This window comes from Streptomyces sp. NPDC047085 (assembly GCF_040643735.1).
In the GTDB taxonomy this organism is placed as follows: domain Bacteria; phylum Actinomycetota; class Actinomycetes; order Streptomycetales; family Streptomycetaceae; genus Streptomyces.
Genome location: NZ_JBEYUW010000013.1, coordinates 168,245 through 225,915, shown reverse-complemented (window position 1 = coordinate 225,915; position 57,671 = coordinate 168,245). Strand labels below are relative to the sequence as shown.

The following is a 57,671-nucleotide window of genomic DNA, read 5'->3' as shown; positions in this document are numbered from 1 at the left end:
TCCTATGACGCGGAGAACCCAGGACGCAGCGACTACGCCTCGGACGGCATGAACTGTCTGCTGCCTGCCGCCGACGACGCCTGCAACGAAAAGGGCGTCCGCGTCAGTTTCTTCAACACGACCTCGCACGAATACCGTCATGTGCTGCTTGTCTGGCCGTACGTCAACTCCAAGAACCACATCTCCTTCGATGCGCTGCACGCGAGCGAAGGCACGTGCGTATCGGGTGCGCCCGTGACGAAGTCCTGCGCGGCACAGAACGGCATCCACGCGGGCGGCATGGCCTGGTACGGCAACTACCTGTACGTCGCCGACACCGCCAACGGCCTGCGGGTGTTCGACATGCGCCAGATCCTGGACCTCAATCCGGACAACGACGACGCGGTCAACGACCCGACGCCCGACGGACTGGAGAGTGACGTCACGGACAAGAAGCTGATCGGGCGCCAGAGCAACGTCTGGTACAGCTTCGGCTACCGGTACGTCATGCCCCAGGTCGCCTCGCTGAAGATGACGACGGCGAAGAACGCCGGGGACACGGACAAGAACCAGTGCTACTCGACCGGACGCCCCAAGGTGTCGTACGTCTCCTTGGACCGCACCGGCACGGACCACATGGTCATCGGTGAGTACTGCAACCTCAACGGCGGCGGCGACAGTCCCGGGCGGGTCGCCACCTACCCGATGACCGCACTGACGGCAGCCGTCGAAGGCTCGGCGGGCACCCTGGCCAACGCGGACGCGGCCTACGGCCTGCCCGCCACCGGGACGTTCAACGGCGAACCCTTGTGGCACAAGATCCAGGGCGTCATGCGGTACGAGGGCAAGTGGTACTTCCACCGCAGCAACGGCTACAGCACCGGCCGCCTCTTGCAGGCGACCGTGCAGACGGTCGACGGCACCGACCGTCTCGTCGCCGGTTCGACCGTCCTGAAGTCGGCCATCGGCCCCGAGGATCTCTACCTGACGCACGGCCGGACCACCGACCTCCCGCCTCAGCTCTGGTCCCTGAGTGAGCACGCGCCGAGCGACTGCTCGTCGTGCAAGCGGGAGATCTACAGCTACCAGATGAGTGATGTGATCGGCGGATTCGGTTCCTAGGTGTATTGATCACCAGCGTTGCCAACGCCTTCCGGGAACGTCGGTGACACGCGTGTCGGGCGCTTGAAAAGGTGAGGGCCTTCTGGGTTCGGTGAAGACTGCGACATCCATCGCCGACCGCCGGGAGGCCCTCGAGCCCCACCCTCATGCCACGCTGACCCCGACAGGGCTCCTACGACTGGCCGGTGCGTCGTGGACGGCGGCTGACGGTTACGCAGGGCCGCGCCCTGCCCGCCACCGAGGCGCGCGATGCGCGCCTGCGCCGCGAACGCCGCACATCAATGCAAAGCCGGCGCCTGTCCTGCACCCGGTGTGCGCCTCGCCATCGGCCCGGCATGTCGCGTTTTGATAAAGATCGGCGACAAGCGGTACTCGGAGGTGCACAAGCCGCGCGAGGGGCTCCTGCGGCTGATTGCGAGGGAGGCGGCAGCTGTGGCATCAGCCGACGGTGAAACCGTCACCGAACACGAATGGCAGGCGCAAAGACGCCACCGAAACCTGTTCCGGGCGGTCTACCGCCGGACTCACCCGCGGCTGCGCCGCAGCGACATCACCGTGACCGACGAGCGCCTGGTGAGGCGCGCGGTGAAAGCGGCGGCCCTCGGAAACGCCATGGAGTGGTTCGACTTCGGGATCTACAGCTATCTCGCGGTCACCATCGGTAACGTCTTCTTCCCCGCGGGCACCCCGACCGCCCGCCTGCTCGCCTCGTTCGCCGCCTTCGCCATCGCGTTCCTCGTGCGCCCGCTCGGCGGGATGTTCTTCGGGCCGCTCGGTGACCGCATCGGCCGCAGGACGGTGCTGGCCACAACGATGATCACGATGGCCCTCGGCACGTTCTGCATCGGACTCATCCCCAGTCACGCGACCATCGGCAACTGGGCACCCGCCCTCCTGGTCTTCTTCCGCCTGATCCAAGGGTTCTCCACCGGGGGTGAGTACGGGGGCGCGGCGACCTTCATGGCCGAGTACGCCCCGGACCGGCGGCGTGGTTTCTTCTGCAGCTTCCTCGAGCTGGGAACCCTTGCCGGCTACGTCGCCGCGGCCACCCTGGTGACCGTCATGACCGCCCTGCTCGGCGAGGGGACGATGAACGACTGGGGCTGGCGCGTCCCGTTCCTCGCCGCCGGACCTCTCGGCCTCATCGGCGTGTATCTGCGGATGAGGCTGGACGAGACCCCCGCCTATCTGAAGCTGGAGGCCCAGCACACCGCGCCCATCTCGTTCGAGCACGGCAACCCGGACGCACGCCCCGGCAAGGAGTTCCGGCGGATCTTCGCCGAGCAGTGGCCGGCGCTGCTGCTCTGCTTCGGCCTGGTCGCGGCGTACAACATCAACGACTACATGCTGCTGTCGTACATGCCCACCTACCTGACCACCAAGCTCGGGTACGAGGAGACGCACGGCCTGGTGGTCCTGCTGGTGACGATGGTGGTCCTGATGGCCGTCATCACCTTCGTCGGCCGGCTCAACGACCGGGTCGGCCGTAGGCCGCTGCTCATGGCCGGAATGGCGGGCTACTTCTTCCTCTCGCTCCCGGCCTTCCTGCTGCTGCGGCAGGGGAGCCTCGCGGCCGTGATCGTGGGCATGGCCATGCTCGGCTTCTCGCTGGTCTGCCTGCTGGGAACCATGTCCGCGGCGCTGCCCGCACTCTTCCCCACCGAGGCGCGGTACGGCGGGCTGGCCATCGGCTACAACCTCGCGACCTCCCTCTTCGGCGGCACCACCCCCCTCGTCGTCACTGGCCTGATCAGCGCGACCGGCACGGACCTGATGCCCGCCTACTACGCGATGGCGGCCGCACTGGTCGGCATGGTGTGCGTGTACCTGATGAAGGAGACGGCGCAGCGCCCCCTCGATGGCTCGCCGCCCGCGGTGGCGACCGAGGAGGAGGCACAGGAACTCATCAACGCCCGCTTCCCGGCATCCCCTTACTGACGAACAGCCCACGCTTCACGCCGTCCCTGACGCACGGCTGTCGGCAGCGGCTGCTGTGCCGAGCGACTGGGAACGTTCGCCGGACCAGGTCGATCAGTCGCCGACGCGGCGCGGCGCGGTGGCTGCGCATACGCGCGACGCGCGACGTGTCGGTTCGGCCAGCCCTGTGGTCAGGTGAGGTAGTCGGCGACGAGTGCGGCGAAGTCGTCGGGGGTGGCGAGCCGGATGCCGAGGTCTTCGGCCTTGGCGCGCTTGGATCCGGCGTTGTCGCCGGCGACGACCAGGCTGGTCTTCTTGGACACGCTGGAGGAGGAGCGGCCGCCGGCCCGTTCGATGAGTTCGTTCATCTGGTTGCGGCTGAGCTGTTCCAGAGGCCCGGTCATCGTGCCGGTGACCACGACCGTCATCCCGGCGAGCGGACCGGCGTCCGGGGCGCTGCCGGTCCCGGTGTCCGCGGCGGCCGCCGACGGGGGAGTGGCGCCCGGCTCGGTCATGTTCACACCGGCCGCGGCGAGCTTGTCGATCAACGGGGCGAGTTCGGTGAGTTCGGCGACGATGGACGGGGCCTTCTCGGCACCGATGCCGTCGACCGCCTGCAGAGCGTCGGCGTCGGCGGCTCGGATGTTGTCCATGGTCGCGAAGTGCCGGGCGATGCGCCGGGACATGGAGCGGCCCGTGCCGCGGACGCCGAGGGCGCACAGCACCCGCGACAGCGGCCGCGTCTTGGCCGTGGCCAGGGCGGCGAGCAGATTGTCGGTGCTGGTGTCGCCCATCCGCTCCAGCGAGAGGAGTTGGTCGCGGGTGAGGGTGAACAGGTCGGCGAGATCGGCGACCAGGCCGGCCTCGACGAGTTGCACGACGCGGGTGGCGCCCAGCCCTTCGATGTCGAGCTGGTCGCGGCCCGCGGCGTACGAGAGGGAGGCGACCAGGTGGCAGTTGCGGCCCTGCTCGCAGCGCCAGCGTTCCTCGCTGGTGTCGATGCCGGACCCGCACCGCGGGCACACCTCCGGGAAGGCGATGGGCTGTTCGGCGCCGGTGCGCAGATGGGAGACGGGGGCCTCGATGCGGGGGATGACGTCGCCCGCGCGATGGACCATGACGTGGTCGCCCAGGCGCAGGTCGCGGCGGGTGATGTCGGCCGGGTTGTGCAGCGTGGCGTAGGTGATGGTGGAGCCGTCGATCTCGACCGGCTCCAGGACCCCGCGCGGGGCGATGATGCCGGTGCGGCCCACGTTCCACTCCACCTCGAGCAGGCGGGTGATCTTCTCGACGGCGGGCAGTTTGTAGGCGATCGCCCAGCGCGGGGCCCGCGATCCGGATCCGGCGGCCTGCTGGTCGGCGGCCAGGTCCGCCTTGATGACAATGCCGTCGATCCCGAACGGCAACTCGGCACGCAGCGAGGCGATCTCCTGCACGCGGGCCAGGACCTGCTCGATCGTGTCGGCGGTGACGCCGGGCACCGCGGTGGTGGCGGTGGTGTTCACACCCAGCTCGGCGACCAGGGCCATGAGCTCACTGTGGGCGAGAACGGAAACGCGTGTGGCCAGGTCGGCGTCGGTGGCGGACGTCGGCAGCAGACCGTAGCCGAAGAAGGTCATCGGCACGGTGTAGGCGCGGTCCTTGGCACGCAGGGTGCCCGCCGCGGCGTTGCGCGGATTGGCGAACGGCTGCCCGCCGTGTGCGGTACGCACCTCGTTGGCGTGCTCGAACTGGGCGGTGGTCATCAGCACTTCGCCGCGTACTTCCACGGTGACCGGCTCGGACAGCGCGGACGGCAGGCCTTCGATGGTGCCGATCGCGTGGGAGACGTCCTCCCCGGCGATCCCGTCGCCACGGGTGATCAGGCGGGTCAGCCGGCCCTGGGTGTAGCGGGCGGCGACAGCCAGTCCGTCGAGCTTCGGCTCGACACTGAAACGTTCCGCCTCATGGCCGATCCGGCGGGCCAGCGAGGCCGCCCAGGCGGCGAACTGCTCCGGCGAGAACACGTTGTCCAGGCTCAGCATCGCCACCGTGTGGGGCACATCGCCCTCGACCGCGCCACCGGCGACCTTTCCGGTGGGGGACTGGGGCAGCACCTGATCCGGATGCTCGGCCTCCCATGCGGCGATCCCCTGGACCAGCAGGTCGTAGGCCTCGTCGTCCAAGGGCGAAGTGCCGTCCGCGTAGTAGGCGGCCGCCGCACTCACGGCATCCTCGACCGCCTGCGTGTAGGCGGCTGCGTCCACGATCACTGCTGCAGAAGTTGTCATGTCCGGCATCTTGCCGCCCACCACTGACAGTGGGCCCAGCCCTGCTGGTCACCCGTACGACGTCCGCCGTCCCGTGCTGCTGTCCTGACAGCGTCTGACGGCACCGGCCATGTCACCCGTTCGGCCGCGCCGCCGAACGGCCCGGTCAGGCACCCGCGGCTGCCTCCTCACCAGCCTTGGCCCGACGAACGCGAGTTGCGCCGGACGCGCGGGCGTGGGGACGCTGGAGCTCACGTGCATCCGGGAGGTGAAGTGGCTCCGGCACACGACACCACGCCGTCGGACGACCTCGACCGGCGGCGATTCCTCACCCTGTGCGCAGGCGTCGGCCTCGGCACGACCGCCGCATGCACGGCGGCCCCGCCACATCCGCACGCCACGGCGGGCCCTGACGCGCGGCTGAGGCCGGAGGCGGAAAGGGATGCCCCGGGCACCGGCGACTGGCGTCTGGCCTCCACAGGTCCGCCGGACGCCGTGGCCGGCTACACGGACCGGGTGAGCGTGCGGCCGGGCGAGGAGTTCGGGCTGCATGTGTCGACCACCGCCACGTCGTTCCGGGTGTCCGCCATCCGGGTCGGCTGGTACGGGGGCCGGGAAGCTCGCCGGATATGGAGGTCCGAGCGCATTCCCGGCCGCGCCCAGCCGGCCCCGCGGCTCCTGCCTGCCACCCGCACCGTGCGCGCCGACTGGCCGGTGACGCTGCCGGTGGACACCTCGGATTGGCCGGAGGGCGCCTATCTGCTGCGGCTGGAGGCGGACACCGGGCACCAGAGGTACGTTCCGCTGATCGTCCGCTCCACCACGGGCGCTGGCCGTACCGTCCTGCTGCACGCCGCGGCCACCTGGCAGGCGTACAACCGCTGGGGCGGCAGCAGCCTCTACAACGGCGCGTCCGGCGCGTACGCCACCCGCTCCCTCGCGGTGAGCTTCGACCGCCCCTACGACAGCTCAGGCGCCGAGAAGTTCCTGGTGTACGAGCGAGCGCTGGTGGTGCTCGCCGAGCGCCTCGGCATACCGCTCGCCTACACCACCGGCGTCGACGTCCACCGTGATCCCGAGGTGCTGCGCGGCGCGCACGCCGTCGTTTGTCTGGGCCACGACGAGTACTGGACGCCCGAGCAGCGAGCCCATGTGACCGCCGCCCGGGACGCCGGGACGAACATCGCCTTCCTCGGCGCGAACACCTGCTTCCGCCGGGTCCGGCTGGAGGCCGGAGAGAGTGCGGACGGCCGTACGGTGGTCTGCTACAAGAGCTCCTACCGCGCCGATCCGTGCTACGACTCCCACCCCGCGCTGGTCACCACCGACTACCGGCTCCCGCCGGCTCCGGATCCCGAATCCTCCCTGACTGGCGTGCTCTACGAGGGCTTTCCGGTCGACGCCCCCTATGTCGTCCGGGTCGCCGATCACTGGCTGTACGACGGCACCGGCGCACGCTCCGGGGACGCCTTCGCTCATCTCGTCGGCGTGGAGTACGACCGGATCACACCCGGCGCCCCCACGCCGGGACCGCTGGAGATCATCGCGCACTCCCCACTGGTCTGCGGCGGGCGGCCCAGCCACAGCGACTCGGCGTACTACACGGCCTCCGGCGGCGCGGGCGTGTTCGCGACCGGCACCATGCGCTGGGTAGAGGGCCTGGTGGCCGGGACGGGCACGCTGGGGCGCGATCACGGCATGGACGCCCGCACCCGCACCTTCGTCACCCGCACCACGGAGAACCTCCTGCGGACCTTCGCCCAGGGCGCCGCCGCCCGGCACGCCCCACCCCCGCGCTCCAACGTGAGCGCGGTGTACGGCACTTGACGTCGGCTCATGTCCGGTTCCACCTCGTCGCGGTCTGCTGTCCTCCCGACCGGGTGTGCTTCCCGCAGGCGACATGATCGGCAGCGCTGCAACGCGCGCGACACTATGACAGTGGACGCGAATGACGAGGCCTGCGATCAACAGGTGCCGCTGCCTCCAAGACCAGTTCTGCCGGACATCCTCGCGGCCTCTACTCGAAATCACTCACGATAGAGAGGCCAGAGCCAATCTCCGGGCCCTGGCCGCGATTTCGTGAGTTCCGCAGGTCATCCACAACCAGGACCCTCGTCTACCCCTCACCAGGGCGGAGCCAAGTCACCCCGGCCCTCACGTGGACTCGGTGCCGAACTAGTCTTCGGACCATGGCCTTGCGACCTGACGAGTTCTACGACCACGCCCTTGCCGCTGCGGATGGTGAGCGCCGGCTCCCGCTCGCGCGCATGACAGGCTGGGACATCAGCCCGTTCGAGTCGGACGGATTGCGCGTCGCGCCGCTGCGTCCTCCGGTTCTGCCCGAGCCTCCGCGACACGGCGAGGACCCGTCGAACTGCGACTCGTGCCGTGACCGAGACAATGGGATCTGGTTCAACGACAGTTGGCGGCTCACCCGGATCACGGGAGTCGGCGTGCCGCTGGTGCTCATGCTGCATCCGCGTCAGCACTACGACATGGCTGACCTGCCCGATGAACTGGCAGCCGAACTGGGGGTCCTGTCCACTCACATCGTCCGCCACGTGCAGGCCCTGCCGCACATTTCGCGCGCACACGTCTACCGCATCGGAGATGGAGGCGCACACCTGCACATCTGGTTCTTCGCCCGACCCGAGGGACAGACCCAGCTGTACGGATCATGGATGCCCGTCTGGGACGATCTGCTGCCGGAATACCCAGCAGACGTTGCCGAGGCAGATGCGGCGATCGTGGCAGACGCATTGGTCGCCTCCATCGGGGGCCGTCGCTCGGCCGCCGACGAAGCGCCGCACGACTGATCTGCCGGCGGACGCCGGCGCTCAACCTCGACCCTCACGATGCCGTGCCGGCGCTCCTGGCGGGCAACGCCGCGGTGTCCTGTGCGGTGGGCAGCCAGGCGCGGTAGCGGCGCAGTGCCCGGCGTTGTTGACGCTGCTCGGAGAGCAGGGCGTAGACCGGGTGGGTGCCGGGCCGGGGGCTGCTTCCGCGGGCCAGGCGGCGCAGCTGGTGGCGGACCTGCGCCATGCCGGCGGCCGAGGCGAGGGCCTTGTCGGACCAGGTCACCGGGCGCAACGGTCGGTCGGCCTCGCGACCGCGGCGCCAGCGGTCGGGCAGGTCCGGGGTGACGGCGAGGGCGGTGCCCATGCCGATGAGCGCCACGCCGCTGGCGAGGACCTCTTCCGCGGTGTCGCGCCGGGTGATGCCGCCGGTGAGCATCAGCGGCAGCGGGCTGGTCTTGACCAGGTCCTTGGCCAGGTCCAGGAAGTAGGCCTCGCGGGCCTGGGTGCGCGCGTCGGCGGGGCGGCCGGTCATCGCGGGGCTCTCGTAGCTGCCGCCGGACAGTTCGACCAGGTCGACACCGAGCGGTTCGAGCATCTCGATCACCTGGCGTGCGTCGTCGGCGTCGAATCCGCCGCGCTGGAAGTCGGCGGAGTTGAGCTTCACCGCGACCGCGAAGGAGGGGGAGACGGCGGCCCGGACGGCGCGGACGACGTCCAGCAGCATCCGGGCCCGGTTCTCCAGCGATCCGCCCCACTGGTCGGTGCGCTGGTTGACCAGGGGCGACAGGAACTGCGACAGCAGGTAGCCGTGGGCGGCGTGGACCTCCACACCATCGAACCCGGCCTGCTCTGCGCGCTGGGCGGTGACGGCGTACCGGGTCACGGTGGCCGCGATCTGCTCCGGCGTCATGGCGACGGGGCGGCCGAAACGGCTGCTGCGCTTGCCCAGGTCGACGCCGACCGCGGACGGGCCCCAGACGACGCCGGGCATGTCGGCCTGGACCTGGCGGCCGGGGTGGTTGATCTGCATCCACAGCGCCCCGCCGCCGGACTTGCCGGCCTTGGCCCACTCGATGAACGGCTCGAGCGGCGCGGCCTGGTCGAGTACGACGCCGCCAGGACCGGTCAGCGCCTCGGCGTGGACCATGACGTTGCCGGTGATCAGCAGTCCGCTACCGCCGGCGGCCCAGCGCCGGTACAGCCCGAACAGCTCCTCGTCCGGAAGCTGGCCGTCGCCGGCCATGTTCTCCTCCATGGCCGCCTTGGCGATCCGGTTGCCCAGCACCTGCCCGGAGCGCAGGGACAACGGCGAGAACAGCTCGCTGGTCATCCGCGTTCACCTCTTTCATCTCCATCGCATACAATGTGTGCACCGTTCACATTAGGGCGACGATGTAAGCGCTGCAAACATGAGGGGTGTGACCTATGTCGCAAGCGAGCAGCTCGTATCACCACGGCGATCTGCGCGCGGCCTGCGTGCGTGCGGCACGGGAACTGCTCGAGGAGGACGGCAGCGCCGCGCTCTCGCTGCGGGCCGTGGCCCGGCGGGCGGGCGTGTCGCCGACGGCTCCCTACCGCCACTACGCCGACCGTGACGCGCTCGTCTCCGCGGTCGCCGCGCAGGGCTACCGTGAACTCGCCGAGCACCTGGCCGCGGCGCACCCCTCGCCCGCGACACCCGACGAGCTCGCCGCCGTCGCCGTCGCCTACGTCCGCTTCGCGCTCGACCACCCGGCGCTGTTCCGGGTGATGTTCGCCGAGCCCTGCGATCCGACCAGCGAGGAACGGGTCAGCGCGACCGCCGCCATCTCGGAGTACGTCCGCGGCATCGTCCGCACGGTCTTCCCCGGCGCCGATGCGGAAGCGCTGTCGACCACGGTGTGGGCCCTCGTCCACGGCCTGGCATTCCTGCACCTCGACGGCAAGCTGGACACCTCCACCCCCGAGGTGGTCGCCGAGCAGGTCCGCTCCGCCGTCCAGGCGCTGTTCACCGCTGCCCCGGCCATGTCGCAGTCGGCGGCGGCCGCACCCTCCGGGCGGGCGACGGCATAGGGGCAAGCCCGCCTTCTGTTGCGTGAGTGGCGGTCGCTTGGGCGCCGGATATGGCCTTTGCGGGCGCCGGGGAGAGGTCCGCAGGCGCCCTGACGATGTGTCAGAGTGCGTAACACGGGTCGTCGTTGCGGTGGCGCAGGCCTGCAGGAGGCGAGAGGGGTGCCCTGTGTGGCGCCCGTATCCGATCTTGAGGAGCCCCAACACGTGAAGGCACTGGAAGGCCCCGCTCCAGCGCGCCCAGGTCAACCGTGGCCGACAACGCCAGGAGCGGTCTTCCGGAACGCCGGGGCGGTCATGCCGGGCACTTCAGGCACGCGCGGACTTCACGTCCACTGCGTGTCTGGTGGATCTCGGTCGACTGTGCGAGGTACTGGACGATGCCGGTGCCACGGCCGTGTTCGTCCGGGGCGATGTCGTGGGGGCGGTGTTCCACGGCCATTCCGGAGTCACTGACCACAATGTGCAGGGTGCCATGGTCGAGGGCGAGCAGCAGCGTCATGCGTTCGCGGCCGTACAGGGCGGCGTTGGCGGCGAGTTCGTCGACGATGAGAACGGCGGAGTCCCGCTCCCCGGCGGGAACACCCCAGCATTCCAGCAGTTCTGCCGCGAAGTGCCGGGCGGCGGAGACATGGGCCTCCTGCGCGGGCAGGGTGAGCAGCGCCTGGTGGCGGCAGGGCTGGGGGAGCGGTGGGCTCGTCGGGGGAGAATCGGTCACGAACATGGTCTTCTGGCTCTTCTGTGGGTGTGTGGAGGCCGGAACGTCGGGGACCGCCAAGGACGCCGAGGGACGGTCGCTATGCCGGAATCTGTAGGTGGCGCTCATTCATTTGCACGGGCGACGGATGCCGGACGGTTCGAGTTATTCGCACCTTTTGTCGGAATTCTTGGGGTGATCGTCACTCCCCGAGGACCGGGTGAGTTCGCTCGGTCTGGCGGGGCTCGATGTCGTACTGGACGGGCCGGGCAGATAGGTGGGGGCGATGGCGTGGATGACGCTGCCGCCCGTGCAATCGGGCGTCCGGGCCCGGCCTTTGCGGTCACCGGGTGAGGCGGGGCAAGGGGTCGGCCGTGCAGCGGTCCCGGGCGGACCCGGCCGCCAAGCCCGGCCGCCAAGCCCGGGCGGTGCCGTGGCGGGTCGCCGAAATCGATGCCCCAGGGCGGGGCGGGGTGCTCGGTCGCGTTTTCGGTCGGCGGCACGCGGGTGTCAGGCGCGCAGCGTGTCCCCGTCCGCCAGGAGCGCACCAGGCCGCCCCGGGGGCGCGGCGGGCGCACCGGAGGAGTCGAACGGGTGCGCCAAGAGCCCGCCCGACCAGTCGTCGGGCGGGCTCCGCTCGCCTCACGCCCGGATCGTGACCAGCTTCTGACCGTTGCCGGCGACGATCTCGAAGTGCTCGATGGCTCCCGGTGACATGGGGACCGCCCCTGGGATCGTGGTGCCGGGAGGATACTGGCCCGCCCGCCAGGTGGCGGCGTCCGCCCTGGTCCCGCCGGGTCCGACCGCCTGCAGTCGGCAGATGATCCCGGCGGGCGCTCCCTTGGCGGAGACCTGCAGGACACTGCCCCAGGCGGAGGGCGAGACCTTCACCGAGGCGGTGACGCCGGTGGTGGGATCCGCTCCGGAGAAGGTGCGCAAGGGAGCCGGCGTGGTCGGTGCGGGCCGTGTCGCCTGACTGCCCACGGATCCGATGGTCGCCAGCCAGGTGCCGCCGGCCGCTGCCGCGATGAACGTCAGGGAGGCTGCGGCGCCGGCCAGTTGCAGCCGCCAGGTTCTGCGGCGCCGGGCCGCGGCCTGCTGGAGCAGTCTGTCGAGCAGACCCGCCTCGGGCGCCTTTGGCACCACCGGCCTGTCGGGCCGTGCGGGCGGGGGGCCCTGTGTGCTCTCGGCTGCCCGCGCCACCAGCTGATCGGCGAGGTCCTCGCCGGCCACAGGCGTCGTCTGGTCCGCGGCTTCGGCGGCGGTGACCGTGGCGAGCAGCGCGGGCAGTCCTGCCAGCTGGGCATGTTCTGCCCGGCAGTCGGCGCATTCCGCGAGGTGGGCGCGTACCCGTTCCATGTCGTCCGGGGGCAGCGCACCCAGGACGTATCCTCCCAGCGCCACTCGGAGGGCATCGTGGTCCGCGCTCATGGCCCACACCTCCCACATGCCCTGGTCATGGCTCGATGCCCCGTTCCTGGAGCGCCAGCCGCAGGGCGTGCAGGGCGTAGTACGTCCGCGACTTCACGGTGCCCAGGGGGATGCCCAGGACCTGTGCGGCCTGCGCCATGGTCCGGCCCCGGTAGTACGTCTCCAGCAGGACGGCGCGGTGGTCCGGGGACAGCGACCTGAGGGCGTCGGCCACCGCCCAGCTCTGCAGCGCCTGCTCGATCTGGTCCTCGCCCGGTGTCTGCTCGGCGACCCGCTGAAGGGACTCGCCGCCGACCTCCGTCGGCCGGGCCTGCCGGGCCCGGTGGGCGTCGATGACCAGGTGCCGGGCGACCGTACACAGCCATGCCCGGGGCGAGCCGCGCGCGGGGTCGAACGCGTCGGGGTGCTGCCACGCTCGCAGCAACGTCTCCTGTACGACATCCTCGGCCCATTGCCGGTCTCCTGAGGTCAGTCGCAGCACGTAGTGGAACAGGGGTCCTGCGTGCTCGGCATACAGAGTGCGAAGCAGTTCCTCGTCGGTGGTCGAGAGTTTCCCTCTACCCGAGACACGGGGCGCGGAGCGATCCGGATCGGCCATGGGACCGCGTTTTCGGGAACTCCAGGGCATATGCAGATCATCACCCATAATTAGCGTTTTTGTCGCATTACGCGCTGCGTGGTGCCGGTGACGCCGTGTGTACGGGCGCTGCGGATCCGGGGGCCCTGCCAGGCCCACCGCTCCGCCATCCGGCCATGGGTGCGCCGCCTGCGAGGGGCCGGCCGAGCCGCAGCGACCAAGAAGAAATATCGCAAAAGGTGTGAATCATCCGAACCATCCGACACCCGCCGCCCGTGGAGCCAGATGAGAGCCGGCATACGCGGCATCACTCATCCGTCCCCCACGCGGCAAGGAATGATCAGACGTGACCGAGGGACACCCCGCGCGGCACGCGTTCACGGCGCCGGCCGCGCTCGCCCCAAGACCACACGTCGAAGCCTCCGTCCGAGGGCAGCCCCGTCCCGCGACCCACACCCCCACGGCGACGGTTCGACGTCACACTCGACGCCTCCAGCGCATTCGCCCCCCGCCGACCAGCGATGCGTCACTCGCGCGCCAGGGCGGCGAACTCACCGCCTGCCGCCGGGGCTTCCCGCCGCACAAGACGCAGCGCCGAGCAAGACGCATCGCGCAGCACCCGCCGCACAGCACAGCGCAGCGCAACGCAGCACAGCAGGGCGTTGCGGACGCGGGTGCCCGGCCTGCGCATCCCCATCTCCACCCGACCAGGAAGAACGAACACCATGCATCTGAACCCTCGTACACCAGGCCGGCGATCACGTGTCGCGCCCGCACTGGCCGTCGCCGCCCTCGCCACCGCCGGCGCACTGGGGCTCCTGAGCGCGTGCGGCCAGTCGCATTCCTCGCCCGCCGGTGCCAACGCCATCACGCCCGGCCCGGGCCAGCACCAGATGGCTGGGATGCCCGGTGCCACCGGTACGGACAACACGGCAGGCTCCCCGGCCGGCACCTCGCCCATGCCCCACATGAGCATGCCCACGAGCCCGGGCAGGGCCGCGTCGGCCGCGCCGGTGACCGGGGAGGCGGTGGCGATCAAGAACTTCGCCTTCTCCCCGGCCACGCTGAAGGTCAAAGCGGGCACGACGGTGACCTGGACCAATCAGGACACCGACGCCCACACCGTCACCAGCGCCGGGTCGGGTGGCCCGCTGCGTTCGGCCGCCCTGGCCACCCACGCCACCTACCGCCACACGTTCACCAAGCCCGGCACCTACGCCTACCTCTGCACCATCCATCCGTTCATGACCGCCACCGTGGAGGTGACCCCATGACCGAGCACCACGACCGTCACGACCAGGCATCCGCCGGCGATGCGTTGCAGCCCCCCGAAGAACCCACGGAACACGGCATGTCCAGGCGCCAACTCCTCCGGCACGCGGGCTGGTTCGGCGGAGTCGTGGTGCTGACCGTGGCCAGCGGAGAGGTGATCAGCCACATCGCCGACTCCCAGGACACCACCGCCGAGGCCGCCGACGGGGCCTCCGCGACGGGAAGCGCCGCCCTGCGGTTCGTACAGGTCTCCGACAGTCATATCGGCTTCAAGGGCCCTGCGAACATGGACGTGGCCGGCTCCTTCACCGAAGCGATCAACCAGGTCAACTCACTCGGATTCAGGCCCGACTTCGTCATGCACAGCGGCGACCTGACCCACCTGTCCACAGCCGCGCAGTTCGACCAGGTCAAACAGATGATGACGGGCCTGCAGACCGACCGCGTCTTCACCGTACCGGGCGAGCACGACTCCATCGGGGACGCGGGCCGCGCCTACCGGCGGACCTTCGCCGCCACGGGCACGCTCGGCGACGGCTGGTACAGCTTCGACACCCACGGCGTGCACTTCATCGCCCTGGTCAACACCCTGAGCCTGGAAAAGCTCGGCCATCTCGGCAACGAACAGATCGACTTCGTACGCAAGGACCTCGCGGGACTGTCCTCGGACACCCCGATCGTGGTCTTCAGCCACATCCCGCTGTTCGCCATGTACCCACAGTGGGGCTGGAGCACGGACGACGCCTTGAAGGTCATCGCGCTCCTGCGCCGCTTCTCCTCGGTCACCTGCCTCAACGGGCACGTCCACCAGCTGTTCACCAAGACAGAGGGCAACATCACCTTCCACTCCGCCACCACCACCGCCTACCCGCTGCCCAAGCCGGGCCGGGCCCCCGCCCCCACCCCGCAAGTCGTGCCCGCCCGACAGCTCAAGGACGCACTCGGCATCCGCACCGTCGGCTATCGGCAGGGCGACCGCGAACTGGCCGTCAAGGATCAGAGGCTGGCATGAACACCCGCCAACTCCATGCGCTGGCCCTGCGGTCGGCCATCGCCGCCACGCTCGCCGCAGGCGGATACATTCACGCTCAGCTGTACATCGACGAGTACCGCTTCATCCACATCGTCGGCCCCTTGTTCCTGCTCCAGGCCGGCGTCTCCTTCGCCCTCGCCGCCCTGCTGCTGATCGGGACGCCGCTCCTGCTGCGAGCCGCCTCAGCCGGTGCGGCGCTCGGCGCCCTCGGCGGCTTCATCGCCTCGCGCACCGTGGGCGTCTTCGGATTCACCGAAAAGGGTCTGCAACCCGCCCCACAAGCCATCCTCAGTCTCTTGGCCGAATCCGGCACACTGCTGCTCCTCGCCATCTGGCAGGCGACCGTGATCAGACATCGCCGCACTGCCCGACCGCCCACCACCACACCCCACCGGGATCGGGCCGGCATCAGCACAACACCGAACTGACCCGGCATGCCCGCGCGCCCGTCGAGGTGAAACCTCTCGCCCGTATGCCGCATCCGTGCGGTATACGGGCGTTGTCACTGTTCCGGTGGTGATCAGCGCTCAGCCGAGCAGAGTGGTGCCGATGCCGGAGCCGGGTGCGATGCCGTAGTCCTTGAAGCCGAAGACACTGGTGTTGCTGGTGCCCAGGCCACTACTGGTGCCGTGCAGGTGCCAGACGGCGCCGCTGCCCTGGTTGTTGTAGGGGTCTTCGTAGGGGGCGGCGACGGCGAGGTCTGCCTTGCCGTCGTGGTTGAAGTCGGCGAGGCGGACCTGGGAGCCGAAGGCGTCGTTGTTCTCGGTGCTGCCGGGGATGCCGGGGCTGTCCTGTGAGTAGCGTGCCGCGCCGGTGGTGGTCAGCCCGCCGGCACCGCCGCGCAGCACCAGCACGTCACCGGCTCTGCTGACCCGGCCCAAGGACTCGTAGGGAATTCCGATGGCGAGCTCGGCGCGGTGGTCGCCAGTGATGTCGCCGATGGACAGGGCCGCGCCGAACTCGTCCTCTGCTTCGTTACTGCCGGGGATGCCGGGGGTGTTCTGGTGGTAGACGTGGCGCGTGGCACTGACGCCGCCGGGGGCGTTGGCGCTGCCGTAGTACACAGTGACGTAGCCGGCGCCGCTGCTGGGATCGGGCAGGCCGTTGGGGTAGAGACGGTAGTTGGACAGACCGACGGCGAGGTCGTCGCGGCCGTCGCCGTTGAGGTCTCCGGCTGCGACCGCGTTGCCGCCGGGGAGCTGGGTCTGTTCGGTGAAGGCGTCGGCATTGGTGGTGCCGGGCTCCTGTCCATAGACGAGGGTGCCTTTCTGGCGGACCACGGCCAGTTCGTCCTTGCCGTCGCCGGAGAAGTCACCGGCCGCGATGTTCCAACTGCCGTTACCGGTAGGGCTTTGTGAGGACACTTCGTGGGGTGCCGGCGCTGCTGTGCGAGTGAAGGTGCCCGAGTACAGCCACAAGGATGTCGCGCCGCTGACGGCGACGTCCGGCGCGGCGTCTCCGGTGAAATCACCGATGGCGATGTCGGCACCGAACATACGGGAGGGGTACGACGCCCCCGTGGGCAGGGTGAGGCCGCTGCGGAACGGGGACGTGCCGCCCCACAGGACGGTCACCGAGCCGCTCAGCGACGTGCTGCCGATGCCTTCTCCTTCGCTGCCCACCAGCAGGTCGGCGTACCCGTCACGGTTCACGTCCCCACTGGTGATGCTGCTGCCGAAGTTGTCGTCGCTCTCGGCAGTACCCGGAACACCGCTGGAGTTCTGCGTGATATAGACGTGTTTGGCGGTCAGGCCGTGGGCGGATCCGAAGGCCAGGAGAACAGCGCCGGCGTGTTCCTTGCCGCTGATCGTCTTCGCGGGCATGCCGATGACCAGGTCCCGGTACCCGTCGCCGTTGAAGTCGTCCGACAGCTTGGACGGTGCGGCGACGGCACGGTCGGCCGAGACCGCGACCAGGCTGCTGCTGAGCGAAGCCGCAATGGCCACCGCCACGGCGAGACGGACGGAGTGACGCACGAAACCCCCTGCACAACTACCGGACGCCGGGCGGCGTCCGCGAACCGGACCAGTGCCCCGCATCTCGCTCAAGCGGACCACCCGCTTGATCACGACGACGCGCAACGAAGAAGAGACTCCCAAGCAGCACCGATGGTTGTGCGCTGCACCTGAGGGCTGCCGATGGCCAGTCCGGTCCGTGGGCGGCGATGGGCCGACCACCGCCGAACCCCGGAGGCCATCGCGTGGAAGCACCGCACCGGCTCGCCGTGGGCCAGCGGGCATACCACCTGGCCAGGCAACGGCGGGAGATCCCGGAGGCCTCCGTCGCGACGTGCGCGACCGGACGCCCGGCATCCAGGCGCTCACATAGCCGGCGACGCCCTTCCGGCGTCAGCGGGGCGTTGGAATGTCCCGCCATATCAGCCCATCGCGGTACCAGCTCCGAGCGTTCGTCAGAGGCGTCATGAGGTGTGCTGTGACGCCGTGTGTACGGCGATCGTGCACAGTCTCTTGGTTGCACGCGTGAGGGCGACATACAGGTCGCGCTCGCCGCCGGGGCGGGCTGCGGCGATCTCCTCCGGGGCGACGACGACGATCGCGTCGAACTCCAGGCCGCGGGCTTCGGAAGCCGGCACGAGGCGGGCCCACTGCGCTACATCCGCGGACGCCAACTCCTCGACCCGGTCGTCCGCGCAGATCACGGCGAGCAGGTCGTCCGGGTGCGATGCCGCCTGCGCCCGAAGCTCCCCGGCCACGGTGGTGGCGACGGAGTGCGGGCAGGCGGTGAGGTGGCGGGGAGGATCGCCGTGGCGGATCGACCGGCTCGGCGTCTGACCGGGGGCGATCCGCGCCAGCAAGCCGTGGGTGGTCGCAAGGATCTCCTGGGTCGTGCGGTAGCTGACGGTCAACGTGTGCAGGGAGAACCGGTTGCCGAGATGCGGACCCAGCGCCTGGGACCAGTCGCTCGCCGTCGTCGCAGGGCCCGCCTGGGCGAAGTCACCCACCAGCGTCATCGACCTGGCCGGACACCGGCGCATCACCATCCGCCACTGCATCGCGGTCAGTTCCTGGGCCTCATCGACCACGACGTGCCCGAACGACCGCTCCGGCAGCCCGTCCACCAGGGCCGCCGCCTCATCCAGCAGCGGTACATCGGCATCCGTCCACGGGGCATCAGGCGAACGCACCAGCCGGGACCGTTCGTCGCCGGCGAGCGAGGGCAGGTGTCTCGCCAACGTGCGAGCGTCTGCCAGCAGGGCCCGTAGGACCATTTCGGGCGTCAGCCGCGGCCAGAGGGACTCCACCGCACGGTCGACGTGGGCATCGCCCCAGAGGTCCGCACGGACGGCGTCCGTGTCGAACACCTCAGCCGGATCCGCGGCGGGCGCGTCGTCGAAGCCGAGAGCCCGCAGATCGGCCTCGGCCGCGGCATCGAGATCCAGGCCCGTGCTCTCGGCGATCTCGGCGTCGATATGTTCGAGGGCCTCGACGGCGCCGCGCTCCAGGGCATCCGTGACCGCGCCGATCAGGTGCTCCTTGAACACCTCCCGCGCACGGTTGTGCGCCAGACCGCTCGCCATCGCGGCCTCCCGCGCCGCCGCGACATCCACGCTCTCCAGCCGGACCGACTGCTGCCCCACCCGGACCACGAAGCCGCCGGCAGGTGCCTGCAGGGAGTGCACCAGGTCCGCGAGCGCCTCGGCCAGCGCGGAACTCCCCTTGAGGCGCGCGACATCGAACGACTCCACGGCCGCGGGCTCCACCCGGGCCAGCTCCGCGCACGTCGCCAGGAGCACATCGTTCTCCCCCAGCGAGGGGAGCACCTGGGAAACGTAGTCGAGGAACCGCGCGTTCGGCCCGAGCACCAGCACGCCGCGCGCGGCCGCTCCCGGGAACGCGTACAGCACGTACGCCGCCCGGTGCAGTGCGACCACGGTCTTGCCTGTACCGGGGCCGCCCTGCACCACCGTCACCCCCCGATGCGGGGACCGGACGATCGCGTCCTGCTCCGCCTGCAATGTCGCCACCGCCGCACGCATGCGCCCCGTGCGCTGCGCCTCCAGCGCTTCCGTCAGCGGACCGTCGCCGACGATGTCGCCGGCCGCGGCCGACGATCCGTCCAGTAGCTCGTCGCTCACCGCACGTACCGTTCGGCCCTCGACCCGCAGATGACGCCGGCGGCGCAGCCCCATGGGGTGGAAGGTCGTCGCCTCGTAGAAAGGCCGCGCCGCGTCCGCTCGCCAGTCGACGAGCAGTGGCAGGTCTCGGTCACCCACGTGCAGGCCGAGCCGTCCGATGTGCAGGACGGTTCCGTCCGCGCCATCGACCCGGCCGAACGCCAACCCCTCCTCGGCCCCCTCCAGCCCGCGAATCCGATGTGCCAGACGCTCCGCGGCGACATCGCGCTCGTACACCTCGCCCGCGCTGTCGGCCGACGACCTCAGCACATCCGCCAGCTGGGCCCGTGCATCCGCCAATCGCTCATCGAGCAGCCGGTACATCGCGGCCACGTGGGCCTGCTCCACCTCGACCTGTCCTGCGGCATCCCTATTGAACTGCGGCAACAGCGGCCCTCCCCTCGACTCGGCCCTCCACTATGCAGCCAAACTTCTATGAAAGTAAGGCTTGACTTACTTATCCGAGTCAGCCGCCGCGGCCGGTCCGCCGTCAGGGCTCAGGTCTGGGCGGCCTTCTGGCACCGTCGGACATAAGGAGCCGACCGGGCTCGATCCCGGCCTGAAGAGATTCGAGCTCAAGGACGCTCAGCACTTCGCCGCCATGCCACGGACCTTGCCCAGACCGCCTGACGCAGCCAGCCCCACCCGGACACCGTCCATCGGCGCGTCACGCTCATTCGACACCCGCCCGGCTGCCCCGGAGCGCCCGCGCTCTCCCAGGACTTGTCGGGCCGGCGATTCACTTCCGCGTCCGGCGGCGTCGGTCCTCACTGGCCTCGTTCTCAGGCCAGCCACTCGAAGATGTCGTCCCAGAACGCAGAGTCGTCCACGAACAGGTCCTGGCCGATCATGCGGTTGCGCAGATCGGTGATGGCGGCCGCGCGTACGGCGTCGTCGGCTGACTCCAGGGCGTCGCTCGATTCGGCGATCAGCCCGAGGAGCACGGCCAGCAGGGGGAGGGAATCGGCGGCCGGTCCCTTCCACCCGGCCGCGTGGTCCCACCCGTTGGGGTCGTAGTGGGTGATGCCACCGTCCGCCGCGTCGAGCATCAGATGCTGGTCGTACCAGGTGGCCACGGTGAAACAGAAGTTCTTGGGAGGGGAGTCGTCGTCGGGGTAGCGGTTGCCGTAGATCTCGTCGGCGTCGAACGGTTCCAGCCCGTCCTCGTTCCGCACGTGCCTCGTGTCGATCCCTATCACGTCGAGGTGCACGGCGGGAAAGCCGACGGTGAGCAGGAACTCCCTCGACGGCGCATCGGTCAGCTCGGCCGGCAGAGCGGCCTCGTCCGGTCGCCAGAGCGAGCCTTCGCCCAGCCGTTCCTCCAGCCACTCCGCGTCCGGTATCAGCGGAGTGTCGTCGCTCTTCACTGCGTGGCCCCCAAGAGTTCCTCGTCGTTCGGTCATTGCCGGCCCCAGTCAATCGCATGGCCGGCCGGCGATCGACCATGGCCCTGTCGTGGGTTCGCGCAGGCGGACAGCGGTGACGACCGCGTGCCGGGGCGCGCCTGCCACGACCCGCACCGCGGTATTGTCCCGGCGGTCGTGCCGGGGTCTCGCCGACCTTCGTTTACGCGCGCGACAGCTGGGGAGGGGCCATCTCGTAGCCGGCCCGCCTCACTGCTGCGCCAGTTTCGCCAGCCATGGATGTCCGGGATGCAGACGCTTCAGCCATCCGCCGAGAACGTCGCGCCGCGCCTGACTCAGCAGCGGCAGGATCCCGTCGAAGTCGCCGTGATCCTTGGCTCGTGTCGCCTTCGCTTTGAACAACAGCACCAGCTCTGGCACCAGGTAGGGGATGCCGTCTGCAGTGCGTTCGATGATCGCGTCGTACGGCAGCCGGAGGCTCTGGTCCCGCCGACAGATCCACGTCCCGCCCTCGTGCGGCTCGCGGAAGACGTCCAAGAGGAACTGACCGCTCGCCGGATCCCGTAGCCAGGTCTGGCGCGTGGCCGCCAGCACCTCAGCTCCTGCCCTTGGCCAGATCCGTCCCGAGCCCACCGCGTCACACGCGTACTCGGGGAAGCGGTCCCGAACTTCAGTGAACCCCGCCGTCGGCACGGCGATCTCCAGATCGCCGTGGTGCCGCGACTGCTCTCCCCGGAACAAATCCAGCGCCCATCCCGCCACGATGCACCAGGGCGCGCTGACCCCGTCCAACCGCTCGGCGACCTCTTCCGGCCGCCAGGCGTCCGCCCACCGAGCGTCCAGCTCGTCCGCGTCAAGGACAACGCCGCCGGGCGGCAGAGAATCGGTCATCGGACCAACTTACTGCCGCGACCAGGCCGAGGTGGCGGCTCCTTGGCGGGCGGTCCTTGGTCGAGCAGGCCCGGAGCGCCTTGCCGCCGTTCGGACCGGGCGGATGGCCGCGACCGGCACCACGACCGTTGCTGCCGTATGCCGCTGGCTCCGTTCATGACGCGCCGCACAGCCTCTGGGTCACAATGCCCCCATGACCGATCATCAGGCCGACACGCCCGCCCGTCCGCTGCTGCGCCGTCCCCAGGACGGTGAACTCATAGACGTCGCCGGTGTCGCGCACTTCTTCCGGCTCACCAGCGAGCACACGGGTGGGCGCTTCGCCTTCGAGGAGTTCAGCCTCGCTCCTGGCACCATTGGTGCCAGGCCACACGTGCATGACGGACATGACGAGTACTTCTACGTTCTCGAGGGCGAGTTGACGCTTCACACCGGAGACGGGGAGGTGACGGTCGGCCCCGGACATCTGCTCGCCGCCACCCGCGGCACCCCCCACGGTTTCCGCAACGCGGGCCCGGCCCCCGCACGGGCCCTGTGTCTCTACACCCCCGCGGGCTACGAAAACTACTTCCGCGACGTCCACGCCGCTGTGAGCGCCGGCGCCGAGACGACCGACGAGCTGCTGGCCGAATTCCGCAGCCGTCACCGGACCAGCTCCTATCAGGTTCCCTCGCACAGGCCCTAGTTCGGGGGTGTGACGGCTGCCTCTCGCCGCTGTCATCTGGTTTCCATCAGGTACGGGCAGCGCACCAGCCCGGCGCCGGCGGAGACGTACACAGAGCGCCGGCCCCTGGTCAGGGAGGAGATCGGCGTACGCCGGGTCTGGCGGGCGCGCTGACGCTGCCCTGCGCGGACCAGGAACGAGACGCTCAGGAGCGCGGCACCTGCGGGGCGGGGCGGCGCGGTGATCTCTGATCGATTGTGAACCCCCGCTGCCGCAGACACCGTCGACCCCGCTGGGCCCGGCCCGTCGGTGTGACGACCCGCCCGGCCCGACCGCCGTCCTGAGAGCCCCTTGTCGTCGCTGGCATGCACGCGTACGTGGGCCGTGCCGAGCCCGCCGTCGGACAGCAAGCGTGTCGGCCCAGCGATCGGCCGCCCTAGCGGTACGGGCGGCTGCGGTCGTCGATCTCGATCACGGGTGCGCCCGGGGAAGGCGGTTCGACGCGCCGGCGCTTCAGGATGCTCACGTACGAGACGAGGCCGATGAGGCCGACCGCCATCATGATCAGGCCCGCAAGGGGGAGGTTGACTCCGCTCACATGCCAGTCCGTCGCGAACGTGACGATCGCTCCCACCCCGATGAGGATGATGCACCCACCTATACCCATGTCGTCCGCCTCCGTCGTCTTTTCGGGAACTCAGGGCTGGACTTGGGATCGCGTACCCGGCTCCACCACCCTCATGCTGCGACCGCGGGTTGAAGACCGGAACGAGTGGGTGTTGCCGGCTGTGAGGTGCTGCCCTGACGGGCCCTTGGGTGCTGCCGTGGCAAAAACCCATGACGACCATGGCGCAGGAAGGTTCGACGGTGGAGTAGCGGTTACTCCGCCGGGCGTGGTCGGTGCGGGCATAGCCTCGCTGGTGCCGTCCACGCCTGCTTCGTCGACGAAAGGCCGTGGAGTTTTTCCGGCGATGATCCGTAAAGCCGCTTCCTCGGAGTGACAGCCGCCGAGGGGCGGGTCGGCGTGCGCGCGTTTCGCCGTGCACGCTGCTTTTTTCTGGAGGAGCAATGAACCTCTCCCCGTCGGGGGACGTCCTCGGTGGCGCCACCGGTCACGCAGGCACAGGTGCCCACGCGCCTGGTGCCAGAGGTCGGCACAGGACACCGCCCGCAGGCGCGTTGGCCGCGGCTCTCGCGGTTGTCCAGCTGATCGTGCTGATCGCCTTCTCCTGGCCCGCCGCCCGGATGGCTCCGCATGGTGTGCCCGTCGTCGTGGCGGGCCCGCCCGCTGCCGTGTCGGACCTGACCCATCGGCTCGAGCAGCGCGCACCGGACTCCTTCGACTTCACGACCCGCGGTGACGAGGCCTCTGCCCGCCGGGCGCTGCTGGACCGTGACGCCTATGCGGCGATCACCGTTCAGCCGACGGGGGGCACGAAGGTCCTGGTGTCTTCTGCGGCCAGTGCGGCCGTGGCCGGCGCCTTCACCCAACTGGCCGGAGAGCTGTCGCACTCCAGCGGTGCCGCTGTGCCCGTGGATGACGTGCGTCCCGCACCCGCGAAGGACCCGCACGGTGCCGCGTTCGCGTCCAGCGTGCTGCCGATCGTCCTCACCGGCATGATCGGCGGTGTGGTGTTCGCGCTGAAGATCCCCAGGCGCCGATCCAAGTTCGCCGCCGTGGTGCTCTTCGCCGCGTTCGCGGGTCTCGCCAGCACGGCAGTGGCACACGGCTGGATCGGCGCGCTGGACGGAAACTACTTCGCCGAGGCATCGGTGGTCGCCCTGACGGTCCTGGCGATCTGCGCGACCGTCATGGGACTGGGCACGGCGTTGGGCGGTCCGGGTATCGCCCTCGGCATCGTGACCATCCTGCTGGTGGGCAACCCGTTCTCCGGTGTCGCCTCGGCTCCCCAGATGCTCCCCGCTCCCTTCGGCACGCTCGGGCAGCTGCTGCCCCCGGGCGCCGGCGCGAGCCTGCTGCGGTCGGTGTCCTTCTTCGATGGCGCAGCCGCCGCGCAACCCCTGACCGTCCTTGCCGTCTGGGCGGCAGCCGGCCTGGCCCTGACCGCGGTACGCCGACGGGCCGGGACCGGAGAGCCCGCCCCGAGCCCCGCCGCGGGCGGTGCCGCTTCGGCCTGATTCGGGCACCGATCTGCGCGTGGGACCTGGGACGGACCCGCGCGCAGATCGCCGTTTCCCCGGGCTGCACCGCCAGGCGCTGGCGCCGCCTGCCGCACCTCCCACACACCCACCACCGGCCGCCCTCAACCCCCGCTCCGTCCCGGCCCCCGTCCTCCATGCTGCGGGCCATGCCGCGCACGCCGCCGGCCTGCGGGGGACAGGAGGGCGTCAGCCAGCCGAACAGGAGAGACAAGCCGTCATGCCGGACTGGGATGTCACCTACCGCGGGACGGTGTACCCGTGGCACTGCGACCACATGGGGCACATGAACGTCATGTGGTACGTCGGCAAGTTCGACGAGGCCACCTGGCAGCTGTTCTCAGCCATCGGGATCACCCCGGCCTATCTGCGTTCCCGGCAGCGCGGCATGGTGGCGGTCGAACAGCAGATCGCCTACAGGCGCGAGGTGCATGCCGGGGACGTCGTACTGGTGCGCTCGGCCGTCATCGAGGCGAAGAGCAAGGTCATCCGCCTGTGTCATCAGATGGAGAACGCGGTGACCGGCGACGTGGTGGCCGTGACGGTCATCACCGGGGTCCATATCGACACCGACGCCAGGAAGTCGTGTCCCTTGCCGGAGGAGTTCATCGCTGCGGCCCGCACAAGGATCACCGACTGCCCGCCGGAGATTTAGGCCGGTGTACGCAGGCCATGCCATGCCTACACCATGCGCATGGCCCTGACGGCTCAGCCGCCCCCGCCATTCGGTCCGATGGCCCGCCGCCGCAGTGATGATCACGGCCGCGGCAACCTTGCCGGATTCGTCCACGGCTACGGCGCTGCACAGCCGCGTCCAGCCCGTGCCGAGTGCCGGGCGGGGCACAGCTGGGCGGGGTCACTGCGAGGTGCGCATCGAGGTTCCGCGGCGGTAGGCGGTGGGGTCGGTCGGGGTCCCGGAACCCGGGTTTCGGGGTCGGTCGGAGCCCCGGAGCCCCGGAGCCCGGGTCCGGCGGCGTCTTGAGCGTGGTGAGATCGTCGCCGGCACCTCTGAGGCAGGCGTTGCTCCCCGGAAATTCGTGCACCCCCGCTTCGGCCGGGCGGGTGTGGTGAAGGACCGGTGATCTTACGGATGCCGGCGGAGGGTCCGGCGTCGGAGGCTTGCGGGTCGTTGCACGTCTCGGTCGGGAGTGGTCATGGACGCGGTCCGCGCGCATCGCCTGCCGAAGGTGGCGGTGGCAGGCCTGGGAGGCCGACGCCGCCATGCCGCCGGGCCCCCTGCTCGGCCGCACGCAGCTGCCCGTACCGCCGGAGGGTGTGGTGGGTCCGGCGGGTGTCAGGGGGAGGCCGCGGCCTGTGCAGCGGGTCGCCTCGGGCCGGTGGCGGGCAGCCTGGTCCGTGCCGGCGAGGGATCGCTCTCCCGCGAACCGCCCTGTGCGCCTGGATTAGGTACGAGTGGCGCACCGGGGCGCCTGCGTGGGACCGACCGCCACGTCTGACGGCCTCCACGCCAGACGGCCTCCACGGCTGACGGCCACACGCAGGGAATCGCCCGCAGGACCCGTAGATACCCCGCCCATGGCGCCGCCCGGGGGACCCGTAGATACCCGCCCGTGGCACAGCCGTGCGCGGGACGGCAGCCCGCGAACGGCTGGCCGGCACGGCGCCCGGCGCGCCATGCGGCAGGTCGGCACGTTCCGAAGCGGGCGCCGGATCGCGGCGGTCACGCCGCCCCTGCCCCCCGTACGCGGCCGTCCCCCCGGAGTCCGCCACCCGCCATCCGGGTGGGGGTCGGGGGTGCCCCCTAATTCCTGGGGTCCCTGCCTGGGGTCGCTCCCCAATGCTGCGGACCGCCAGGCGCCGGTACCACAGAAGTGAACCCGATGGACCGATCTGCGCGACGCAATGTCGGCAGCCCACGCACGAGGGAAATCTCCATGGCTTCGGCAGTACTCGCCACCACACCATCCCTGCCTTCCCCCTTCCCCGGGACACCGGCCCTGTTCCACCTGGTCGACACCCCGGCGCTGGCCGGGCGGGATCGTGAGCTGGCGGCAGCCTTGAGCATCCTGACCAGCCGCAGCGGGCCTGGCGGGGTCCTTCTCGCGGGCCCCGCCGGGATCGGCAAGAGCCGTCTGGGCCACGAGATCGCTTCTGCCGTGCTGCCGCGCACAGGCGGTACGGCCGGGTCCGGGTACGAGCCGGGCGTCGGCGACCAGTCGGCGTCCGCCGGGGCCGGGGCCGGCCCCGTCACCGCGGTGGATCAGCTGGCGCCGGGCATGGTCCTGCCGGCGGTCCAGCGCCTGCTGCACACTTCTTCCCGCCGCCCGAGGCTGCTGTGGATCGACGACGCGCACCTGCTGTCGCCGCAGGCGATCGAGGCGCTGCTCCTGCTGGCCGGCCGGCGTAGCGACAAGCTGCTCATGGCCGTCAACACCGACGAAGCCCACCCGCACCTGCATGCGCTGTGGAAGGACCAGCACCTGGCCCGCCTGGACCTGGCCCCGCTGGACGTGCTGGCCTGCCGCCGGCTGGCCGGCGCCCTGCTCGCCGACCGGCTGACGCAGTCCAGCGTGGCCCGCCTGGCCCGGATGTCCGCCGGCAACCCGCTGCTGCTCCGCGAACTGGTGCGCGCCGCCCTCGCCCAGGATCTGCTCGTGCCCACCGGCGGCTGGTGGCACCTGCGCGAGGGCGTGCCTCTGTCGGACGCGCTGCGTGACCTGGTCGTCCGCAGCCTGAAGCCGATCGGCGCCGAGGCCCGCCGCGCGCTGGAACTCATCGCCCTGGCCGAACCCGCCCGTCTCGACATCCTCGAGGACCTCGTCGGTCTGCCCACGCTGCTGACCCTGGAGGACCACGGCCTGATCCAGTCCCTCGACCCGCGCCGGGCAGACGCCGAACGACCCGGCCACACGCTGTCCGCCGAAACCCCCGGCGACACCGGCCAGGGCAGCCGCGCCGGGCACACGCAGCCGTCCGTCGGCATCGCCCACCCCTACCTGGGACACGTACTGCGCCAGGACGTCGCCCCGCTGCGCCGCAAGCACTACCTGCTGACCTGGACCGCGGCCCTGCCCCAGCCCGCGGCACGCCCGCCCGCCGAACGGGTCAGGCTGGCCCAGTGGCACCTGGACGTCGGCGACACGCCCGGACACGAAGACCTGCTCGCCGCTGCCCGGCACGCCCTCGCGGCTCACGAACTGCCGGCCGCGTACCGCCTGGCAGGGGCCGCCTGGCGCACCTACCGGACCGCCGAAGCCGCAGAGCTGAAGGCCCACACCCTGCTGGCCTGCGCGGCCTTCGACGAACTCGACACCTTCGCGGCCTCCCTCGCCGCCGACCACCCCGCCTACGCCCCCGTCCTGGACCCCGTCCGCGCACGGGCCCTGGTCGTGGCCGGCCGCTACCGCGAGGCCGAGGAGATGACCGGCCGGCTGCCGGCGGGTGACGCCGCCCTGGTCAGTGCCATGGTCGCCTACTTCTGCGGCCACCTCGCCAAGGCCTTGCGGGCATGTGCTCCCTTGCGTGAGGACGCGCTGCCCGGCCACCGCATCGAGGCCGGACTGCTCACCATGGTCATCCTGTGCCGCCAGGGCCGGCCGCTGGACGCCCTGGAGGTCTACCGCCGGGTCCGCGAGGACGTCGCCCACCCGTCCCTGCTGCGGCCGCTGATCGAGGAGTGTCTCGAGGAGATCCACGCCGTCGCCATGCTGTTCGCCGGACGCCTCGAAGAGGCCGAGAACAACCTGGTCCGCGCCTGTCACGACGCCAACCGCAACCACGCCCTGCGCATCGACGCTCAGCGCGGACTGGCCCTGGGCTGTGTCCTGTACGAGCGCGGACGCCCCCGTCAGGCCCTGACCCACGTCGTCTTCACCCCCGCCTACCAGGTCGGCTGGCAGCCCTGGCAGCTCATGGCCCGTATCTACACCGAGCTTGCCCGCAGCTGTCTGCGCCCCGCTTCCGGCGCTAGAAGCGGCCCGGACGGCCTCGCCGACGTCAAGCCCGGGCACCTGGCCGCCGCTCTGCGGGTGGCGCGGGCCCGAGCCGCCCACCGTGACGGCGACGAGACCGCCGCCACGCGTGCCCTGTACGAGGCCGTCGACGACGCCCTGAGCCGCCATGCCTACGCGGACGCGGTCATGGCCCTGCATGAATGCGCCCGTCTCGGCCTCGCCCCCCACCCCGCGGTCCACACCGATCACCCGCTTCAGGGCCCGTTCCTCACCGCACGCCTCCATTACGCCCGCGCGATCGCCAGCGGCGACGCAACCCTGCTCGGCCGGGCCGCACGCGCCCTCGCCGAGGTCGGTGCCCACCTGTACGCGGCCGAGGGCTACGCCGAACTGGCCCGCTTGCACCGCCGGGCGGGCCGGGACCGGGCCGCGACCACCGCGACGGCCGAGGCCCGCACCCAGCTGGAACACTGTGACGACGTCGCCACCCCGCCGCTGCACTTCCTCGGCGAGACGGCCTCCCTGTCGCCGCGCGAGCGCACCATCGCCCGCCTCGCTGCCCAGGGCCTGACCGACAAGGAGATCGCCGGCCAGCTCGTCGTCTCCCCCCGCACCGTCAGCAACACCCTGTACCGCATCTACCAGAAGACCGGCGCCACCGACCGCCGCCACCTCAGAAGGCTGCTGTCCGCATGACGAGGTTCCTCACGGGATTCGCCCTGATCTGGCTCGTGCTGTACGTGACCGGGCCGCGGGTGCCGACACCGGGCACCGCAACGGCCGCCCTGACCACGACAGCGACGTGCGCGGCCACCGTGGCCGTACTCCTGCACGGCACCCCGTGGCGGGATCTGCCCACGTCCCTCGGCCTGACCCGGCCCCGCCCCCGCGCCCTGGCCGTCGCCGCCGTCGTGGCGGCCGGGTGCCTGGCCTTCTATCCCCTGTTCACCCTCCTCACCGGCTACCGCATCACGCTGCGCGCGGACGCCGCCTGGCTCCTTCTCGGCGTCTTCGCCTATCACGGCCTGGCCGAGGAACTCGCCTGGCGCGGCTACGCCTACGACCGCCTGCGCCGCGGGCGATCCTTCTCCAGCGCCGTCATGGCCTCGATGCCGCTGCTGGCCCTGACCCACCTGCCCGTGCTCCTCACCACCGGCCCGGCCGTGGGAATCGCCGCCATGACGGTCGCCGCCGTCACGACCTGGCCGCTGGCTCACCTGTACGAGCGGGCAGGCCGCAGTATCTGGGCGCCCGCGCTCGTCCACGCCGCGATCGACTCCTTCAAACTCGTCACCGTGCCCGCCAAGGCCACGGTGCCGTTCTCGCTTGCCCTGTCGGCGATGGCACTCGTGGTGCCGCTCGCCGTCTTCCCCCTCACCCGCGTCGCGGCACGTCCACGGCGCGGCCGCGCCGCCTGGTAGCCCCCACGCCAACGTCCAGAACTTTGGGCCGCGCTGCCCGCCGTCACCGGCCCCGTCCACACGGGCACCGGGGCGGGCGCGCTCACCCAACTCGGCGGCTTGACCGGCCTGTTCGGCCGCGCAGATCCGCACACCGACCGAGCAGCGCTTACTCATTCGCATCTCCGCGCGCGCCAGCACGATGGCAGACAAACCGGCGGCGCGTACGCAGCCGACGGCCGCACCGTGCACGAGCAGCGAGAGCCATGAGCATCGCAGCAGGCTTCACGCCCGGCACCGTGATGCGTCCCGCCGCCCCGATCCAAGATCCCAAAGGAGAGTCATGAGCGGAATCCACGGCGACTACGACATGGGCCACACGGTTGCCGGGTGGACCGGGACCGTGATCTGCCTGGTCGGCCTCAGCGGCACCGGCGCCGCCATGTGCGTGGGCTCGTCCCTCGGCCTCTGGGCGGGACTGGCCACGGTCGTGCTCAGTGCCCTGGTCACCTGGGGGCTGCACCTGGCGGGCTGGGGCAAGCCCACCGGTCCCCGGCCGCGCGAGGAGTGGCCCTGGCAGGTCAAGGACCCGATGACAGCCCACGCCGACTGCCTCGGCTGCCGTATGGCGGGCCGTGCCGGCAGGGCCCGCCGCCGCGAGGGCACCCCCGAACTGACGGCCGCCGCCGCTCCCGCGGAAACCTCCTGAAACAGACACAGCAAACGCCTGCGAAGGCCGACGCCAGCGCCTTTCCCGAGTCCCGGTACCCCTGTGACCGCTGTGACCGAGGGGACAAGTGAGCGCAGACCACGCCACAGAAAGAGACCGTGTGATGCCCGAGACCCCACGCCGCCTCCGCCGGGGGGCCGCCGCGCAGTTGATGCGTCGACCGCAACTGTGGGGCACAGCCACCGTCGTCGCCGCCGTGGTGGTCTTCCTGCTCTCCCTGGCCTACCTCGGAGGCATCGTCAACCCCACGGGAAGGCTGCACCACCTGCCGGTCGCCGTGGTCGACCAGGACCGCCCGCACACGTCGTCCGGCCCCGGCACCGGCGCGCAGATCACCGACGCGCTGATCGCCGGCTCGAACAAGGACCAGCGGCTGCGCCTGGAGCCGATGAGCATGGCCGAGGCCACGGACCGGCTGGACTCCGGTCGCGTGTACGTGGCGCTGGTCATCCCGCAGGATTTCACCGCCCGCCTGCACACCCTGCTCGAGGAGCGCGGCACCGCACCGCGGCGGCCGGAAGTGACCCTGCTGACCAACCCTCGCGCAGGCAGCCTCGGCGTGTCCTTCACCAGCAGTGGCCTGCAGCCGGCCCTGGCGGCGGTCTCCCACCGGATCGGAGACGGTCTGCTCGCCCAGCCCGCCGCCCGGTCGGCGGTCCCGGCCGCCCGTCTGCTGCTCGCCGACCCGGTGAAGGTGACCGTCACCGCTCACCATCCGCTGCCGGCCAACTCCGGACTCGGCCTGTCCGCGTTCTACTACACCCTGCTGGTCCTGCTGGCCGGCTATCTGGGGGCTTCCGTCATCAGCGGCATCTTCGACACCGCGGTCGGCCATGCCTTCGGTGAGGCGGGCTCGTCCCTGACCTACCGTTCGCCGGTTCCCGTCAGCCGTACCGGTCACTTTCTCGCCAAGTGCGCCACGTCCGTCGCCCTGGCCCCGGTCGCGGCGACCGCGCTGGCGGCCGCCGGCGCTCTGCTGGGAGTCGACACCCCGCACGCGGGGCTGCTGTGGGTGTTCACCACCGTCGCGATCGCTGCCGTGGGCATCGGCCAGCAGGCACTGATCGCCGCGTTCGGATCCCTTGCCTCGCTGCTGGGAACCTTCATCTTCATGGCATTGGCGCTGCCTTCCTCCGGCGGCACGGTTCCGCTCCAGGCGCTGCCGCCGTTCTTCCGGTTCCTGTCCGTCTTCGAGCCCGCACGGCACCTCATCGGCGGCGTTCGCTCGATCATGTACTTCGACGCCCGCGCGGACGCCGGCCTGGCCGGCGCCTGGGCGGTGACCGGCATGGCCCTGGTGGGAGCCCTGCTCTTCGGCCTGTTCGTCACCCGGCGGCTGGAACGCGACGGCCGGCCACGCCTGTCCGGCCAGACCTTCGCCGCACTGCGCGGAGCCGCAGCCCAGCTGTTGATCGGCCCCGCCGCCCCGCAACAGGGCCCCGGCCGCGCCCCTTCGGCATCGGGCAGCGGCCCGTCAGGGCCCCAGCAGCGCTCCATCACTTGACCCGAACCGGACGCCGCTGCCCCAGCCCGGGCCCCGCACGATCACAGCTGAGCCTTTCCGCATCAGCTGTCGCGTGTCGGCCTGGGGGGCGTCACCGTCATGTCTCCGCACCTTTGCACCTGTACTTCCGAGCCCTGATGCCCGCAGTGCCCGACCCCGACCCACGCCGCCAGGGCGGGCACGAACGCGTCCTGCTCACCGGCGACGTCCCTTCCCCGGTCACCCCGCCCACCGGCTGCAGTTCCGCACCGGCTCCTGGAAGGCGCAGCACGTGTGCTCCACCAGGAGCCGCCGCCCGCGGCCCCGGCGCCCGGGCACCAAGTGGCCTGACCCTTCCGAAACCGCGACGGCGGCCGGCCCCACACCACCTCGCACAGCACGGCCGCCACCCGGGCCCGACCCGGGCGACCTGCCGCTCAGCATGCCGGGGTCGGCCCGCGCAAAGGGTGGGGGAGTGTTCGGGGGTCTCCCCCCATGCCCGCCTGCCGGCCTCCCTGATGCCCTGGACGCGCATACCCGTTCACCCCGCCCCCGCCATCGGGCGAGCCGGCCCGACCGGCCGGGTCGGCCTCCGGGACACCCGCCCCGGCGGTCATGGGTGGACGGACGACGCAGAGAGGAAGACCACCGTGCCCGCCGAGAGCTCCCAGACCCTGGACAGGGGCCTTCACGTTCTGAAGTTCCTCATCGACTCCGAAGACGGCCTGCCCGTGGCCGAGCTGGCCGACCGCCTCGGCGTCGCCCGCAGCGTCGTCTACCGTCTGCTCGCGACCCTCGAACAGCACGCCCTGGTGCGCTGCCGCAAGGGACGCGCACGCCTCACCCTCGGGGTGCTGCGGCTGACCCGTCACAGCCACCAGCAGTTGCGCCGGGCGGCGCTTCCGGTGCTGCGCAGCCTCGCCGACGACCTGGGCGCCACCGCCCACCTGACCCTTTTCGACGGCAGCGAGGCCCTGGTCGTCGAGGCGGTCGAGCCCCGCTGGACGGACGTGCACATCACCTGCCGGCCAGGGCTGCGCCACCCGCTGGACGACAGCGCCGCCGGCCGGGCGATCCGCAGCACCCTCGGCCTGCCCGAGGGCACCCGGACCGACCCTCCATACGCGCTCACCACCGGGGAGGAACAGCCCGGCATCTGCGGCGCCGCAGCCGGACTCGTCGGCCTGCCCGAAGTCGCCGGCTGCGTCGGAGTGGTGATGCTGCCCGGCCGCATCCCGGACGGTGCCGGCCCACGGGTCGTCCAAGCCGCCGCAGCGGTCACCGACGCCCTGCGCTGACGCGCTCCTCAACCGACAGTCAAGTAACCACTGCTCATCCGAACCGCCCGAAGGCGGATATACGGTCCGAATCCGTACCGTCTGAATCCGTGCACGGCCTCTTGTGGCGCTGTGCGCCCCGAACTCCCGTGGCGACACATGGAGATATCGGCGGGACACAGCCACCGGCCCGGCAAGCCCATGGGCGAGGCGCGGCAGGACGGCCGGTCATTTCACGGCGTGAGACGCGCCCGTTGTGCAAGGAGCAACCGAAGATGACGCGCTTCATCGGAACCGTATTGGCGGGATTCCTCCTGGGGGCGCCCGCATCGCCGTGGGGCCTGGCCCGCGAACTGCACCCGGCCCTCGCCGTTGTGGCCGTCGTCCTGGGATCCCTGGCCTGCGCGGGCCTGGTGATCTTCACCGCAGAGCGCATCCGCCCCCGCTGGCATGCGTGGCGGCGACGCAACCCCACCCGCCGCGCCCCGCGCCTGGACCAGACCCCGGGACGCACCAGCCGACGAGCCCGCCGGCTGCTCGACAAGCTTGGAGCCCCGGGCTTCGGTCTCGTGGGAACCCTGATCTTCGGCACCTGGGGGACCGCCGCACTGGGGACCGCGCTGGGCCTGCCCAAGCGGTGGCTGCTGACCTGGCTGGCCGCCGGCGTCACCGTATGGAGCACCGTCTTCCTGACCATCACCCAGGTCGCGAGCAGCGCCAGGGCCTGACGCTCCCGGCCCCACGTCCCAACCCGAGCGCCTCGCCCGCATGCGCATCATCGGCGGGCAGCCGCCGCCCCCTTCGCCGACTGCCGCTGCCCCGTCCTGTGCGGCCCCGCCACCAGGCTGCCCAGCACAACGGCTGAACCCATGTCCGTGCACCGGCCCCGCGGGTGCAGGCCCGGCGGCACCGCAGGCCGCGGTGCCGCCGGGAGGTGGGAGTGGCTGCCTACGCGCCCTGGGCGGCATAGAACCAGCCGCCCTCGGTGAGCGGCGGGAAGTCCCGCTCGGTGACCTGGGTGAGTTCGACCGAGAAGTCGCCCGAGTCGAAGGCCATGCCGTTCTCCGGCGCCTGATGCCGGTACCACACCAGCTTGGTCAGATGCCCGCCCGACTCCTGGACCTGCACGAAGACGCGCTGGTCCGGGTCGGAGCCGCAGTCCAGGCCGGCCGCGCGGCAGTCGAACATGAAGTACCCCACGCGGTCCTGGCCGTTCGGGGCGACGCCCTTGGTCCAGTCGCTCTGCTTGACGTCCCGCTGATTGTCGAACTCCGGGGTGAAGTCGGCCAGGTCCGCAGCCAGCGAGCTCTCGTCGATGGCGCTGACCGACAGGGTCGGCGTCTTGCCGTTGAAGAAGCCCCCGAAGCTGTTGCTGAACCAGTACTCCCGGTTCGGCGCGAACTGGTACGGCGCGGCGCTCACCGCTTCATCGCCGGTGGCCACGACGTGCGCCAGGGTCTGCGGAGTGCCGGCGATCGTGACGTCGAGGTTCACCATCTTGATCGGCGGGATCTGCGCCTGGGACGTTCCGGCCATCACGAACGTCGAGGCGGCGGACACGGCCAGTACCGCAGCGATCGAACCGAGGCGGCGCATTCTCATGTATTTCTCCTGGGATTGATTCCACCGGTGCCCGGCACCGGCGCGATATGTGAAGGTCCGGCTCACTGGGCGCGGGTGACGTCCATGAACGTCATCGGGCGGTCGGCGGACGTGTTCATCACGCCCTCGTTCGCGCCCCACCAGTAGCCGTTGGGCAGACCGGTGGAGTTGTTCGCGCGGATGAAGACCGTGCCTTCCCCGGCGCCGCTCCACTCCTTGACGGACGTTCCGCCCTGGACGCCCTCCACACGGCTGTCCTTGTAGGCCCAGTGCGGGGACTTGTTCCAGGTGGTGGCCACGCCGTGGGGGTTGCCGGTGCTGTCCATCACCCGCACCGCGTACACCGAGGAGCCGGAATCGGTGTTGCGGCTGTCGGCGACCAGGCGGGGGGCCTGGCTGACGACCATCACATGGCCGCTTGCGCCGTCCTCGGTGCCGTTGTTGTACCTGACGGCGATGATGCTGCCGACGGCCAGGTCGGTGACCCGTCCCTGGCCGGTGGGCCTGAAGTGGGGTGACAGCGAAGCAGGGTTGGCGAGAAAGGTGTCGTAGTACTTCTCGGCCGTGGGGCTGGTCGAGCCGAAGGTGCTGGTGAAGTAGGAGTCCGTCGCCCAGCTGTAGGCGTGCTTGAGCGAGGCGGTCAGGAACGCGGCGCACTTGGCCTCGACCTGGTAGCTCGTCGGACTGCCCACGGTGCCGAAGGTGACCGTTCCCGTGGTCGTGTCGGTGTGGCCGGCCGCGCCGGGGTAGAAGTTGTCCGCGTCCTCGTCCGGCCAGCCGATCGCGTTGAGCTGGTCGATGATCTCGTGCTGTGCCGCGACCAGCGCGGCGCTGTCGTCGATCAGGACCGGCGGGGTGTCCGCGGAGGCGATCGAGGCCATGGGGGAGGCGAGCAGGGCGCCGGCTGCGGCGGCGGCGAGGATCGCGGTACGAAGGCGCTTGCGCATCACTGTCTCTTTCATGGGTCACCTTTGACACAGCCCGTTTTCGAGCGCTGCTCGCCGGGAGTTTCAGGGAAACCACCACGTGAACACGCGTCGGGCGCCGCTTTTTCTAGCAGCCCCACCCGTTCCGGCGGGTGAGTAGTGACTACTCGGGTGGTGTGTGCACCGACGTGGATTCCACGGCGCCTGCCGCGAGTAGCCGGTGCTCATTTCTGTACTCCCGGATTCCTGGCAGAGTGCGAGACCGGCACGAGTCGTTCGTCCTGGAAAGGAACGGCCACGACGGTCTCGACGACGATCGTCGTGGCACCACCCGCCCGCCTGGGGCACACCGGCTTCCTGCGCCAGGACCTGGACGCAGTGACTGCCGGTCTGCCCCTGCCCTGGAGCTTCGGGGTCGTCGAGGGACACGTGAACCGGGTGAAGACGCTCAAGTGGGCCATGTACGGCCGAGACTCGCTCCGACTCCTCCGGATACGCATTCTCACCCGGCCATGATCTTCGTTATCAGAGCATCGGTTTCAGGCAACGCCCGCGACACTATGACTGTGGACGTGAATGACGAGACCGGCGATCAACAGTCGCGCCTGCCTCCGAGACCAGTTCTGCCGGACATGGCGGCAGCACGCAGTCGCGGGCCGGCTGAGGTTGTCGAGGCCCATTGGCAGGCCCTACGACTCAGTTGGCAGTGGAAGCATGCAGTGCACCAGATCCGTTCGCCCGGCCGCCCATATCCGCGCATCGTTCCGCTGCTCGAGACTGCCGCCGCTCAACCGCGACTCCGGCGGCTGTGTCCGTTCACCAGCCACTTCGCCCTGCTCTTCAGCAGCTCCACCAGCTACCCCTGGACTGTGCAGGCCGGATCGATCGAGCCCCTGCACAACGGGCGGTTCAAGATTCGCCGACGCAGTCCCTTCACCGTGATCGGCGAAGTCGAGACCGCCGAAGAGGCTGTGGCCCTCGTGCTTGAACTCCTGCCCACCGGCCCCGAACCCGTCATTACCGCCTCCGCGGACGAGCACGTGTGACGGTGTGTGACCACGCCCGCCGATATCAGCACCCCGTCCGTGTCAGTCCCACCAGAGCACGATGAGAAGCTGCCGTTGGGATGCACCACGGTAGAACTCGCGCATGGCGTTGAAGTGCCCCATCAGGTACTTCTTCGGGCCACCGATGATCTTGTCTGCGCCGTTGCCGATCAAGGAAGCAGCCTCTGTCGCCTGGCCGGCACCGGCCTGATCATGCATGGCCGACCGGCACGCTGGTGGGTGCTGGACCCAGAAATCCGGGAGCGCGACAACAGGGGGGTGCGCCAGACTTGCCTGATGATCAGCGACGTTCATGTCCGCGAGGCCGACGCGGCTGATGCTCCGGTACTAGCCGGTCTGCGCTGGGCATTCAAGCATGAGGACCATGAAGGAGACCACTCCGAGCCGGTGCGGCCCGTGAGCCACGCTGAGGACTGGATCCGGGAGCGGCTCGCGAGCAGACGCTGGCTGGCCTGGGTCGCCGAAAGCGACGGCGAGATCTGCGGGCACGTCTTCCTCCACCTGGTGGAGAGGATGCCGGAGCCTTACGAGGACAACACCCCGATCGGCTATGTCACGAACTTCTACGTGGTGCCTGAACACCGCCATCGAGGGTTCGGAGCAGCCCTTCTTGCAGCTCTGAGGAGGCATGCGCAGGTCAGCGGCATGGACGTATTGATCGTCTGGCCGTCCGAACGCAGTGTTCCGCTCTACCGCCGATCCGGGTTCGAGTCTCCGACCGAGCTGTTGGAGGCACGGTGAACTGTCCACTGCTCAACGACAGGACCCACGCCGAGGCCGTCCTGCGCTCCATGCTTCAGTGCGGCGCCGCGTCCTGAGGGGGCTCAGGGCGCGGAACCCGGGTCCGACCCATGGTGCGCGCTGAGCGCGCGGACTTTGTCCTGCGGCCGGGCCGCTGCCAGATACAGCGCCCCCGTGCCCACTGCGAGCACGGTGACCAGCGGGGCCGCCCACACCTGATACCAGGGCGCCCCGGGTGCGGCCAGAATCGCCCGCGGCCAGGCGATGTTGACGAACTCGAACGCCAGCCAGGCCACGGCGAGCACCGTGACCACCACCACCCGCCGCGCGACGGGCACCCGTCCGCCGCCCGGGCCGGCACGCAGCTGAGCCCGCAGATGGGCGGAGGCGATCAGGAGGAACACCAGGTAGATCACCGCACTTCCGAAGGTGATCAGGCTGCCGATCGCGGCGGCTCTCAGCCCCAGCAGGAGACCGGCGCAGCTGACGGCGGCGACCGCGGCGATCGCCCCACCGGGAGCCTGCCGGGAGTTGGTGAGCCGCAACAGCCGCGAGGCGGGCAGCACATCGTCGCGGGCCATCGAGTACAGGGTGCGGGCGGTCAGGCCCTGGGCCGCGAGACCGCAGGCGAAGAACGCGATCAGGACAACGGCCGAGAACGGCTTGGCCGACCAGGACCCGAACGCGGAGACCACGGCGGTGCCGACCGGGTCGCGGTCACGGCCGGTCACGACCCGTGCGGGTCGGGGATGTGCCAGCGACACCGCGATCGCGTTCATGATCACCAAAGTGCCCACGCTCAGCAGCGCCCACCACAGGGCGCGGGGCACGTTCCGCGACGCACCGTGTGTCTCCTCGGCCACCGCGACACACGCGTCGAACCCGATGAACACCCAACCGGCCACCGCCAGCACCGCCAGGAACGCGCCGACCGTGAAGCCGCCTTCGGCCCCCCGCGCACTCAAGGTCTCGCCCAGCAAGGAGAAGTCCTGCCTGCGGAAGACCAGAAGGAGCGCCAGACCGACCCCCAGCACGGCTACGAGCTCCGCCGCCACCCCGCAGTTCAGCAGCCACCGCAGCATCCCGATACCCCGCAGATTCGCGACCGCGCAGACCACGACGAACAGTGCGGCCACCGCCACCGTCGTTTCCGGCGTAGGCGCCCACCCGGCCAGGGCCAGCATCCACGGCGCCGCCAGATAGGCGATCGTGGTGTTGGAGACGGTGTACGCGCACACCGCCAGCCATCCGGTGAACCACGCATACACCGGCCCCACCAGCCGCCTCGTCCACTGATAGGGCTGGCCCGCCAGCGGGAACCGCCCGGCCAGTCGCGTGTACACCGTCAGCAGCAGGCACTGCCCGGCCAGGCTCACCGGCAGGCCCCACACCCAGGCCGGCCCCAGCACCGATGTCCCCACCTGGAGCACCGAGTACAGACCGACCACCGGAGAGATCGTGGCGATACCCACCACCACGTTGTCGACCAGCCCCAGCGTGCGCCGCAGCCGTTGCTCGTAGCCCAGTTCGTGCAGCCGTGCCGCGTCCGACGCCGCTTCCATGCCGGGGTCGTGCGGTGCGTGGCGCCGTTTCATCTCAGCCGTGCTCGCCCTGCAGCGCGTCGGCCAGCTGGCGGCGGCCGGCGATGTCCAGCTTGCGGTAGGTGCTGGCGAGGTGGACCTCGACGGTCTTGACGGTGATGAACAGCTGCTGGGCGATGTCGCGGTTGCTCAACCCCGTCGCGGCCAGGTCGGCCACCCGCCGTTCACTGGGAGTCAGCGCCTCCGGCCCGGAGACCGCGGTCCGCCGGGGCCGGGCACCGGCGGCGTGCAGCTCGCTGCGGGCCATGTCGGCCAGCGGCGTCGCGCCGCACTGGTAGGCCGCTTCCAGGCCCCGGCTGAGGATGCCGCGTGCCCGGGCCGGCTGGTCGGCGCGGCGGGTGGCGGCGCCCAACTGCACCAGGGCATGGGCGAGCTCCAGCCGGGCGGGGGAGTCCTCCAGCACGCGGGCCGCCTCGTCGAGAAGGCCGAGTCGGCTCTCGCCGCCGTCGACCGTCGCGGCGATGCGCAGCGCATGGCCCAGCGGTCGGGCCGCCCCCCACTGACGGGCCAGCGCGAGCTCCTCCTCCACCAGGGCACGGGCCTCGTCCGCACGGCCCAGCTCGTGCAGGCACCGAGCCGCCCCGGAACGCCACGCACACAGGGCGGGATTGCGCCCGGACGTCCGGGCGAACCGCTCACCCGCCGCCCGCATGGCCTCGAGTGCCTCCTGCGGGCGGCCCTGCGCCAGCAGCAGCCGCCCGTACGACTCCTGCAGCAGGAACCAGTGCCCGCTGCGCCGCGGCCGGGCGAGGTCGACGCCGTGCAGCATCCGCGCGGCCTCGTCCACGTCTCCCTGCTCGACCAAGGCGGCCACAGCCACCGCCAGCGCATAGGGCAGGTCCACCAGGTAGTGCGTCTGCTCGATCAGGCGCAGCGCGGCGCGGGCGTCGGCCAGTGCCTCGCCCAGGGCGCCCCGCCACAGCCACACCAGCCCTCGGTAGGTGTGGCCGGCCAGCGCGTCGCTGACCGCGCCGTACTTCCGGGCCTGGTCCAGGCTCCGTTCCAACAGCGGCAGGACATCGTCGCCCTCGGCGGCCGCCAGCGCGAACACCCCGCAGGCGAACGCCGAGATCCGGCTCGCGCTCGGCAGGTCGAACTCCCCGCCGTAGACCATCTCGCCGCCGCCGAGTCCACGGCGGGCCCGGTCGGCCACCGCCTTGGCGTCGACGCCGGCGAACGCTTCGTGCAGCGCTATGAGGCAGTCCAGCATGCGGCCGCCGATCGTGCCGGAAGGAGCAGCCGCGGCCAGCTCGGGCATGCGCCCACGGGCGATCCCGTACGCCACGGGATCGTCCAGGGCCATGTCCAGCAGCCCCGTGTCCAGCACGCGCCACAGCTCCGGATCCTGCCCGGCGCGGTCGCCGCTCGCCGCCTCGTAGACCGCCAGCGCCTCGTCGTTGCGTTCCTGCCAGGACAGCAGCAGTGTCAGCACGGCGGCGATCCTTGCTCTGGCCTCTGGATCCGCGGCCTCGGCCAGCGCGGCGCGCAGATATCCCACCGGCTCCGGCGACTCGGTGCGCAAGGCCATGTCACCCAGCCGCAGCAGCGTCTGCTGCCGCTCGGGCGCCTGAAGCGGTTCCTCCAGCAGCCGCCTGAGGTAGGTGACCGCCCCGTCCGGGGATCCCCGGTCCGCCGCCAGCGATGCTGCCTCCACGAGGACCTCGGACGCCCACGGCTCACCCACGGCGGGGGTGCGCAGCAGATGGGCCGCCGACCGCTCCGAGTCGGCGCCCTGCTCGTACAGCACCTGTGCGATCCGCCGGTGCGCGTCGGCGCGGGAGAGCAGATCGATGTCCTGGTAGACCGCCGCACGCACCAGTGGATGGGTGAACCGCACCCGGGGTCCCGAGGCGTTGTCCGTCATGCCCGTCAGATCGAGTTGCGTGAGCCGGGCGGCCGCCGCGAACGCCTCCTGCGGTTGCACGCCCGCGATCACGGCCACCTGCGACAGATCACTGTCCTCGCCCAGCAGCGCGACCGCCCGGGCGACTGCCACGTGCTCCGGCGCGAGCCGCCCGATGCCGGCCGCCACCCTCCGCGACAGGGCCTTCCCGCCGACCTCCTCGATCCGCGGCACATTGGCCGCCGTCGGGGCGACGCGGGCCTCGGCCAGCGCGCGGAGCCCTTCATGGAGCAGCAGCGGGTTGCCGTCGCTGGCGACCCGGCAGGCGTCCGCGAACGCCGGATCCACCTCGGGCCCCAGAGCGCACCGTACGATCTCGGCGACCGTCTCCGCGCCCAGGGCGCACGGATGCAGCAGGGTGCACGTCTGGTCGGCGGTGATGTGGCCCAGCAGGTCCGCCGCGGCGTCCGGCTCGTCCGGCCGCAGGCACACCACCACCAGCAGCGGCAGCTCCTCCAGCCGCGGCTGCAGATGGGCCAGGAACCGCAGCGACGGCGCGTCCGCCCAGTGCAGGTCGTCCACCAGCAACGCCAGCGGCTGCTGCCGGCACAGGTTGGCGGTCAGCCAGTACAGGCCGTGGAGGATCGCGAACTCACCCGGCAGCGTCACATCCGCCGCCACCGGCTCGCCCAGCGCCACAGCGGCCGCCCCCGCAGCCCCGGACAGCAGCACCTCCTGCGACGCCGGGTCCGCGGCCAGCACAGGGGAGAACAGCTGACGGACCACGCCGAAGGAGAACTCCCGCTCGAGGTCCGTACCCCTCGCGGACAGTACCCGCAGGCCCCCCGACCGCGCCCGGTCACGGGTGTACGCCAGCAGGGCCGTCTTCCCCATGCCCGCGGGCGCCTCGATCGCGAAGAAACCGCCCTCGCCGCCGTCCGCCGCCTCGACGGCCGTGGCCAACGCAGCCTGTTCCACCTGCCGGTTCAGCAGCATGGGCGGACCATCCATGGTCACAGCATGCCCGGTGTCCCCACCTCGTGCCAGCAACCTCGGCCGGGCGCGAGGAGCGTCCCGGCACGGTGGGCGGAAGGCCGCAGAAAACGTTGGGGAGGGGTGCTGCCGAAAACCTTGGGGAGGGGTGTTGGGGGCGGCCCCCGATGTCCGATTACCGGCCGCGCGATGTCGTAGGAGACGACATCCGGAAAGTCCCCCGCTGTGGAAGGTACGGCCATGAGCGCCACGACCCCGTCTCCTCGGACTCCCAAGGACGAGGACGCCGTATGGCCCCTGCCGCCGATCGGAGGAGTACTCGGCCCCGCCTGCGCCTGGTCGGTCCAGCCCGGCCCGCTGTCCGCACCTGCCGCCGGGCGCCTGGTCCACCGAACGCTCGCACTCTGGAACGTCGACGACACCACCTGCGCGCTGACCGTGCTGGCCGTCGAGGAACTCGTCGCCGGCGCCGTGCGTCACGGCGCCCCGCCGCTGATGCTCGAGCTCGCCCGCCGCCAGGGACACATCGCCGTCGCGGTCAGCGACGCGAGCCGCCCCCCGACCTCGCCCGAGCCCGCGGCATACATCGACGGACACGACCTCACGCTGGCCGACGCCATCACCGACACGCTCGTCGTCACCGCGGCTCCCGCGCACACCGGCACCGCCGTCGTGGTCCACATCGCCGACACCACCGCCGATGAGCCCGCCGCACCGGCTCCGGCCGGCCGCCGGGCGACCGCGCCGTCCTGACACCGCCCCGGACCGCGCGGGCCGGGGCGCGCCGTGCGGACACTGCCATGGGACCGCGCGCGCCGGCCGTGCCGCACCGCCGAGCGGGCCCCCGGGCGCCGACCGCCCGTGTTCAGTCCAAGAGCCCCTGGTCCAGCGCCCGCGCCAGCTCCAGCCGGCCGCTGCGGCCGGTCTTGACGTAGATACGGCTGAGGTAGCGCTCGACGGTCTTGATGCTGAGCGACAGCGCGAGCGCGATCTGCCGGTTACCCTGCCCCAGCTGGACCAGGCGGGCGATCTGCGTCTCCGTGGCCGTCAGCAGTGTCGTCGGCTCCGCCCGGTGCCGGGGCACCTTCAGATTCCGCCGCCGCAGCTCCGCCCCCGCGCGTCGCCTCCACGGCACGGCGCCCAGCGCGTGGAAGACCTCGACCGCCTGGTGCAGATTGCGCTCGGCATCGACGTCGGCCGAGCCCAGATACAGGTGGGCCTTGCCGCGCAGCAGCGCCAGGCTGTGCCGCTCGGCGATGCCGGCCGCCTCCCGCAGGGCGTCGACGTCGCCCGTGGCGCGTCCGTGGGCAAGGCGGGCGTCGGCGAACCCGGGATGGTCGAAGGCGTCCATCCCGCTGTCCGCGGCCTCCTCGAGCAGCCGCGCGACCGCTTCCGGCGCCGCGGCTTCCGCCTCGACGTCGGCGAGGCGGACCAGCATCCGGGCACGCACATGGGCCGGAAGAGCCGGCTGCGACGCATAGGTGCGCAGCCGCCGCCGCGCCGCATCCAGATCGCCCCGCATGAAGTCCAGTTCGGCGTGCGCGCCGACCGCCACCGCCGCCAGAGTGCGATGGTCGCTCGCCGCCGCCTCGGCCGCGCGCCGCCCCGTGCTCCACTCGCCCCGATGGGCGTGGATCGAGGCCTGGATACCGCGCAGCATGGCCACGTAGGACAGCGAACCGGACTCAAGCAGGTCCTCGGCGGCCGAGTCGATCTCCGACAGGGCCGCCTGCCACTGACCCGTGTGGGCGGCGGTCTGCGCCCGCGCCAGGACCAGCGGAGCCCTGAACAGGTTCCACCCGCAGACCGCCAGCAGGCCGTGAGCCTCATCCAGCGACTGCATGCACGCCCGGGTGTCGCCCTGCATGGCGAACAGGAAGCTCAAGGTGCTCAGCGCGTGCAGCCGCGACCCGGGCCGGTCCGCGCCGGCGGCTGCTTCCTTCAGCCGCGCCACCAGCGGCGGCAGCGCACCGTAGGCCCCCGCCACGCACCGCATGTGCGCCAGATACGCCAGGGCGTCGATCTGTTCGCCGCGACTCGCCTGACCGAGCCTGGCCTCCGCCTCCGCCGCGGCCGCCTCGGCCTCGGCCGGCCGTCCCTCCAGTGTGTACAGGTGCGCGGCCTGCGCGGCGATGAAGAGGCTGTCCGCTCCGGCGGCGCGTTCCTTGTCGAGGAGCGCGAGCGCGGGCCTGAACTCCGCGTTCTCCATCAGCGCTCCGACCACCAGCGCTGTCAGCATGTCCTTCGCGCCGCCCGGCAGCGGCTCCCGCGCGGGCGAGCCGCCCGCGTCCATGGCCTCGCGCAGCCGGCCGTCGACGAACAGGGCTCTGGTCAGCCGGGTCGTCAGCTGGTGGCGCAGCGAGTGCTCCGGCGGGGTGAGCGCCAGCGCACGGTGGTACCAGGGGATCGCCGCCCGGGGAGCGACCGCGAACGCCCTCGACGCCTCCCTGGACAGCACCGCGATGGCGCCTTCGTCGCCGAACTCGGCCGTCTCACGGACATGGACCGCGATCTCGGCGTCCAGCGCCGGCGAGGCGGGCAGCGCCATCAGCCACGCGGCCGCCGTCCGGTGCCCGCGCCGGCGTTCCGCCGGCCCGATCTGGTGATACAGCGCGTCCCGGACCACCGGGTGCGCGAAGTCGTAGCCGTCGTGGCCGCTGCGGCGCAGGACGCCCTCGTGGACGAGCCGGTCGAAGGCCGCCTCGGTCGCATGCAGCGGCTGACCGGCCAGCTCGGCGACGAGGGCGATCCGTGCGATCGGCATGGATCCCAGCAAGGCGGCGGCCTGGGCGACCCGGATGACCTGCGGGTCGGTCGCGAGCATGCGCCGCAGCAGCTCCAGGCGCCGGTCCGCGCTCAGCGGCACCTCGCTGCCCGCCGCCCGGTACTCTGCCGCGTCCAGCACCAGCCGACCGCCCTCGGCGAGGCCGCGCACGGTCTGCAGGGCCAGATGGGCGTTGCCGCCGCTGTGCCGGTGGACCAGCTCCGTGAGATCGGGAGAGGCGGGGTGCGGCAGTGCGGCGGCCAGGAGGGCGGCGATGTCCTCACCGCTCATCGGCTCCAGGTCGAGCATCCGCAGCTGCCGGTCTCGGCCCAGCCGCTCCAGCAGCACGCACAGCGCGTCGGCGGGCGGCGGGTCCAGCCGGCGCAGCGCGCCGGTGATCACCAACGGGTGCCGCCCACGGCGCCGCATCAGCTGGCCGACGAGCACGATGGTGTCCTCGTCGACGAACCGCAGATCGTCCAGGCACACGACGGTGGGCGCGTCCTCGCGCAGGATCGAGAACAGCCGCGCGGCAGCCGTGTGCACGCCCTGGTGGCCCTCTTGGGGCACCAGATCGAGGGCGGCGAGCAGTTCCGCCGTCAGCCGGCTGGGCAAGCTCCGCCGGCCGGTGCACAGGGCGCCGGTGAGGGCGCCGTAGGGAATCGAGGCGCCCAGCGGGTCGGCCCCGACACTGAGCACATGCCGGCCCCGCGCCCGCAGCGCGTCCAGAGCCTGGCCCAGAAGCCGGGACTTGCCGGACCCCGGCTCGCCACGCAGCACGATGGCACCGGTACCGCCGACGGCAGCCCACTCGATCGCCTCCAGCAGCTCGCCCAGTTCCCGGGCACGGCCGGCGAAGATCTCCTCCGGCTCGCCGGCGGTGCCCGCCCCCGACCAGGGACCCACGCGCCCGGGCGCCTGACCGCCGGCATCCGGTGCTGGTGCTTGCGCCAAGGCCGACCTCGCTTCCTGTGCCCGCCGCACCCGTACGACTCCGCCCGCCTCGCCCCATGCGACGGCGACACCTGCGCCGGCACGGACGAACGCCGGGCCGTCGGACCCGAACCCGGCCCGACCGGACGAAGCGGTTCCGGTCACCATGCCGCGCAGTGGCTGTCTCCCGACAGTGGGGGAGACCCGCACGTTAACGCTTCGCGCAGGTCACCCTACCCGCGCCCGTACCGCCGGCCAGCGGCGCGCATCACACCGGGACCGGGTCAGTCGAACAGGGCCGGGTTCTCGTAATGCAGGCGCGCCAGTTCGGTCCGCGACGCCACGCCCAGCCTCGGGAAGATCTTGTACAGGTGGTACTCGACCGTGCGCGGACTGAGGAACAGCTGCGCGGCGATCTCCTTGTTGGAACTGCCCTCCGCCGCCATCCGCGCGATCCGCAGTTCCTGCGGCGTCAGTTGCTCGCCCGCGGCCGCCTTGCCCCGTCGCGCGCTCTCCCCGGTCGCCCGCAGCTCCCGCCGCGCACGCTCTGCCCACGGCTCGGCGCCCACCTGCTCGAAGACCTCGGCCGCCGACCGCAGAGCCCGGCGGGCGTCCACCCGCCTGCGCATCCGCCGCAACGTCTCACCCAAGTACAGCTCGGTGCGCGCCCGTTCCAGCGGGACACTGCCGTCGTGCAAGCCCACCGCCTCCTGCAGACATACGATCGTCTGCTCGTCGTCCTCGGCGAGCAGCGCCCGCGAACGCGCCAGCAGGGCCCTCGCCTCGCCCCGCTCCGCGCCCACCTGCCAGGACTCCAGGAGCTCGAGCGAGGCACGAGCCGTGTCCGGCACGCCCGCCCGGACGGCGGCCTCGATCCGGTCCGGCAGCGAGAACAGCGTGATCATCGGATGCCCGGACCCCGGTTCCGGAGCGACGAGCAGGTCCAGCAGCCGCAACGCCTCGGCGTACTCGCCGCGTGCCATGGCCAGCATCGCCAGAGCGTGCCGTGCGGTCGCCGCCGCGAGACCGATCCGCCGCGCCAGCGCGGTCCGCAGCGCGGCGCCGGCAGCCGCGCGGCACTGCTCCTCCTGCCCGCGCAGCGCGTGAAGCATCGCCATCCGCGCCAGATGGACCGCGGCCAGGTTCTCCTGCCCGGTCTCCTGTGCCAGCCGCAACGCCTCGTCGCTCAGGGCCAATGCATGGGCGAGATGCCCGCTGAGCAGCTCCTGGGAGGTGATGAAGTCCAGATGACCGGGCAGCGCACCCAGGTGTCCCGAGGCACGGGCGACGTCGGCCGCTCGGTGGAACAGGGCGATGGCCTGCGCGGCCTGCCCCAGATACAGGCAGCCCACCCCGGCCCACACCTCCAGCCGGACATCGCCCAGCCGCCGCGCCCGGTCGATCCCACCGGCCAGCAACTCCCGGCCCCGCACCGGGTTTCCGGCCACCACGGCCGCGATGCCCTGCAGCAGCAGGCGCGTGCACTCCACCTCCGCGGGCTCCCCGGGCAGCCGGCCCACCGCGCCCCCGATCTCGGCGAACCGATCCAGGCTGCCGACGTAGGACGCCGTCTGCGCGGCCTGCACCAGACACCTCGCCGCCGCGACGGGCGCCTCCTGCTCCAGCAGCGCCGCCGCGCGCATCAGAGTCGAGAACGCGTCCGTGAGGACCCCGCTGCCCAGCTCGACGGCACCGCGCAGACGCAGCAGCGCCCCGAGATCGGCGGGCCGCGACGCCAGCGCCTGCGCCTCGTCGATGAGTTCAGTCGTCCGCACGGTCCGTCCGGCCTGCCAGGTGGCCCGCGCCGCCGCGATCAGCCGCCGCGTACGCCGTTCCGTCTCGGGGGTGAGCCGCGCCGCCCGGTCCAGCAGGGCGGACGCCGAGGCGTGGCCCCCGCGGGCCCGCGCATGCTCGGCGGCCGTCTGCAGCTCGGCTGCGACCGCCTCGTCGGGCTCCACCGTGGCCGCGGCCAGGTGCCATGCCCGGCGGCCGTCACGGGCCTCGGGATCGAGGACCGCGGCGAGCGCCCGGTGCACCTCGCGGCGCCGGCCGGAACCCGCCCCGCTGTACACGGCCGTACGCACCACCGGATGACGGAAGGAGATTCTCTCCCCGGTGACCGACACCAGAGCGCACGCCTCCGCCGGATCCAGGCAGGACGGATCGAGGCCCAGCCGTGCGGCCGCCGCCGTCACCACGGCAAGGTCCCCGACCTCCTCCGCGGCGGCCACCAGCAACGCGGTCTGCGTCTGCGCCGGAAGCCGGCGCACCTGCTCCAAGAAGGCCCGCTCCACGCCCGCGCCCAGCGGAAGCGCGGCAGGCAGCATCTCGCGCCCCTGCAGCTGATCGGCCGTCAGCTCCGCGCCGAACTCGCCAAGGGCCAGCGGATTGCCGCGGGTTCGCCCCACGAGCTCACGCACCACACCAGGATCGACCGCCGTTCCGGACCGCTCGGCCAGCAGCGCCCCCGCCGCTTCCTCGTCCAGACCCTCCACGACCAGACGGGGCCACACCTCGCCCGTCGGCTCCGGCCCGCGATCGCGCCGCGCCATGAGCAGTACGATCCCTTCCGCCTGCAGGCGCCGCGCGACGAACCCCAGGGCGTCCAACGACGGCTGGTCCACCCACTGCGCATCGTCGACCAGGCACAGCAGCCCGCGGCCCGCCGCCGCTTCGGTCAGCAGGGTCAGCACACCCACCGACACCAGGAAACGGTCCTCGGCGTGCCCCGGGCCGAGCCGCAGCGCCGCCGACACCGCCGCGGCCTGCGCCTCGGGCAGCGCCGGCAGGTGGCTCAGCAGCGGGTGCAGCAGCTGGTGGAGACCGGCGAACGCCAGCTCCGACTCGGCCTGCGCACCCAGCGCCTGCACCACCGGCACGCCCAGCGCGCCGGCCTGCTGCCGGGCGTAGTGCAGCAGGGCGCTCTTGCCCGCGCCGGGCTCGCCCTCGAGCAGCAACAACCCGCTGCGGGAGGAGGTCGCCTCCTGAAGAAGCCGGTCGATCGCGGCGCGTTCCGCGGCGCGGCCGTGCAACTCGCCGTGCATGTGGATGATCAGTCGCCTCCGTCACCGGAAAAACCCCGCCAGGGGGGCTGCCGTACCGGCCACAGACGGCCGAAGAAATGAAGTCCCAAGATCGGCAGCCGTGCTCTCATCCTATCCGCAGCCCCACGCAGGGCCCCTCCCACGCACTGCCTCACCCACGGACCGCCGTCGCACACACCGTCCCTCCCTCCATCGCCCGTAACCGCACTGCCTGATCCGACCGCTGGGCACGGGGCCGGCACGGTGCGTCGGAGTCCCGGGCCCGTTCGATCTCCGGGCCCGGGACTCCGACGCGGTCTCGCCGGGGCGGTCGTGGTTACTGGTAGGTCTCGCCGCTCTCGGCCAGAGCGACGAGGGAGGCGGGCGGGGTGAAGCGGTCGCCGTACCGCTCGGCGAGCCGGCGGGCCCGGGCGACGAAACCGGCCGGGCCGCCCTCGTACTGGTTGATGTACTGCAGGACGCCGCCGGTCCAGGCGGGGAAGCCGATGCCGATGATGGACCCGACGTTGGCATCCGGGACCGAGCGCAGCACTTTCTCGTCAAGGCACTTGACGGACTCGATGGCCTCGATGAAGAGCATCCGCTCGACCATGTCGGCGAACGGGATGTCGGCATCGGTGGTGTGGAATGCCTCCTCCAGACCCGGCCACAGCCCCACGCGCCTGCCGTCGGCGTACTCGTAGAAGCCGGCGCCCTCCAGCCGGCCCGGGCGGCCGAACTCGTCGACCATGCGGTCGACGGCGTCGAAGGCGGCCATGTGCACCAGCGGGCGGCCCTCGGCGATCCAGGCGGCCTTGGTCTCGCCGCGGACCTTCTGGGCGAGCTTGAGGTTCAGCTCGTCGTTGAGGGCGAGCGGGGCGGTGGGGTAGCCCGCCTGCAGGCCGGCCTGCTCGATCGAGGCCGGGTGGGCGCCCTCGGTCAGCATCTCGATGGCCTCGGTGAGGAAGGTGCCGATGACGCGGCTGGTGAAGAAGCCGCGGCTGTCGCCGACCACGATCGGGGTCTTGCCGATCTGCTGGGCGATGTCGAAGGCCTTGGCCAGGGTCTCGTCGCTGGTCCGCTCACCGACGATGATCTCCAGCAGGGCCATCTTGTCGACGGGGGAGAAGAAGTGCAGCCCGATGAAGTCCTCCTGCCGCTGTACGCCCTCGGCCAGGCCGGTGATGGGCAGGGTGGAGGTGTTGGAGCCCAGCACCGCGCCGGGGGCCAGGTGCGGCTCGATCTCGGCGAAGACCTTCTTCTTCAGCTCGGTGTTCTCGAAGACCGCCTCGATGACCAGGTCGGCGCCGGCGGCGTCCTCGGCCCGGTCGGTGGTGACGATCCGCGCCAGCACCCGCTCGCGCTCGGCTTCGGTGCACTTCCCGGCGGCGACGGCCTTGGTGAGGATCTTGTCGGAGTAGGCCTTGCCGCGTTCGGCGGCCTCGACGCTGACGTCCTTCAGGACGACTTCGATGCCGGCCGTGGCGCACACGTGGGCGATGCCCGCGCCCATCATCCCGGCACCGAGCACGACGGCCTTCTTCGCCTGGTGCCTCGGGAAGCCGTCGGGCCGGCTGCCGCCCTTGGCGATGTACTGGGTGTCGAAGTGGAACGCCTTGATCATGTTGGAGGAGACCTGGCCGCAGGCCAGCTCGGCCAGGTAGCGCGTTTCGATCTTCAGGGCGGTGTCGATGTCGACCTGGGTGCCCTCGACCGCCGCGGCGACGATGCGGTGCGGGGCGATCATCGGGGTGCCGCGGCCCTGCTTGCGCAAGGTGGCGGCGATCGGCATCACGACCGAGGACTGGAAGGCGTTGGTGGACTGCGAGGCGGAGTGGCCGCCGGGGATGCGGTAGCCCTTGGTGTCCCAGGGCTGGGCGGCCTCGGGGTGCTCGGCGATCCAACGCCTGGCCAGCGCCGGCAGCTGCTCGGGGCTGTCGGCCAGCTCGTCGACCAGGCCCTTGGCGAGGGCCTTGGCCGGGGTGAACAGCCGGCCCGTCAGCACGACCTCGGTCAGGGCCTTGTGCAGGCCGAGCATCCGCACGGTACGGGTCAGGCCGCCGGCGCCGGGCAGCAGTCCGAGGGTGACCTCGGGCAGGCCGATCCGGCTGTGGCCGACGTCGAGGGCGATGCGGTGGTGACAGGCCAGCGCGATCTCCAGGCCGCCGCCGATCGCGGATCCGTTGATCGCGGCGACCACCGGCCGGCCGAGCGTCTCCAGCCGGCGCAGCAGCGCCTTGGACTGGTCGGCGCCCGCGGCGAACTCTCCCGCTCGCTCCGGGGCGGTCTGCCCCAGGAAGGACAGGTCGGCGCCGGCGAAGAAGCTCTTCTTCGCGGAGGTGATGACGACGCCGGTGATGTCGTCGCGCTCGGCCTCCAGCCGGTCCACGGTCGCCGCCAGCGAGCGCTCGAAGAGGGGGCTGAGCAGATTGACGGGGCCTTCGGGGTTGTCGATCGTCAGGAGGACGACGCCGTCGGTGTCCTGCTCCCAGCGGATCATGTTGGTGTCGGTCATGAGAGGTGTCCTGTTCCGGGTCGGTGCGCTCGGGGGGTTGGCCGGGAGGGAGGGGCCGGTCACAGCCGCTCGATGATGGTGGCGATGCCCATGCCGCCGCCGACGCACAGCGTCACCAGGGCACGGCGGGCGTCGCGGCGCTCGAGCTCGTCGACCACGGTGCCGACGAGCATGGCGCCGGTGGCGCCCATGGGGTGGCCCATCGCGATGGCGCCGCCGTTGACGTTGACCTTCTCGATCGGCAGGTCGAGGTCCTTGACGAACTTCAGCACCACCGAGGCGAAGGCCTCGTTCAGCTCGAAGATGTCGATGTCGTCGACGGTGAGCCCGGCCATGTCCAGGACCCGGCGGGCGGCAGGGGTGGGACCGGTGAGCATGATGACCGGCTCGCTGCCGACGATGGTGGCGGCCACGATCCGGGCCCGCGGGGTCAGCCCGAGGTCGGTGCCGGCCTGCTCGCTGCCGATGAGGACCATCGCGGCGCCGTCGACGATGCCGGAGGAGTTGCCGGCGGTGTGGACGTGGTCGATCTTCTCGACCCAGTGGTACTTCTGCCGCACGATGTCGTCGAACAGCTCACCGAACTGGGTGAAGGAAGCCGGCAGCTTGGCCAGGCCCTCCAGCGTGGTCCCGGGCCGGATGTGCTCGTCGTGGTCCAGCACCGGCACACCGCTGCGGTCCACCACCGGCACCACGGACTTGGCGAAGTACCCGCCCGCCCAGGCGGCCGCGGCCCGCTCTTGCGACAGCAGCGCATAGGTGTCCACGTCCTCGCGGCTGAAGCCCTCGAGGGTGGCGATCAGGTCGGCTCCGACGCCCTGCGGGACGAACTGGCCGCGCATGGCGGTGTCGGGGTCGAACACCCACGGCCCGCCGTCGGCACCCATCGGCACCCGTGACATCGACTCCACACCGCCGGCGATGATCAGCTGGTCCCAGCCGGAACGGACCCGGGCGGCGGCGGTGTTGACCGCCTCCAGACCGGACGAGCAGTAGCGGTTGATCTGCAGGCCGCAGACGTCGTCCGGCAGCCCGGCTGCGAGCGCCGCGGTCTTGGCGATGTTGCCGCCCTGGTCACCCACGGGCATGACCGCCCCGAGGATGATGTCGTTGATCCGGGCCGGGTCCAGCTCGGGGTGGCGCCTGAGCAGCTCGCCGATCAGGCCGGTCAGCAGCGAGATGGGCTTGGTGCCGTGCAGCGAGCCGGTGTTCTTGCCGCGGCCGCGCGGGGTGCGGATCGCCTCGTAGATGAATGCTTCGGTGGTCACAGCTGGTCCTTTGCTCCGGGTGGTGCGGGGATGAAGGGCGGTGCGGGATGGAGGGAGGTGCGGGGGGTGAAGGGCGGTGCGTATGGCGGTGCCCCTGGAGGCACGGCGGTGGTGCCGAAGGGCTTCGGTCACCGAGGGGTGTCGGTCACAGCAGTGCGCGCAGCCTGCGCAGGGTGCCCAGCGGATCGGGGCCCGTGGGAGCGACGTTGAGCATGGTCACGCCTGCCTCGGCGAACGCCGCGAGGCGTTCGCGGACGAAGCCCTCCGGTCCCACGAGGTTGGTCAGGCGCAGCAGTTCGCGGGGCACCGCGGCCTCCGCCTCCTGTTTGCGGCCCGACAGGTACAGCTCCTGGATCTGCTCGGCTTCGGCCTCGTAGCCGTAGCGGCGCACCACGTTGTTGTAGAAGTTGCGGCCCTTGGCTCCCATGCCGCCGATGTAGAGAGCGGCGAACGGGCGTGCCAGGTCGAGCAGTTCGTCGGTGTCGTCGCCGATGGCCAGCAGCCCGCCGGCCACCGTCTGCAGCGGCCCCAGCGCCGCGTCACGCTTGGCGCCCCCGCGGTCCAGGGCCTCGCCCCAGACCGTACGGGCCTTCTCGGGCAGGAAGAGGAACGGCAGCCAGCCCTCGGCGATCTCCGCGACCAGCTCGACGTTCCGCTCGCCCAGGGCCGCGAGGAAGACCGGGATCCGCTCCCGTACGGGGCGGTTGATCAGCTTCAGCGGCTTGCCCAGGCCCGTCCCGGCCCCCGGTGGCAGCGGCAGGGGATACAGGCCGTCGTTGGTCACCGCCTCCCGCCGCCACACCCGGCGGACGATCTCGACGATCTCCCGGGTGCGCTGGATCGGCTTGTCGTACGGCACACCGTGCCAGCCCTCGACGACCTGCGGGCCCGACGCGCCCAGGCCGAGGATGGCGCGCCCGCCCGAGACCGCGTCCAGACCGGCCGCGGTCTGGGCCAGCAGCGCGGGGGTGCGCGAGTAGATCGGCAGGATGGCCGAGCCGATCCGGATCCGTTCGGTGCGGGCGGCGAGAAACCCCATGATCGTCGGCGCGTCGAAGCCGTACAGCTCCGACACCCACGCCACATCCACGCCGGCCTGCTCCAGGGCGGCCGCCTCCTCGGCGGCGGCCACCGCATCACCGGCGTACTTGAGGGTCGTACTGATCTCCACGGCGTCACGCCCCCTCGGTGGCGGCGGCGACCACTCCGGCGTCGAGCAACTGCTCGATCCGTCCGGCCGGGAAGCCGGCGCCGGCCAGGATCTGCCGGGTGTGCTCGCCGGGCCGGGCGGCGCGGGTGGGCGCCGGGCACGGGGTACGGTCGAAACGGGGGGAGGGCGCGGGCTGGGTCACGCCGTCGAGCTCGACGAAGCTGCCGCGCGCGACGTAGTGCGGGTGCCTGGGGGCCTCTTCGAGGGTGAGCACCGGAGCGAAGCAGGCATCGACGCCTTCGAACGCCTCCACCCACTCCTGGCGGGTGCGCGTGCGTACCACCTCGGCGATCCGCTTCTTGCGCTGCGGCCACAGCGTGCGGTCGCCCGGGTCCGCGAAGTCCGCCGGATCCAGACCCAGGGTCTCGTACAGCGCCTGCTGGAACTGTGGCTCGACGGCGCCGAAGGAGACATGACGGCCGTCGGCGGTCTCGTAGGTGTCGTAGAAGTGGGTGCCGCCGTCGAGCCAGTTGGTGCCGGGCACGTCCGTCCACAGCCCCTTCTCGCGCAGCCCGTAGAAGATGCCCGTCAAGGTGGCGGCGCCGTCGACCATCGCGGCGTCCACGACCTGGCCGAGGCCGGTCGTGCCGCGCGCGTGCAGGGCCGCGAGGATGCCGACGGCCAGGAGCATGCCTCCGCCGCCGAAGTCCGAGATCAGATTGAGCGGGATCGCGGGTCCCGCACCGGGGCGGCCGATCGCCGCCAGTGCGCCGGTGATCGCCGTGTAGTTGATGTCATGGCCGGCCACCTGGGCCAGCGGGCCGTCCTGCCCCCAGCCGGTCATCCGGCCGTAGACCAGGCCCGGATTGCGCTCCTGGCACACCTCGGGCCCAAGACCCAGGCGTTCCATCACTCCCGGACGGAAGCCCTCGATCAGGACATCGGCATCTTCGACCAACCGCAGCACCACGTCGGCGCCCTGAGGATCCTTCAGATCGACCGCCACCGAGGTGCGGCTGCGGCGCAGCAGGTGGTCGTCGAACGGCACACCCACTTCGGCGGGCCGGTCCACGCGCACCACTTCGGCGCCCAAGTCCGCCAGGACCGTCGCGCAGAAGGGGCCCGGACCCTGAGCTCCTATCTCGACCACTTTCAAACCGGTCAGCGGCCCCATGGTTCGCCTCCTCGCACAGCGCATCAGTAGGTGACGCCCGCTCACGGGCGCGTCGGGATCACACGACCGCCCCTGACCCGCACCCCGGCCTGGCCTGGCCTGACCGGGGACCGAAGAAGGCAGGAGTGCCCCGGTTCCGGCCACGGTCGGCGGACACGGCATCCGCCGGGCGAGCCCTGGAACCAGGGCGCGCCCCGGCCGCGCCGACGCAGGCTGAGGTGAGAGGGAGAGAGGTCGATCGTGTATGAGCGCGGTGCGGCCCCGAGACTCGTCGAGGTACGCGACGTTCCGCGCGGGCGGGTGCGCCTTGGGCGCCCCTGCGGTGGGAGACAGCCCGCTCGGCGGGCTCCGCTGTGGAAAGTGTTACCGGCGATTCGCGTTTGTGTCCAGCGCGGGGGAGTCGTGGCGGTGGTCACACACGGCCGCCGGCGCTGCCGTGGCTGCCGTGTCCGGGTCGCGGCCCCGGCCCGGTCGGTGGCTTCAGCCGGGGACGGGGGCGTTCAGCACGGCCATCGCCTGGACGCGCAGCTGCTCGTGCAGCGCACGGTCCTCCAGGCCGATCCGCCAGCCGATGACGGCGGCGACCATGCCCATCACCGAGGTGACGGCGACCCGGGCGGCGGCGTCCGACAGCTCCGGGCGCGCCTCGACCAGCAGATGCACCCACTCCTCGCGCATGAGCCGGCTCTGGCGGGTGAAGCGGCGCCGGTCCTCGACGGGCAGTTTGACCAGCTCCCGGTCGACCACCACCGTCAGATCCCGGTTGCCCAGGCTGAACTCCAGGTAGCGGTCGACCACGGCGGCCAGCGTCTCGGCGGGGGAGGCCGCCGGCGCCTCCAAAACCTCGTGGAACTCGGCGGCCAACTGCTCCAGCGACAGATCGATCAGGGCCGTCAGGATGGCCTGCTTGCTGGGGAAGTGCCGGTACACCGCGGAGCCGGTGATGCCCGCGGCCTCGCCGATCTCGGCCATGCCCGTGTCCGCGTAGCCGCGCTCCATGAACAGCCGCGCGGCCTGCCGCAGGATGAGCTGCTTGCGCACCCCGTGTTTGCGCCCGCGGGCGATCAGTGTCTCGATCGGCAGCCGGGCGCCCCCGGGCGCCGCCTGGCCTTCCGGCGCCTGCTGCCGTTCGGTCCCGCCCGCCTTGCGCTGTGCCATCTCGAAGTCCTCTCGGCCGTCGGCCTGTGCCCCGGGTGTCGCGCGTGACCGCGCCGGACCAGTGCTCCTACGGATGCGGTGTGCCGGCTGCCGTCTTTGTATGGCGACGACGCCGGCGGCGCGCCCAGGGTGACGGCAGCGCCGCCGGTCCAAAGGTAAACGCAGATCCACTATTCATGCGCCTGCTCATGCACAGGGGCCCGCGGCCGGACAGGCGGACGGTGCGGGAATGAGGCCATGCGCCCCGAACCGGTGCCCCACGCGCGAGGCCGCCGGGTCTCACACGGCAGCCTGCCGCAAGGCGAGTAGCGATTGCTCACCCGCCACCCAGCGGATCAGCCGAACCATGGAGGCGTAGACGAACAAATGGGGCAGATCAAGGAGATGGCCGTGACCGACCAGCAGACGTCCACCCCCACCCCTCACGGCGCGCCACTCTCCTCGGCCTCGCCGGCGCAGCCCTCCCCGCCTCGGCCGCGCGGCCTGGGCCCCCACACCCCTCCCGCCTTGGAGCCCCGGAACCCCGTACGAGCAGCGGCGGTTCCCCCCGGCGGCCCGGACGGATGCCAGTGGGGGAGAGAACGGGACGCCGAACTGCCCGTCATCGCATCGCACCTGGAGCGAAACCGCCATGCCCCTGCTTCCCGCCGACCCCACCGTGCTGCACCCCGTCCCCGGGCAGCCCCGTGTCGTCCAGCTCAAACCCCTGGTGACGTCCCCCCTCATCGAGGTGGGGGAGTACTCCTATTACGACGACCCCGACGAACCGACCGCGTTCGAGACTCGCAACGTGCTTTACCACTACGGGCCCGAGAAGTTGGTGATCGGGAAGTTCTGCGCACTGGCCGAGGGCGTGCGGTTCATCATGAACGGCGCGAACCACCGCATGGACGGCCCCTCGACCTTCCCCTTCCCCATCATGGGCGGTTCCTGGGCCGATCACGCCGACCTCCTCGCCGGGCTGCCCGTCAAGGGCGACACGGTGGTCGGCAACGATGTCTGGCTCGGCCACCGCGCCATGGTCATGCCCGGCGTCCGCATCGGGCACGGTGCGATCGTCGCCGCCGGCTCCGTCGTCGTCGACGACGTGGCCGACTACGCCATCGTCGGCGGCAACCCCGCGCGCCTCATCCGCACCCGCTACGACGAGAAGGACATCGCCCGCCTGCTCGCCATCGCCTGGTGGGACTGGCCCGCCGAACATCTGACCCGGCATGTGCGCACGCTCATGTCCGGCAGCGTCGACGCCCTGGAAGCAGCCGCCCCCACACCGGCATGACCCTTCCCGGCAGGATCGTGAATCCTGATTCGCGTTCCGCGCCAGTGTTCCTACGGATTCGCCACGCCGATCACCGCGCGTTGGATAAGCACAAGTGCCGGCGGCGCCGCCTGGGGAGACAGCAGGCGCCGCCGGCGTAAAGGTGAACGGGACTTCACCCTGACGCCACGGACCCGGACGGAGCGGCGACCGCGCCGCATGCCCGGTACTCAACCACCACCCCCTGGGCACCGGCCCGGGGCAGCTCCAAGGAGTGTCGTCATGTCGGATTCCCCCACCCGCGTCGCTGTCGTCACGGGCGCGGCCCGCGGTATCGGTGCGGCAGTCGCCCAGCGGCTCGCGGCGGACGGTATGGCGGTGGCCGTGCTGGACCTGGACGAGGCCGCGTGCAAGCCGGTGGTGGACGCCATCACCGATGCCGGTGGCCGGGCCGTCGCCGTCGGCGCCGACGTCTCGGACAGCGCCCAGGTCGAGGCCGCCGTCGCCCGCGTC

45 protein-coding genes and 1 pseudogene (2 of these 46 running past the window's edge) are annotated in these 57,671 nt (G+C 71.3%); 23 read left to right on the top strand and 23 right to left on the bottom strand.

Annotation, left to right across the window (positions count from 1 at the left end; genetic code table 11):
* Both ABZ865_RS34450 and ABZ865_RS34445 read left to right on the top strand, forming a co-directional pair.
* Positions 1–1,101: the 3' portion of a hypothetical protein gene (locus ABZ865_RS34450; protein WP_361239251.1), read on the top strand. The gene continues 405 nt to the left of window position 1, outside the view; the window shows 1,101 of its 1,506 coding nt (coding positions 406–1,506); its start codon lies off the left edge, out of view; it ends in the stop codon at positions 1,099–1,101.
* Positions 1,102–1,533: 432 nt separating this feature from the next.
* Complete coding sequence (locus ABZ865_RS34445; protein WP_361239249.1) at positions 1,534–3,039, top strand: MFS transporter; 1,506 nt, start codon at positions 1,534–1,536, stop codon at positions 3,037–3,039.
* Positions 3,040–3,209: 170 nt separating this feature from the next.
* Here the strand turns inward: ABZ865_RS34445 and ligA are convergent, their stop codons facing one another.
* The gene (gene ligA, locus ABZ865_RS34440) at positions 3,210–5,288 is read right to left on the bottom strand and encodes an NAD-dependent DNA ligase LigA (RefSeq protein WP_361239247.1); all 2,079 of its coding nucleotides are present in this window, start codon (positions 5,286–5,288) and stop codon (positions 3,210–3,212) included.
* A 399-nt stretch (positions 5,289–5,687) separates the two neighbouring features.
* On the opposite strand from ligA, the gene ABZ865_RS34435 reads away from it, so the two are divergent.
* Entirely contained in the window at positions 5,688–7,094 is a 1,407-nt protein-coding gene (locus ABZ865_RS34435) for a N,N-dimethylformamidase beta subunit family domain-containing protein (protein ID WP_361239340.1), read from the top strand.
* Between the two features lie 362 nt (positions 7,095–7,456).
* Entirely contained in the window at positions 7,457–8,083 is a 627-nt protein-coding gene (locus tag ABZ865_RS34430) for a hypothetical protein (protein ID WP_361239245.1), read from the top strand.
* Between the two features lie 34 nt (positions 8,084–8,117).
* On the opposite strand, the gene ABZ865_RS34425 is transcribed toward ABZ865_RS34430, so the two are convergent.
* The gene (locus tag ABZ865_RS34425; RefSeq protein WP_361239243.1) at positions 8,118–9,395 is read right to left on the bottom strand and encodes an NADH:flavin oxidoreductase/NADH oxidase family protein; all 1,278 of its coding nucleotides are present in this window, start codon (positions 9,393–9,395) and stop codon (positions 8,118–8,120) included.
* 95 nt (positions 9,396–9,490) lie between these two features.
* Between ABZ865_RS34425 and ABZ865_RS34420 the strand changes: the two genes are divergently transcribed.
* A complete protein-coding gene (locus ABZ865_RS34420) occupies positions 9,491–10,117 on the top strand; it encodes a TetR/AcrR family transcriptional regulator (protein ID WP_361239241.1) in 627 nt (208 codons plus the stop codon).
* A gap of 292 nt (positions 10,118–10,409) precedes the next feature.
* On the opposite strand, the gene ABZ865_RS34415 is transcribed toward ABZ865_RS34420, so the two are convergent.
* The 3 genes from ABZ865_RS34415 to ABZ865_RS34405 all read right to left on the bottom strand — a co-directional run bounded on the left by ABZ865_RS34415 (position 10,410) and on the right by ABZ865_RS34405 (position 12,840).
* Positions 10,410–10,838, bottom strand: coding sequence for an ATP-binding protein (locus tag ABZ865_RS34415; protein WP_361239239.1), 429 nt, complete (start codon positions 10,836–10,838; stop codon positions 10,410–10,412).
* 615 nt (positions 10,839–11,453) lie between these two features.
* Entirely contained in the window at positions 11,454–12,242 is a 789-nt protein-coding gene (locus tag ABZ865_RS34410; RefSeq protein WP_361239237.1) for an anti-sigma factor, read from the bottom strand.
* A 25-nt stretch (positions 12,243–12,267) separates the two neighbouring features.
* Positions 12,268–12,840 (bottom strand): sigma-70 family RNA polymerase sigma factor, encoded by a 573-nt coding sequence (locus ABZ865_RS34405; protein WP_361239235.1) that lies wholly within the window; start codon positions 12,838–12,840, stop codon positions 12,268–12,270.
* 704 nt (positions 12,841–13,544) lie between these two features.
* Between ABZ865_RS34405 and ABZ865_RS34400 the strand changes: the two genes are divergently transcribed.
* The 3 genes from ABZ865_RS34400 to ABZ865_RS34390 are packed head-to-tail and all read left to right on the top strand — an operon-like array spanning position 13,545 to position 15,552.
* Complete coding sequence (locus ABZ865_RS34400; protein ID WP_361239233.1) at positions 13,545–14,093, top strand: cupredoxin family copper-binding protein; 549 nt, start codon at positions 13,545–13,547, stop codon at positions 14,091–14,093.
* Entirely contained in the window at positions 14,090–15,103 is a 1,014-nt protein-coding gene (locus ABZ865_RS34395) for a metallophosphoesterase (protein ID WP_361239231.1), read from the top strand. The genes ABZ865_RS34400 and ABZ865_RS34395 overlap by 4 nt, the downstream gene beginning before the upstream one ends.
* On the top strand, positions 15,100–15,552 hold the full coding sequence (locus ABZ865_RS34390) for a hypothetical protein (RefSeq protein WP_361239229.1): 453 nt from the start codon (positions 15,100–15,102) through the stop codon (positions 15,550–15,552). The genes ABZ865_RS34395 and ABZ865_RS34390 overlap by 4 nt, the downstream gene beginning before the upstream one ends.
* A gap of 99 nt (positions 15,553–15,651) precedes the next feature.
* Here ABZ865_RS34390 and ABZ865_RS34385 read toward each other — a convergent pair whose 3' ends face one another.
* The 5 genes and pseudogenes from ABZ865_RS34385 to ABZ865_RS34365 all read right to left on the bottom strand — a co-directional run bounded on the left by ABZ865_RS34385 (position 15,652) and on the right by ABZ865_RS34365 (position 21,514).
* Positions 15,652–17,100, bottom strand: a complete 1,449-nt coding sequence (locus ABZ865_RS34385; protein WP_361239227.1) for an FG-GAP-like repeat-containing protein — start codon at positions 17,098–17,100, stop codon at positions 15,652–15,654.
* Between the two features lie 253 nt (positions 17,101–17,353).
* A pseudogene (locus tag ABZ865_RS34380) lies at positions 17,354–17,500 on the bottom strand (leucine zipper domain-containing protein); the annotation flags it as partial.
* A gap of 43 nt (positions 17,501–17,543) precedes the next feature.
* Positions 17,544–19,583, bottom strand: a complete 2,040-nt coding sequence (locus ABZ865_RS34375) for an ATP-dependent DNA helicase (RefSeq protein WP_361239338.1) — start codon at positions 19,581–19,583, stop codon at positions 17,544–17,546.
* Between the two features lie 458 nt (positions 19,584–20,041).
* A complete protein-coding gene (locus ABZ865_RS34370; protein WP_361239224.1) occupies positions 20,042–20,626 on the bottom strand; it encodes an SUKH-4 family immunity protein in 585 nt (194 codons plus the stop codon).
* Between the two features lie 246 nt (positions 20,627–20,872).
* Complete coding sequence (locus ABZ865_RS34365) at positions 20,873–21,514, bottom strand: hypothetical protein (protein ID WP_361239222.1); 642 nt, start codon at positions 21,512–21,514, stop codon at positions 20,873–20,875.
* A gap of 193 nt (positions 21,515–21,707) precedes the next feature.
* Between ABZ865_RS34365 and ABZ865_RS34360 the strand changes: the two genes are divergently transcribed.
* Positions 21,708–22,199 (top strand): cupin domain-containing protein, encoded by a 492-nt coding sequence (locus ABZ865_RS34360; protein ID WP_361239220.1) that lies wholly within the window; start codon positions 21,708–21,710, stop codon positions 22,197–22,199.
* 415 nt (positions 22,200–22,614) lie between these two features.
* Here ABZ865_RS34360 and ABZ865_RS34355 read toward each other — a convergent pair whose 3' ends face one another.
* On the bottom strand, positions 22,615–22,845 hold the full coding sequence (locus tag ABZ865_RS34355) for a hypothetical protein (RefSeq protein ID WP_361239218.1): 231 nt from the start codon (positions 22,843–22,845) through the stop codon (positions 22,615–22,617).
* 512 nt (positions 22,846–23,357) lie between these two features.
* On the opposite strand from ABZ865_RS34355, the gene ABZ865_RS34350 reads away from it, so the two are divergent.
* The 8 genes from ABZ865_RS34350 (at position 23,358) to ABZ865_RS34315 (ending at position 33,870) form a co-directional block, all read left to right on the top strand.
* Entirely contained in the window at positions 23,358–24,317 is a 960-nt protein-coding gene (locus ABZ865_RS34350; protein WP_361239216.1) for an ABC transporter permease, read from the top strand.
* A 241-nt stretch (positions 24,318–24,558) separates the two neighbouring features.
* Complete coding sequence (locus tag ABZ865_RS34345; protein ID WP_361239214.1) at positions 24,559–24,993, top strand: thioesterase family protein; 435 nt, start codon at positions 24,559–24,561, stop codon at positions 24,991–24,993.
* A gap of 1,240 nt (positions 24,994–26,233) precedes the next feature.
* On the top strand, positions 26,234–28,948 hold the full coding sequence (locus ABZ865_RS34340) for a LuxR C-terminal-related transcriptional regulator (RefSeq protein WP_361239212.1): 2,715 nt from the start codon (positions 26,234–26,236) through the stop codon (positions 28,946–28,948).
* A complete protein-coding gene (locus ABZ865_RS34335) occupies positions 28,945–29,673 on the top strand; it encodes a CPBP family intramembrane glutamic endopeptidase (protein WP_361239210.1) in 729 nt (242 codons plus the stop codon). The genes ABZ865_RS34340 and ABZ865_RS34335 overlap by 4 nt, the downstream gene beginning before the upstream one ends.
* Before the next feature lie 322 nt (positions 29,674–29,995).
* Complete coding sequence (locus ABZ865_RS34330) at positions 29,996–30,361, top strand: HGxxPAAW family protein (RefSeq protein ID WP_361239208.1); 366 nt, start codon at positions 29,996–29,998, stop codon at positions 30,359–30,361.
* 124 nt (positions 30,362–30,485) lie between these two features.
* Entirely contained in the window at positions 30,486–31,886 is a 1,401-nt protein-coding gene (locus tag ABZ865_RS34325; RefSeq protein ID WP_361239206.1) for a DUF3533 domain-containing protein, read from the top strand.
* Between the two features lie 629 nt (positions 31,887–32,515).
* Positions 32,516–33,163: a helix-turn-helix domain-containing protein gene (locus ABZ865_RS34320; RefSeq protein WP_361239204.1), complete on the top strand. Its 648-nt coding sequence runs from the start codon at positions 32,516–32,518 to the stop codon at positions 33,161–33,163.
* A gap of 254 nt (positions 33,164–33,417) precedes the next feature.
* A complete protein-coding gene (locus ABZ865_RS34315; RefSeq protein ID WP_361239202.1) occupies positions 33,418–33,870 on the top strand; it encodes a hypothetical protein in 453 nt (150 codons plus the stop codon).
* Positions 33,871–34,090: 220 nt separating this feature from the next.
* Here ABZ865_RS34315 and ABZ865_RS34310 read toward each other — a convergent pair whose 3' ends face one another.
* Together ABZ865_RS34310 and ABZ865_RS34305 are read right to left on the bottom strand one after the other, a co-directional pair.
* On the bottom strand, positions 34,091–34,744 hold the full coding sequence (locus tag ABZ865_RS34310) for a hypothetical protein (RefSeq protein ID WP_361239200.1): 654 nt from the start codon (positions 34,742–34,744) through the stop codon (positions 34,091–34,093).
* Positions 34,745–34,806: 62 nt separating this feature from the next.
* Positions 34,807–35,706, bottom strand: a complete 900-nt coding sequence (locus ABZ865_RS34305) for a hypothetical protein (RefSeq protein ID WP_361239198.1) — start codon at positions 35,704–35,706, stop codon at positions 34,807–34,809.
* Positions 35,707–35,991: 285 nt separating this feature from the next.
* Here ABZ865_RS34305 and ABZ865_RS34300 point away from each other — a divergent pair, with 285 nt between their 5' ends.
* Both ABZ865_RS34300 and ABZ865_RS34295 read left to right on the top strand, forming a co-directional pair.
* Complete coding sequence (locus ABZ865_RS34300; RefSeq protein ID WP_361239344.1) at positions 35,992–36,186, top strand: hypothetical protein; 195 nt, start codon at positions 35,992–35,994, stop codon at positions 36,184–36,186.
* Positions 36,183–36,716, top strand: a complete 534-nt coding sequence (locus tag ABZ865_RS34295) for a DUF6193 family natural product biosynthesis protein (protein WP_361239196.1) — start codon at positions 36,183–36,185, stop codon at positions 36,714–36,716. Before ABZ865_RS34300 ends, ABZ865_RS34295 begins: the two co-directional genes overlap by 4 nt.
* Before the next feature lie 42 nt (positions 36,717–36,758).
* Here ABZ865_RS34295 and ABZ865_RS34290 read toward each other — a convergent pair whose 3' ends face one another.
* Entirely contained in the window at positions 36,759–37,031 is a 273-nt protein-coding gene (locus ABZ865_RS34290; protein ID WP_361239194.1) for a hypothetical protein, read from the bottom strand.
* Between ABZ865_RS34290 and ABZ865_RS34285 the strand changes: the two genes are divergently transcribed.
* The gene (locus ABZ865_RS34285) at positions 37,014–37,478 is read left to right on the top strand and encodes a GNAT family N-acetyltransferase (protein WP_361239192.1); all 465 of its coding nucleotides are present in this window, start codon (positions 37,014–37,016) and stop codon (positions 37,476–37,478) included. The genes ABZ865_RS34290 and ABZ865_RS34285 overlap by 18 nt on opposite strands.
* A gap of 83 nt (positions 37,479–37,561) precedes the next feature.
* Here the strand turns inward: ABZ865_RS34285 and ABZ865_RS34280 are convergent, their stop codons facing one another.
* Positions 37,562–39,040 (bottom strand): APC family permease, encoded by a 1,479-nt coding sequence (locus tag ABZ865_RS34280; RefSeq protein WP_361239190.1) that lies wholly within the window; start codon positions 39,038–39,040, stop codon positions 37,562–37,564.
* Positions 39,041–39,074: 34 nt separating this feature from the next.
* A complete protein-coding gene (locus ABZ865_RS34275; RefSeq protein WP_361239188.1) occupies positions 39,075–41,933 on the bottom strand; it encodes an AAA family ATPase in 2,859 nt (952 codons plus the stop codon).
* 222 nt (positions 41,934–42,155) lie between these two features.
* Here ABZ865_RS34275 and ABZ865_RS34270 point away from each other — a divergent pair, with 222 nt between their 5' ends.
* Positions 42,156–42,668, top strand: a complete 513-nt coding sequence (locus ABZ865_RS34270; protein WP_361239186.1) for an ATP-binding protein — start codon at positions 42,156–42,158, stop codon at positions 42,666–42,668.
* A 112-nt stretch (positions 42,669–42,780) separates the two neighbouring features.
* Here the strand turns inward: ABZ865_RS34270 and ABZ865_RS34265 are convergent, their stop codons facing one another.
* The 7 genes from ABZ865_RS34265 to ABZ865_RS34235 all read right to left on the bottom strand — a co-directional run bounded on the left by ABZ865_RS34265 (position 42,781) and on the right by ABZ865_RS34235 (position 55,900).
* A complete protein-coding gene (locus ABZ865_RS34265) occupies positions 42,781–45,585 on the bottom strand; it encodes an AAA family ATPase (RefSeq protein ID WP_361239184.1) in 2,805 nt (934 codons plus the stop codon).
* A gap of 311 nt (positions 45,586–45,896) precedes the next feature.
* Complete coding sequence (locus ABZ865_RS34260) at positions 45,897–48,656, bottom strand: LuxR C-terminal-related transcriptional regulator (RefSeq protein WP_361239182.1); 2,760 nt, start codon at positions 48,654–48,656, stop codon at positions 45,897–45,899.
* A 316-nt stretch (positions 48,657–48,972) separates the two neighbouring features.
* Positions 48,973–51,150: a 3-hydroxyacyl-CoA dehydrogenase NAD-binding domain-containing protein gene (locus tag ABZ865_RS34255; protein WP_361239180.1), complete on the bottom strand. Its 2,178-nt coding sequence runs from the start codon at positions 51,148–51,150 to the stop codon at positions 48,973–48,975.
* Between the two features lie 59 nt (positions 51,151–51,209).
* Positions 51,210–52,418, bottom strand: coding sequence for an acetyl-CoA C-acetyltransferase (locus tag ABZ865_RS34250; protein WP_361239178.1), 1,209 nt, complete (start codon positions 52,416–52,418; stop codon positions 51,210–51,212).
* Between the two features lie 145 nt (positions 52,419–52,563).
* The gene (locus tag ABZ865_RS34245) at positions 52,564–53,589 is read right to left on the bottom strand and encodes an LLM class F420-dependent oxidoreductase (protein WP_361239176.1); all 1,026 of its coding nucleotides are present in this window, start codon (positions 53,587–53,589) and stop codon (positions 52,564–52,566) included.
* A gap of 4 nt (positions 53,590–53,593) precedes the next feature.
* The gene (locus ABZ865_RS34240) at positions 53,594–54,742 is read right to left on the bottom strand and encodes a CaiB/BaiF CoA-transferase family protein (RefSeq protein WP_361239174.1); all 1,149 of its coding nucleotides are present in this window, start codon (positions 54,740–54,742) and stop codon (positions 53,594–53,596) included.
* 480 nt (positions 54,743–55,222) lie between these two features.
* Complete coding sequence (locus ABZ865_RS34235) at positions 55,223–55,900, bottom strand: TetR/AcrR family transcriptional regulator (RefSeq protein ID WP_361239172.1); 678 nt, start codon at positions 55,898–55,900, stop codon at positions 55,223–55,225.
* A gap of 631 nt (positions 55,901–56,531) precedes the next feature.
* Here ABZ865_RS34235 and ABZ865_RS34230 point away from each other — a divergent pair.
* Both ABZ865_RS34230 and fabG read left to right on the top strand, forming a co-directional pair.
* Positions 56,532–57,179, top strand: a complete 648-nt coding sequence (locus ABZ865_RS34230; protein ID WP_361239170.1) for a CatB-related O-acetyltransferase — start codon at positions 56,532–56,534, stop codon at positions 57,177–57,179.
* Between the two features lie 261 nt (positions 57,180–57,440).
* Positions 57,441–57,671: the beginning of a 3-oxoacyl-ACP reductase FabG gene (gene fabG / locus ABZ865_RS34225; protein ID WP_361239168.1), read on the top strand. The gene runs 531 nt beyond the window's last position; only the first 231 of its 762 coding nucleotides appear in the window; the start codon lies at positions 57,441–57,443; its stop codon lies beyond the right edge, outside the window.

Excerpts from the sequence above, each read along its gene's own strand:
- ABZ865_RS34430 (WP_361239245.1), top strand. The coding sequence starts at position 7,457 with ATGGCCTTGCGACCTGACGAGTTCTACGACCACGCCCTTGCCGCTGCG.
- ABZ865_RS34325 (WP_361239206.1), top strand. The coding sequence starts at position 30,486 with ATGCCCGAGACCCCACGCCGCCTCCGCCGGGGGGCCGCCGCGCAGTTG.
- ABZ865_RS34340 (WP_361239212.1), top strand. The coding sequence starts at position 26,234 with ATGGCTTCGGCAGTACTCGCCACCACACCATCCCTGCCTTCCCCCTTC.
- ABZ865_RS34405 (WP_361239235.1), bottom strand. The coding sequence starts at position 12,840 with ATGGCCGATCCGGATCGCTCCGCGCCCCGTGTCTCGGGTAGAGGGAAA.
- ABZ865_RS34270 (WP_361239186.1), top strand. The coding sequence starts at position 42,156 with ATGAGCGCCACGACCCCGTCTCCTCGGACTCCCAAGGACGAGGACGCC.
- ABZ865_RS34315 (WP_361239202.1), top strand. The coding sequence starts at position 33,418 with ATGACGCGCTTCATCGGAACCGTATTGGCGGGATTCCTCCTGGGGGCG.
- ABZ865_RS34395 (WP_361239231.1), top strand. The coding sequence starts at position 14,090 with ATGACCGAGCACCACGACCGTCACGACCAGGCATCCGCCGGCGATGCG.
- ABZ865_RS34420 (WP_361239241.1), top strand. The coding sequence starts at position 9,491 with ATGTCGCAAGCGAGCAGCTCGTATCACCACGGCGATCTGCGCGCGGCC.
- ligA (WP_361239247.1), bottom strand. The coding sequence starts at position 5,288 with ATGACAACTTCTGCAGCAGTGATCGTGGACGCAGCCGCCTACACGCAG.
- ABZ865_RS34235 (WP_361239172.1), bottom strand. The coding sequence starts at position 55,900 with ATGGCACAGCGCAAGGCGGGCGGGACCGAACGGCAGCAGGCGCCGGAA.
- ABZ865_RS34375 (WP_361239338.1), bottom strand. The coding sequence starts at position 19,583 with ATGTACCGGCTGCTCGATGAGCGATTGGCGGATGCACGGGCCCAGCTG.
- ABZ865_RS34240 (WP_361239174.1), bottom strand. The coding sequence starts at position 54,742 with ATGGGGCCGCTGACCGGTTTGAAAGTGGTCGAGATAGGAGCTCAGGGT.
- ABZ865_RS34260 (WP_361239182.1), bottom strand. The coding sequence starts at position 48,656 with ATGCACGGCGAGTTGCACGGCCGCGCCGCGGAACGCGCCGCGATCGAC.
- ABZ865_RS34365 (WP_361239222.1), bottom strand. The coding sequence starts at position 21,514 with ATGACCGATTCTCTGCCGCCCGGCGGCGTTGTCCTTGACGCGGACGAG.
- ABZ865_RS34400 (WP_361239233.1), top strand. The coding sequence starts at position 13,545 with ATGCATCTGAACCCTCGTACACCAGGCCGGCGATCACGTGTCGCGCCC.
- ABZ865_RS34285 (WP_361239192.1), top strand. The coding sequence starts at position 37,014 with ATGATCAGCGACGTTCATGTCCGCGAGGCCGACGCGGCTGATGCTCCG.
- ABZ865_RS34415 (WP_361239239.1), bottom strand. The coding sequence starts at position 10,838 with ATGTTCGTGACCGATTCTCCCCCGACGAGCCCACCGCTCCCCCAGCCC.
- ABZ865_RS34310 (WP_361239200.1), bottom strand. The coding sequence starts at position 34,744 with ATGAGAATGCGCCGCCTCGGTTCGATCGCTGCGGTACTGGCCGTGTCC.
- ABZ865_RS34335 (WP_361239210.1), top strand. The coding sequence starts at position 28,945 with ATGACGAGGTTCCTCACGGGATTCGCCCTGATCTGGCTCGTGCTGTAC.
- ABZ865_RS34345 (WP_361239214.1), top strand. The coding sequence starts at position 24,559 with ATGCCGGACTGGGATGTCACCTACCGCGGGACGGTGTACCCGTGGCAC.
- ABZ865_RS34290 (WP_361239194.1), bottom strand. The coding sequence starts at position 37,031 with ATGAACGTCGCTGATCATCAGGCAAGTCTGGCGCACCCCCCTGTTGTC.
- ABZ865_RS34255 (WP_361239180.1), bottom strand. The coding sequence starts at position 51,150 with ATGACCGACACCAACATGATCCGCTGGGAGCAGGACACCGACGGCGTC.
- ABZ865_RS34355 (WP_361239218.1), bottom strand. The coding sequence starts at position 22,845 with ATGGGTATAGGTGGGTGCATCATCCTCATCGGGGTGGGAGCGATCGTC.
- ABZ865_RS34280 (WP_361239190.1), bottom strand. The coding sequence starts at position 39,040 with ATGGAAGCGGCGTCGGACGCGGCACGGCTGCACGAACTGGGCTACGAG.
- ABZ865_RS34295 (WP_361239196.1), top strand. The coding sequence starts at position 36,183 with ATGATCTTCGTTATCAGAGCATCGGTTTCAGGCAACGCCCGCGACACT.
- ABZ865_RS34425 (WP_361239243.1), bottom strand. The coding sequence starts at position 9,395 with ATGACCAGCGAGCTGTTCTCGCCGTTGTCCCTGCGCTCCGGGCAGGTG.
- ABZ865_RS34360 (WP_361239220.1), top strand. The coding sequence starts at position 21,708 with ATGACCGATCATCAGGCCGACACGCCCGCCCGTCCGCTGCTGCGCCGT.
- ABZ865_RS34305 (WP_361239198.1), bottom strand. The coding sequence starts at position 35,706 with ATGAAAGAGACAGTGATGCGCAAGCGCCTTCGTACCGCGATCCTCGCC.
- ABZ865_RS34275 (WP_361239188.1), bottom strand. The coding sequence starts at position 41,933 with ATGGATGGTCCGCCCATGCTGCTGAACCGGCAGGTGGAACAGGCTGCG.
- ABZ865_RS34390 (WP_361239229.1), top strand. The coding sequence starts at position 15,100 with ATGAACACCCGCCAACTCCATGCGCTGGCCCTGCGGTCGGCCATCGCC.
- ABZ865_RS34230 (WP_361239170.1), top strand. The coding sequence starts at position 56,532 with ATGCCCCTGCTTCCCGCCGACCCCACCGTGCTGCACCCCGTCCCCGGG.
- ABZ865_RS34330 (WP_361239208.1), top strand. The coding sequence starts at position 29,996 with ATGAGCGGAATCCACGGCGACTACGACATGGGCCACACGGTTGCCGGG.
- ABZ865_RS34410 (WP_361239237.1), bottom strand. The coding sequence starts at position 12,242 with ATGAGCGCGGACCACGATGCCCTCCGAGTGGCGCTGGGAGGATACGTC.